The organism is Rhodococcus globerulus, from assembly GCF_019334125.1.
Lineage (GTDB): Bacteria > Actinomycetota > Actinomycetes > Mycobacteriales > Mycobacteriaceae > Rhodococcus_F > Rhodococcus_F globerula.
Map to the genome: position 1 here is coordinate 576,717 of NZ_CP079698.1, position 55,775 is coordinate 632,491.

Consider the following 55,775-nt stretch of genomic DNA (forward strand, 5'->3'; position numbering starts at 1 on the left):
AGGCCTTCACTTGGCTGACGTCGAGCAGCTGCTCGGACTACTGGATCGACTCGTCGACTCCGGGAAGTCGGTTATCGTCATCGAGCATCACCAAGCGGTCATGGCACATGCAGACTGGATTATCGATCTTGGTCCCGGTGCCGGTCACGACGGTGGACGGATTGTGTTCGAGGGCACGCCGAGCGATCTTGTCGCCGATCGCTCAACCCTGACCGGCCAGCATCTCGCGTCGTACGTAGGCGCCTGATCACGAGGATTTGACCCTCTTTGTCCTGATCCACAAAATCAGGACAAAGAGGGTCTTCCGTGCCTAGGCTCGAAACAACTGGGCCGACGCACTGGGCAGGGGCCTGCTCTGGAGTTCGCATGACGACTTCACACAGCCCTTGGGCAGGGTGGGCAATCGCCGCCGCAGTAATGACCCTCGTCATCGCCGGGTGTTCATCGTCGATCGACACCACCGGACCGACCGTGCTCACGACGTCGACCATCGACAGTCGAGGGGGGATCCCGCGCGGCTATCCGACCGAAACCGACGTCACGTCGCCGTTGGTGATCTCGGCGCTCGGGCCGAATCCGATCCCTGTCACCGGGACTGACGGAATGCTGCACGTGGCCTACGAGATCGAAGTGCTGAACTTCTCACCGCGGCCCGCGACCATCACAAAGATCGAAACGCTGGCCGGGGGACCGGACGGGACCGTCGTATCGACCCTCGATCAGGGCCAAGTATCTGCGCGTTCGATTCTGGTAGGTAACTTTTCCTGGACGCCGTTCACCGAGATCCCGGTGGGGCGCACTGTGCTGATGGTGCTCGACGACGAGTACGAGAGCCCTGACGATGTTCCATCCGTAGTGACCCATCGACTGACTGCGACGTTCGGCCAAGCAACGCCGGAGGACGCTGCCAGTGCTGCGCGATATCCCGATAACGTCGCGCAGTTCGGTGGAACAGTTATGACCAGCACAGACTTGCCGGTGGTTATCGGTCCTCCATTAGCCGGCGACAGTTGGGTGGTCGGGGACGGTTGCTGCGGGCTCTCGCAGCATCGCGCCGGGATGATGGCGGTCGGTGGCAGGATCAACGGCACCGAGCGATTTGCCGTCGACTGGCTGAGGATCGACCCGGATGCAGTCCCGCTCAGCAGGTCTCGTGGTGACGGATCGAAAAATGAGGACTACTTCGCCTACGGCGCGCCTCTGCTGGCGGTGGCCGACGGCACCGTCGTGGCTGTCGTGTCGGGCGAGCAGGATCAAGTGCCGCAACAAGTTCCGAAGGAAATGCCGTTCGATCAATTGGGTGGCAACTACGTCATCATCGACATCGGCAACGGAAACTATGCGTTCTATGCCCACCTGAAACCGATGTCGGCGACTGTGAATGTAGGGGATCTGGTGACCACGGGTCAGGTGATCGGGAACCTCGGCAACTCGGGCAACACCTCAGAAGCGCATCTGCACTTCCATGTGTCACGGGCGGCGGTGCCGCTGTCCGGCGACAATGTGCCCTACGAGATCGACAGCTTCACGTTTGTCGGATCGGCAGATACCGGCGCTCTCGTCAAGGGACCGAACGAGGGCGACCGCACCGACCAGTTGCCGCTCGACGGGGCAGTCGTTAATTTTCCGCCTGTGCCCTGATTTTCAGACTTTCTCGGACATCAATCTTCCATCCGCTCGTGTCGGTCTACTGTGAGTCCATGGGGCGAAGGGGCAGACACGCTGCAGTATTGCTGTCAATCGGGACGTTGGCGCTGACCGGTTGTGTGTCCAAGACAGATGATCCGAAAACCTTTACCGCCGTGGTGACCGTCATCGGGGACGCTGAACGAGCCGATCCGGATTCCGGACAGTGCATCGTCGGAACAATCCCGGTGGCGCCGAACGACACGATATTCGTTGATGGAGGAAGCGGCGCCGCATCGACAAGGTCTGTGCTGGAAGTCAACTCCGTGGAACAGAATCCCGATGGCACCGGTACCTGCACGTATGTGGCGCGCTTCGATGCCATCCCCGCGAATCAACGCAATTACTCACTCACGGTCAGCAGTTCAGCGCCCTACGCGGGGAGTTTCACGTCACCGGATTTCACCGCGGACGAACTAGAGAAGGGCGCGACATTCCATCTTCATGCGTCGGCTCCTGAACCATGATCAGACCCGCGAGCCGGTGGCACCCGTGATGTCAGTCTGGCCACTGCCGCGGTGGGATACTGCGGATCATGAATTGGAAGAGTCCCACCGAGACAGGATGGTCTGTGCGTATCGCGGCAGACCTCTCGTCCGTTGCGATATTCGATCCTGCCACCATAGTGCGCGCCGAACTCTTTCCAGCGGAAGGCGACGAGTTCATCGCACATTTCGGCAGGTTGAAGCGGGAGACAATCGCCGAACGGATTGAGCGCTTCGGTCCCGCACTGATCAAGGGGAAGCCTGCCACCTTGCGATTCCCGGACGGCACGGCTGTGAGTGTCTCGGACGAGAAGCGCCATGGGATGCGGCGCAGGAACAAACTCTGCGAGGTTGCGGTCGCTGGGCGCCACTATCGGTTCGAACATTCCTCAGGTCGTAAGGCAGCAGCGCGGCGCGACGGAATCGAGCTGGCTCGGTACGTGCGTGCGCGTGGACTTCGCGCAATTGAGGTGTCGCGCAAGAGTTTGTCCGCGACGGACGACATCGACGAGTGTGTGTTGACGCTGTTTCAGAAGGTCATCTTGCCTGGGCGTGAAGGTGCATTCGGCGAGATCATGTCCGCCCTCAGTATCTGAACATCTGGCGCATCGTCGGACAGTTGAGACAACTCGACGAAGCGCTTGCCTGTCCAGGCTCCGAATCCCTTCCCTGCGATAGATTTTCGGCAGCCCCGCCAGTGCTACCTTCGCTGCACCTGTTCGAGGTTGTTTCACGGAACAGGCTGTCAAGACATCCTTAGCCTAGGTGGGTGCGCACACGGAAGGCGCTCGATCAGATCCCGGCAGCGTTCGGGTCAATTTCCTTTCCCGAATCGCACCTGTGCGATAAGCTGCGCTTTGGCAGCAGTTCACAAGCATCCTGGGCTGCGGTACTGGCGCTGGCCATTCTGGCGGAACTCTCGAGCGCGTACTCCCTGACAGCGAGCGGATCGCTGCGTTCCATTACTCACTTTGACTGGCACAGGGCGCCTTGGCTTGACCAACCCTACAACAGAATCGAGTGAAATCTTATGTCCATCAACACAATTACTATCGGCACGGAGCGTTCGATCATCGAGAACATGCTCGACCAAAGCCGTGAGGCATTGATCGAGGCCGTACGAGGCCTGTCTGAAGCTGACTCCCGCCGACGGCTCGTCGCCTCGCTGACGACACCGATCTCGTTGATCAAGCATGCCGCTGCCGCGGAACGGATCTGGTTTCAACGGATTTGGGCAGGACTCGATGAATCCGAATGTGATGGATACTCGCGTCGCGACGAGGGCACCTTCGCTGTCGCCGACGACGAGTCGCTGGCAGATGTCATTGCGGAATTCGAGCGCGCCAGCCAACGATCACGGGTGATCGTGTCCCGTTTCGACCTTGACGACAACGTGGACAACCCGCGCGAGGGAAAAGTCAGCATGCGATGGACACTGCTTGCCATGACCCAAGAGTTCGCCCGGCACGCAGGTCACGCCGATATCCTTCGTGAACAGATCGAAAAACCCATTCAGTGACAGCCGAATTCGTGATTGAGTACCGCTGCGCAACTTGCGCAGTCATCGGAGCTACTGACGGAAGTTCCGTTCTTCGCCAACCGTGCGAAGTCTGCGGCCTTACGCGCTGCAGACATACGCGTCGAGCGGTCGAAGTTCGTTATCCGAGTGTTCGTTCGAACAATGTGACGCTCAACGAGTCTGCGTCGAAATCGCGTCGACCAACCTCGCGGAACCCGCACCGCCCGTAGTAGTTACGCAGCGCGAGATTTCGCTAATCAGCAGGGATCGGCCGGCGCTGACGTCGCGGGATACACAACCTCGGGTTGGGGTCACATCCACACCATCTACCGAGACCCCACCAATGACTATGCCAACAGTGTTACGCAGCAGGATGCTTCCGGCATGGGCGGCGGGGGAGCGCCGGCCAGGTCGTTGGGCACCTCGCCGAGGCGGCTGACTCTGGGAATTGAGCGTTCGCAGGGGATCGCTCAACCCCTCGCTTCCCGAGCCTGTGTACCGCCGACCGTTATGTGAGTGTTAGCCTACGCTAACCTAAATCCTGACGTGATGGTGAGAACCCACTCACCACGCAACGGCCTCAACGAATTGGGCCATCAGGAAGACCCGAGCGCCTAACGGAGACGACGCGATGAGCATTCAGACGGACTACGACCTCGATGAGTCGAGAGACGAGGACGTCGGTCGCCATCCACAAACCGCCGCGCCGCGCCGCGGCGTTCATTGGCCGACAGTCGCGGTGTCCACGTGTGCGGCAATGGTTGTCGGGATTGCGATTCCCGGACTCGTTCTGTTTGGTATGAACCTCGGCGACCAGGAACGTCAAGTGGTCGTGACCATGGCTTCTCCGGCGGGGGCCGGCACCGCGGGCTCGACCGCCGCTGCGGCCAACGACGGCGTCACGGTGCTCGAACCTCAGGTTCCGGCTCCGGTGGCCGCCCCCGCACCTGCAGCGTCGGCCGCGGTCAGCGCCCCGGCAGCGGGCGCAGCACCTGCCTCGCCCAGCGCTCCGGCGGCGAGTGCCGCGCCGGCGGTTGCATCGGCACCCGAGGGGCCGTCGACGCCGGACGTCGCCGAACTGAACAGTCAACTCCAGCGCGGACTCAACTCGGCGACAAGTGACGCGGAGGTCGCTTCCGCGCTCGAAGGCGGCGCAGCCGGCGTACCCACCGTGCGCGCTGTGGGAAGCGCCCTGAACATCGCGGCCGGAATCTATCGCTGGGATCTCACGGACCCGGTCACGGTGACCGACGAGGTGGCGCGCGCCCAGCTCGTGACCTCGTTGCCCGGCTCTGCACCGGGACAAGCGACCCTCAAATGGTATTGGATCGACGGGCAGTGGAAATTGAGTAACGACAGTCTTTGTTTCTTGGCACATCGCGCTATGGCCACGTGCACCGTCCCGGGTAATCCCGGCGGACCGAATGGACACCCGCTGTGAAGCGCGCACTCTCCGCCGCATTTGTTGCCCTCGCACTTCTCCTGACCTCGTGCGGCGGGAACTCCCTCGACACTGCCGAGGGGGAAACAGTCACCGTCACCGGCAAATTCGGTGAAGCCCAGGTACCACTCGGCGCCGAGCGGGTGCTCCCGTTGTCGCCGCAGGACGCGGACATGGTGATCTCGATGGGTGTCGCACCCATTGCACTGCCCACCGATACGAACATTCTCGTCTCGACAAACGGCGTCGGGGCGTGGCCTTGGCAGGTCGATGCATTGGCCGACATGGGGTATCAGGTGTTGCCGCCGAACCCCGGTGGTGGCGTCGACGCGCTGTTGTCCGCCGGTGACAAGGAGATTCCGACACTGCTCTTCGAGGGTGACCCGCAGTCGTACGTCGAACAAATTGTGGCCCTTGATCCCGACGTCATCGTTGCAACAGGGCAATGGAGTCTCAATGAGCGTGCCTATGAGCAGCTTTCGAGCATTGCCCCGGTCGTGCATTTCGACGAACAGGCAAACGTGGAACCGTGGCAGGACTCGACGCGCAAGATCGGCAAGGCGCTCGGTAGGGAGGACGAAGCGCAGGTCGCCGTCGGATCGGCCGAAGCCGACCTGGCTGCCGTCCGCGCAGCGCACCCAGAATTCGAGGGCGTGAATTTCAATGCGGTGATCGGAGATCTGAACGGGCAGCTGTACATCCTCGCCGGTGAGGATCGCGGTATCGGAATGCTCATGAAGGACTTGGGTTTCCAACTGACCGACTGGGCGCAGACAGTGCCGACCGATGCTGACGGGCGAGGAGTGATCAGCTACGAGTATGTCGCCCAACTCGACACCGACATCGCGGTTGTCATCTCACCAGCGGGGGACATCGACTACATGCGCGACAACGAGCAGTGGCGGAATTTGTCTGCGGTCCAGCGCGGTTCGGTTGTGTCGATTGCCCGCAACTCCGGAGTGCCGAACGCACTGGGCTTCCCGTCCCCGATCTCGCTCCCGTGGGGTGCGGATCGAATCACCAACGCGCTGAGCACCGCAGTCTCACGCACTTCGTGAGCTGAGCGGACGTGAATCTCCAGGTGTAGACAGCGCGTAGTAGCTCCGAGTCAGGGGAGTCGTCTCGCTTGCAGTCACATCGTCGGAAGGGTTGGCAGAGCATCTGCCAGCCCTTCCGTTTTGTGGGAAGAGCGGCCAGGTTCAGCTAGATCAGATTGGCGAATTCCCTTTGGCGGAAAGTTTCATTCGCAAAGGCAAATAGTCAGTGGGCGACGGAAACACGTAATTTACCGAATAAATTTCCGAAGTTCGATCGACCCAACGCACACCAGAAACTGACCATGTCACCAACCCTCCACTCACATCGCAACATCTACGAGAAGGGAGTTGGCCGTCAGAACGACCCGAACCCCACGATGCCGGCGACATCATCAGGGTTGAACCGGTGAAGCATCACTGAATTGTTCTCGTTGCCGCCGACGGTGGTGACAATGCCGGCGTCATTGCGGAGCACGATGTTGACGTGCTGCCCGAAGGGGCTGGAATCGTCGTACAGAATCGTGTCGCCGGTCTTCAGTCGATAGTCCTGACCGAGCGGCACAAATGTTCCGACGGATTCGTAGTACTCCTGCAATGTGTAGACGCCGGGGATTCGCCACGAACCGGAATTGGGGTTCGAATACGGCATGCCGATTTTGTTCATATTCCAGCTGACAAAGTCAGCGCACCAGGATTCTTCGACACCTTCGGCATACGTGGTGCCGGGTGCACCGGATTCCCATTCCTTCTCGAGTGTCGCTAGTAGTTCACTCTGTGACTGACTGAGTGTGCTGCGGTCGAGGGTGGGGAAGGCGTCGAGTGTTTCGCCGGCAAGCGCGTCGTTGCTACGCGTGACCCACCAGAATCCGCCGACGATGACAATTGCCAGCACAGCGCAGAATCCGACCAGAACCACAAACGTGGATCTGGTCGGATTCTTGTCTGCTGACATCACGCCACAATAGCGAACAATCGGTTTCTACTCGATCGGCGCTGCCGAGCGGTCGATAGTGGTGGCCAGCGGCTTCTCCTTGACGAAGAGCAGGAGGATCACCGCTGCGACTACCAGCGGAACGAGGTACATGAAGATCGGGGCGAGCGCGTCGTTGTAGGCGCCTACGATGATTTCGCGGATTTGATCCGGCAATTTCCAGAGGATTCCCGGAGTCAACGAGTTCTCTTCACCGCCGACACCGCCGCCGCCGGCTGGCAACCGCTCCGCGAGCAGATTCGACAACCGGGATGCGAAGAGGCTGCCGACGATCGCGCTACCCAATGAGGCGCCGATCTGGCGAAAGAAGTTGTTCGACGCTGTTGCGGTGCCGACTTCGGCTGCGGGGAAGGTGTTTTGAACGATCAGGATCAGGATTTGCATGACCAGACCGAGACCGACACCCATGATCGCGATATAGATTCCGAATACGACAAGTGAGGTCGACGGAGTCAGCCTGGAAAGTAGGACCAAAGAGACGGCGACGATGGACGTGCCGACGATCGGAAAGGCCTTGTAGCGCCCGGTCTTGCTGACGATCTGCCCGGAACCGATCGAGGACACCAGCAGTCCCGCCATCATCGGAATCATCATCAGGCCGGCTTCGGTGGCGTTCTTGCCGGTCACCATCTGAATGTAGGTAGGAAGGTAGGCGAGGGCGCCGAACATCGCGATGCCGATGATCAGTCCGGCGGTGGTGGTCAGTACGAAGTTGCGCTCCGAGAACAGGTGCATGGGAATGACAGGTTCGGTTGCTCGTCGCTCGACCATGACAAAGGCAATTGCGCTGACGATGCTGCCGATGATCAGCCCGATGATGACGGCCGAATCCCAGTCGTAAGTGTTGCCGCCCCACGTCGTGAACAGGATCAAGCAGGTTGCCGAGATTGCAACCAGGATCATGCCGGGGTAGTCGATGGACGGCTTGCCAAGCTTGGGCTTGGGTAGATGCAGGAAGGCCGACGCACTGGCTATCGCGAGCAGACCCAACGGGACGTTGATCCAGAACGCCCACCGCCAACCGATGCCTTCGGTGAACCAACCGCCCAGGAGTGGGCCCGCGACCGACGCGAGGGCAAAAACGCCGCCCATCGCGCCCATGTAGCGGCCGCGCTGCCGGGCCGGAACAACGTCGGCGATGATGGCCTGCGACAGCAGAATAAGACCGCCGCCGCCGAGTCCCTGAACTGCCCGGCCGGCGATGAGCGTGGTCATGTCGTGGGACAAACCGCCGATCACAGAACCGACGATGAAAATGCTGATCGCACCGATGAACAGCCCTTTGCGGCCGATCAGATCGCCCATTTTTCCGTAGACCGGCATCATGATCGTCGACGCCAGGATGTATGCCGTTGTCACCCACACCATGTGGTTGACGCCGTTCAGTTCGCCGACGATGGTGGGCAACGCCGTGCTGAAGATCATCTGGTCGAGGGATGCCAGAAGCATCGTGATCATCAGGCCGACGAACACCAGGATGATGGATCTTTTGTCCGACGTGGTGTCGGGTTCGTCTGCGCTTGTGGGTGCAGCTTCTCGAGTGGACATAGGGCTCCTTGGTGACGAGAGCGGTAGACGAGCTAGTGGGCGGACCGCAGGATGTGGGCCATCAACGTCAATGCGGGATCCACGAGTTCGGCTCGCGGACGATCTCTTTCGCTTTTCTGCCAGGCACGAAACACGTATCGCATCGAGGCTCCGGCGATGATCACGGTGGCGGTGGCCTCATCGGCCGCCGCCATATCGGCGGGTAGTCGACCATGGGTTGGTCGTTCGAGTAGTTCCTCCGTGAGCATCCGGGTGAGCGTGTCCTCGAGTTCGTGGAACGTGGCCAGATGCTGTTGGAGCAAGGTCGGGTGTCGCTCGAACAATTGGCGTCGGTGGACGAGGAGATCGGGTCGTTCGTCCATGATCTTCATCGCTTCGGCGAAGACGGCCAGCGCTCCGTGGAGGGGGTCGTTCGGGTGGGCGTCGAGTAGTTCGGAGATCACCTCTGTGGGCGGGACGACTATCGCGATTCCGCCAATCGCGGCGTCCTTGGTAGGGAAGTAGTTGAAGAATGTGCGGGTGGACAGATCGCAGGCTTCGCAGATTCGTTCCACGGTCACTTCGTCGTAACCCAGTTCCAGCACGAGTTCGACGGCGGTGCGTTCGATCAGTTCGCGTGTCGCAATTCGCTTACGTTCTCGAAGGCCTAGTGTTTCGCTACCCATGCCTTCAATAATTGCACAGAGTGCAAACTTTCATCGAGTGCAAAATATTTCCCAATCGCTGGTTATGAAGTGCAAAAGTCGGACAGACGGCGCGGCGGATAGGCTGATCGCGTGGAAGACACCTTGCCGCCTTGCCCTGAATGTTCCAGTGAGTTCACCTACGAGATGGGTGCGCTCATGGTGTGCCCCGAATGTGCACACGAGTGGTCGACGGATGACTCGGCCGCCGAAGAAGATGGCGTCATCAAGGACGCCGTCGGAAACGTACTCACCGACGGCGACACCGTGACGGTTATCAAGACACTGAAGGTCAAGGGCAGCCCCACCGGCATCAAATCCGGCACGAAGGTGCGAAACATCCGTCTGGTCAAGGGGATCGGTGATCACGACATCGACTGCAAGGTTGACTGTATCGGCCCGATGCAGCTGAAGTCGAGCGTCGTCAAGAAGGTCTGACGAACCCCGTCAACTCCGGGGTGCTCCGCTCGCGATTCGGGATCGCTCGGCCATGCCGTCACTTTTCACGATCACGTACACCAGCCCCGACACGAAGGGCACGAGGAGCAGGAAACACACCCAGAGTGCGCGCATCCACCCCGATGTCTGACGGTCACGGAACAGATCGGCGCTGATCTCGAACAGCAGTACCAGGTAAGACAGCAGCGCGAGAGAGATGACGCCGAGCCAGAAGACCGTCCAGAAAGAATCCATGTCTCGCGCTCCCGGGATCAGTGGTCGGTCGAGTGGTTGGTGTTCCCACTTCGGCTGCGGAATTCGTTGACGGCAGCTTCGATGGTCGGGAAGAAATGCGTCGCGTCGAATCGGTCGCCGACGCCGAATCTGATGAGTTTGTCTTTGATCGGCCCCTTCATCTCGGCAAACGCCAGCCGGATACCTTTGCCTTCGAGGTAGGTGTCGAGGTCGACCAACTCGTCGACTGCGGTGGTGTCGAGGCCGGTAATCGGCTCTGCTGCAATGACTACCCATTCGACGGGCGCCGGCGCATCGGCGACTACGGAGCGTACGTACTCGTCGAAGATCTCACCGTTTGCGAAGAAGAGGGGAGCGTCGAAGCGCACCAGCACCAGGCCGGGAATGCGCTGTCCATCTGGATGTCGTTCGACGTCGTGAAATCCCTGTAGGTGTGCGATCTCCACGAGTTCGGTGCGATGCGGCTGCCAGACTTGCGCTACCACTGCGACAAACGACAGACCGATCGCCACGAGAATGCCCTGGAGTACTCCGACAAGTGCAACGCCGAGGAAGGCTGCGACAGCGAGGCCGAACTCTACGGTGCTCATGCGCCACATCCGGACCATTCCACCCACGTCGATCAGCGCGCAGGCCGCGACGATGACCACGGCTGCGAGTGTTGCATCGGGTAGGTACGCGGTGAGGCCTGGGGCGACGAGGACAAAGACCAGCACGGCGAGCGCGCCGACAACACCTGCCAATTGTGTATGGGCGCCGCTTTGTTCGGCTACAGGTGTTCGTGAGCCGCTCGCCGAGATGGGGAACCCGCCGAACAGTCCACCTGCCACATTGGCGACGCCGATTGCCTTCATTTCGGTGCTGCCGTTCACGTCTTCACCGTGCCGGGCGGCAAAGGTCCGGGAGAGAACGCCGGTGTCGGCAAATGCGATCAGAGCGATACCGGCCGCAGGACCGATCAGGTGCCCGACGTCCTGCCAGCTGACGCCTCCCACGGAGGGCAGAGGGAGACCTTCAGGGAGAGCGCCGACCATTCCGATGTCATCCGTGAGACCGGCCGCGGCGGACAAAATGATTGCGCCGACGACGGCCACCAGGACTCCGGGGACAACGGGGACCCAGAGTCGGAACGCGACGATGACAGCAAGCGACCCGATTCCGACCGCGGCAGCAACGGGGTCGATGTCCCCGCCTGCCACGGACTTTCCGATCTCACCTATTTCGCCGAGCAGTCCGGACGCGTCAACGGAGAACCCCAGCAGTTTGGGAATCTGACCGATAACAACCACAAGCGCAATGGCATTGAGGTAGCCGAGTCGGATGGGTTTCGAGAGCAGCTCGGTGACAAAACCGAGGCGCAGGAACCCCCCGATCAGGAGGATGAGCCCGACGAGGATGGCCAGGACGCCGGCCAGGGCAAGTGCGTTGTCTTCATCGCCGACGATCGCCAGTGGCAGGATCGCGGCGGCGATAAGTGGCGCGAGCGACGAGTCTGGCCCCAGGACAAGGATTTTCGACGGTCCGACGAGTGCGTACGCGAGGAGCGGCACGATGGTGGCGTACAGGCCGGCGTATGCCGGGAGGCCAGCAGCTTCGGCATACCCCATGCCCGCGGGTATCAGCAGGGCTGTGAGGACAAGTCCGGCGGTGATGTCCGTACGCAGCCATTCGCGGTGATACCCCCGGGCCGTTGCGATCCCAGGCAGCCGACCCAGCCCCTTTGTCCACGACATATCGCGATTCCTTCCCGTCGCAGCCACAAAGCTCAGAAATCCGTTGAATCGGTCGCCCGGAGTGGGTACGACGAGTGTGCATCATTGCGCGTGAGCGCGCTGTGGGGCTACCGCAGCGGTGGGGGAGACAATGGTGTGCGACTTCAGGAGGCGTCGGCGTCGGAATGCCTTGTCCAACTCCACGACGATCGGAATGATCAGCGACCACCCGAGGCAGGCGAGCCACTGGCTACCCGTCAATGAGGTGGTCATGAGGAGATCCTGGAGTACTCCGGCCTCGACGGCGAAGACCGTGACGACGGTCGGGATAGCCAAGATCTTGAGCGCGCCGAGCACCGGTGGAATGAGACCGGATTCCGGATCGCGGCGCATGGTCAGGCCGGCGAAGATGGAGCCCAACGACAGCACCACAAACGCCATGGTCATGGGAATATTTGCCTCGGTGGTACTCATCTCGCCTGGGGCGAGCAGCATTGCGGCAAGTGTGACGGCAAACTGCAGAATGCCGTAAGCCAGCCACTGTATGACCGCCCGTCGGTTGGCTATCGGCGTCTTGGGGTCACGGGGTGGTTTCTTCATCAGGTCCGGCGGCGGCGGGTCGAGCATGATGACCGCAACGGGGAACAGGGTGATGAAGAAGTGCTGGAACAGCACCATCAGCGGGGTGAGCGCAACACCTTCGTTGATATTGAAGATGCTCGCGGCCAGGAAGAGCAGAACCAGCGAGAACAATTTCGACATCTGGTAGCGAATGTAGGACACGATCTTGCCGTAGATATTGCGTCCCAAGCTGATTGCGGTGATGAGGGTCCCGAAGTTGTCGTCGGTGAGCACCATCTTGCCCGCCTGTTTTGTCACTTCGCTGCCTGACCCCATGGCGACGCCGATGTCGGCCTTCTTCAGCGCTGCGGCGTCGTTGACCGCGTCACCCGTCATCGCGACAACCGCACCGTTTTTCTGCATGATGTCGACCAGACGCAGTTTGTCCTGCGGGGTCACGCGGCCGAAGACGTGCAGGTTCGGCATTGCGTCCGACAGCTCCTCGTCGGTCATGGCCTGAAGTTCGCCGCCGCCGATCGCCCCTGGTCCCAGTCCGAGTTCGGCTCCGATCGCCGACGCGGTGATCGCGTGATCGCCGGTGATCATGCGGACATGGATGCCCGCCGTGTGGGCAGTGCGCACCGACTCGATCGCTTCCGCGCGAAGGGGATCGATGATGCCGGCCATGCCGACAAACGTGAGGTCCTCGACAAACGACATGGGGTCAGCCCCAACGGCTGATTCCTGCCCGTCGAGTCGTCGAACGGCAAACGCCAGCACCCGGAGACCCTTCTCGGACATAGCCCGGTTCGCGGCAGTCAGTTCTTCGCGGACCTCGTCGATCGGTACAGGTCGGCGGCCGGGCAGGAACGCTGCCCCACACCGAGCCAGGACCACGTCCGGACCGCCCTTGACCAGTTCCACAAATTGGTTGCCGCCGTCCACCTGGAGATGATGGAACGTCGCCATGAACTTGTATGCCGAGTCGAAGGGAACCGTCGCGACCCGCGGGTACGTCTTTCTGGTGAGTGGGGCGTCGACGCCGATCTTTGCCGCGAGAACAACAAGCGCTGCCTCGGTCGGGTCGCCCACAACTTCGCCGGCATCGGAGACTGTGGCGTCGCTGTCCAGGCACAGACCGTAGGCGAGCAGCGTGAAGTCCGGCGGCGCCTCACCCGCGACCTGCGTGATTCTGCCGCTCTTGGCGTAACCCTCGCCCTCGACGATGTACCACCGGCCGTGGACGTACAACGACCGTACGGTCATCTGATTCATCGTCAGTGTGCCGGTCTTATCCGAGTTGATGGCGCTCGTCGCCCCGAGTGTCTCGACGTCGGTGAGGTTTTTCACGACGGCCTTCGCGTCGGCCAGTTGACGAGCTCCATACGCCAACATGGCCTGGACGAAAGTGGGAAGGCCGGTCGGGATTGCGGAAACTCCCATGGCAATACCCAGCAGGAGAAGCGTTGTCAGATCTTGGCCACGGATCACGCCGATAACCACGATGATTGTCACTGCGCCCCACGCGATGATCCCGAGCAGTTTGGTGAGCGAGTCGAGTTCGCGTTGCAACGGCGATTTGCCGGGTGCAACTGCCGACAACATCGACGCGATCTGCCCTATCTGGGTGTGCATCCCGGTTTCGGTGACCACCATGGTGGCGGTACCGCGGGTGACCGAGGTGTTCTGGAACACCAGGTTGCTTCGGTCACCCAGGGGAATGTCTGTGCTGCCCAGCGTCTTCGGATCCTTCGGGATGGGTGCGCTTTCACCGGTCAACGCTGCTTCTTGAGTTTCCAAGGTGGTGGAGGTGAGGAGGCGTCCGTCGGCGGCGACGATATCGCCCGCTTCGAGTTCGACGATATCGCCAGGCACCAACTCAGTAGCGTCGAGCTGGATCAGAGTCCCATCGCGGATTACCCGTGCTTGGGGCGTCTGCATCTTCGCCAGTGCGTCCACGCTGGCGCGGGCCTTCACCTCCTGCCGGGTGCCGAGCACGATGTTGAGTACGACGAGTACCGCAACGACGATGGCCGTGGGGATTTCGCCGATGACGATGCTGACCACAGCTACCGCGACAAGCATCAGATTCATCGGGTCCCTCAACTGCGCCAGCGCTATCGACCACATCGAGGGTGGTGGCGTCGACGCAATTTCGTTGGGCCCGTGCTGACGTCGACGGTCCACCACGTCCTCGGCACTCAGTCCCGACTCCTGATCAGAAGTCAGTGCTGCGAGGACGGATTCGGCACTCTGGGCATGCCAGGGCGTGTTCTCGGCCGGGTCTGTGTGCGCTCGATTCTGCGGCGCGGCTTCCGTGGGGCTCATGTGCCGCACGTCCTTTCCCTGGGCAGGATTTTCAGTAGGGGGTAGGAATCCAGTGCAGCGGTTGCTGGGGTGTCTTGTATCCGTCGGGGCGTTGTCGGTGTGGCAGTTTGATATCGGGATGTTCCAAAGGTTCGTACGGAATCTGACTCAGGATGTGGCTGATGATGTTGAGCCGGCCGCGCTTCTTGTCGTCGTTGACCGCGACATACCAAGGCGCCCATCCGGTGTCGGTATAGCGGAACATCTCGTCGCGGGCCCGTGAATAGTCGTACCAATGGCTGTACGACTTCAGATCGAGGCCTGACAACTTCCAGATTTTCCGCGGGTCGTCGATCCGGCTCTGCAGGCGCAGCATTTGCTGTTCCTCACTCACCTCTAGCCAGTACTTCAACAGAATTACCCCGGATTCCACAATTGCGCGTTCGACTGTCGGGATGAGCTGGAGGAATTCGTGTGCTTGCTCGTTGGTGCAGTAGCCCATGACCCGTTCGACTCCGGCACGGTTGTACCAACTGCGATCGAAGATGACGATCTCGCCGGCTGCGGGTAGATGCGGCACATACCGTTGGATGTACATCTGGGATTTTTCCCGTTCAGTCGGGGCCGGGAGGGCAACAACGCGGAAGACACGAGGGCTCACTCGCTCGGTGATCGCTTTGATCACCCCACCTTTTCCTGCAGTGTCACGGCCCTCGAACACGATGCAGACCTTGGCGCCGGACGATTTGACCCACTCCTGCAATGCAACGAGTTCTGCGTGAACAGGCTTGAGATCACGGCGGTATTCCTTGTACTTCATCGGCTTTTCTGTCACGGCTGAGGAGGGTTCCACGCCGGCAACTCGGGGAGCTTCGAGCTCAGAGTTCTTGTGTTTCTTGTGCTTCGACTTCTTTCCCACGCTCGCTCCTCGACACCCATATTCCGGACAGTGCTTCCACGCAGGACGTTCTTGATCAAACACACCCTTTGCTTGTGTATGCCCCGTGATTGGCAAAGTTATTCCTGGCTTGATCGAATCCCGAATCGTGATGCTTTCGAATCTATTTCGAGTCTTGACGGCAGCTGGCTACCGGACAGACGATTAGCCGATGACCGGCGACGAAGAGTTGCTCCAGGTCGAACAGGTGATTGCACGGCTGATCACCCGCTATCCGACCGTCTCACCCGCAGATATCGAACGAAGCGTGCGGATGATTCACGCACGATTCAAAAGAGGACGGATACGAGCATTCGTCCCGCTCCTCGTTGAAAAGGCGGCGCGAAGTGACATTGCCCGCGCTGCGTCCGAGATCGCTATGTAGTACCCGCTATGTAGTACCTCTGTCATTCATCTGTGGTACGTATTATCGGTACGAATTCTCGGTACGTATTACCAACGGAGATAATGCATTTCGGGAGATGCCGAGTGCCGGTCGGCTAACGGGCGGTTACCGGCGCAGTGGCAACAGTTGATTCACAAGTAGGACGTCATAGGTCGTGACCTGACTTCCTATCCGGAAACACCGACAGTACGGAGTTGGCGAAAATGGAAGGCTTCTGGGAGTTTTTCTGGTTCATGTTTGTCTGTCTCGCATTTGTCGCCTACTTGAGCGTGTTGTTCTCGATCATCACGGATCTGTTCCGAGATCATGAGATGTCAGGCTGGTTCAAGGCGATCTGGATCGTTTTCCTCTTTGTCGTGCCCTTCCTGTCGGCGATGATCTATGTGATCGTCCGGAATGACGGTATGACGCAGCGGTCGATTGCCGCAGCGCAAAAGCAGATGCAGGCACAGGGCGCGTACGTGCGCGAGGTCGCTGGACAATCTTCGGCTGATCAGATCACAGCCGCCAAGGGCCTTCTCGATGCCGGCGCGATCAACGAGGACGAGTTCCGGGCGCTGAAGGCAAAAACCATCATGCAGTGAAGACGTGCTGCAACAGAATCAGAATACGACGACGACGTGTGTTGTGGATGACGTGTGTTGTATTCGCAACAGAATTCGGCCTGGTTCGCTGTCCTCATTCGTCCAGGCGTCAGGTGACAACCTCTGGGGTTCTGGTTACTCTCCGCGCGCGTTCAGTTACGCCTCGATGACATCGAGCGAATCTTCGGCTGAGGCAGGTAGTTTCACCGCTACGAGTACGGGTGGCGCCGAATGGTCGCCCTCCTTCCCGAATATGACGAAGCCGCCGGCACCTTACGGTGTCCGGCGGCTTCACCACATTCAGGATCGGCGAAACGAGGAGCTGTCAGCTTGTCGCGTTCGCGGGCTGTTCTTGGCTGGCTCGCCCTCGGACGAAGAAGATAGCGACGACGGCGAAGAGGACCAGCAGGATTGTGATGAACGTGGCGACGACGGTGGCGCCGCTGGCTCCAGTCACGGAGGTGTCGAGTCCGCCCGTCGAGAGGATCGTTGTGGGGTCGGTGAGGCCATGCAACACGATCGCGGCCCAGATTGTGCCCGTCACGCGCATAGTCAGATACATGCACATCCCGAAACCGAACGTGTAGACAACGGTCGCCAGAACGGTTGACGCTTCCATCCCGGAGATGAAGTTGACCGTGTGCATCAGCGCGAACAGCAGCGACGACACGACCGCGACGAAGCGTTCGCCATGGCCGGCGTCACGCAACATTTTCACCGCAATACCGCGGGTGAGGAGTTCCTCGGCAATGCCAACGCACACCCCGAGGGCAAGTAGCGAGATGATCTCGCCGGCTGACCACGCGCTCCAGTCGGTTCCGGTCAGGTGCGCTGCAATGGCGGCGGCTACGAGAATCGGGCCGATCCACATCCAGCCGCGGCCACGTATAGGTTGCGGGCCGAAAATACTGCGTAGCCAGCCCAGCTTCGCTATGAATATCAGCAGCGCGACAGCACCGATCGCGATAGGCAATGCGAGGCCGAAAATGATGCTCGAGGCGCTTGCGACTACGTTGTCGCTATCGATCTGATCGGAGAAAACGCGGGAGATCACCTGCCCAACGGCGAGGTAGAAAGCTAGATAGACGACGACTATCAACAGCAGCTTCCACAGGGTGGGGCGGCTCCAGAAACCCGATTTTTCGGGAGTTGTATTGGTCACTGACAGATCGTACGGGATCTCCAGGAATTCGCGCGTCAATCGAAATTCGCGCTGAAGCCTCTGTCGACCAGGCCGAGAAAATTGATGTAAGTACCAGATTTATTGTGCCGGATCACGATTCGTGATGGCATACCAGCATGTGGTTGGCGCCTTTCTGGAATTCGTAGTCGACCTCGACGTTACGGCCGGCGATGCCGCGAGCTCGCAGGTCGGACAGCAGCTCGACAAGTTGTGAGTACGGCTCCGCCGATCCAATCGCCACCAACGGAAAGATGCGCAGCTCACCTGAGGTGACGCGCATCAATTCGGTAATTGCGTCGAGGTGGAAGGCGTGGTCGAGGCTGTCGGCGTAGCTGAACAACAGATGGGAGCTGAGCACCAGATCGAAGCTGTCGTCAGGGAATGGCAGTGCGGGCAACCGACCTGGGATGTAGTGACCGGGGTGTTGCCGAATATGAGCTGCGAACTGTTGGGCGGCGTGCTGCCTGACATGTTGGTGTTCATCGGGATCAGCGAAGAAAGTCCACTCGTACTCTTCTGCGTGGGCGCGGACATATCGATTGCCTCGCTCCGTCTCCGATGTGGCAATAGTAGCGAGATTGTCGGGGCTGTTTCCGAAATAGGCTGCATCGCATGCAGTTACGTTGCCGCCGAGGTTACTCACCGCACTGGTGAAATCCGCGGCACCGCTGGGGCAGTCGAGGATTCGCCCGGACAGATCATCGTCGGTGAGGGCGAACATCGCCCGGTATTCGGCAAGCGAACGAGAACTGATCAGCATCTTGCCGATCCCGTCGACGCGGTTGTCATTTTCAAAGGTCATGCGTGGTCCTCACAGTAGGGGGCACCTCACTGCGTCAACCGGGATAGATGTAGGCAACGATCGTCGGCCGCGCGCGAGGCGGCCGGAAATTGCACAGTTCAAGGCCGCAGTGAATGCGGCCACCAGAGCTGTACGAAAGTCGTCACCGGCCAATTACAGCACACGATCTAGTGGTGGGTTGGTTGGAGAGAACCGGCGCGCTTGCTCGACTTCTGAGCGATATACCTCGAGAATCAACACCATGGACACCGTGAAGTTCTTCGAGTGGGTCACCGAATTGTTCGAAGTACTCGGTGTTGTCGCGATGGTTTTCGGGTTTGTATTCGCCTTTGGCATTGCCGGCCGGTCGTGGTTCCGTACTCGCAACGGTAGTGCCGCGTTCAAGACTCTCCGCGAAACCCTCGGCGCCGTCATTCTTCTCGGGCTGGAGATTCTGGTTGCTGCGGATCTCGTCAAAACCGTGACGTCGTCGCCGTCCCTGACAGATGCTGCAGTTCTCGGAATGATCGTCTTGATTCGAACCGTTCTGAGCCTGTCGATTCAGATTGAGATCGACGGGGTACTTCCATGGCGCAAGGCGTTGGTGTCGAGTCCCCAATTGCTGGCCCGCGCAGCACGCGGATCAGGTGGGGACGCGACGTCCGACGCCTCGCAGCCGTAGCAAGGGCCGTCGACTCCGCAGGCCCACCGAGGACTGAAAGGTCGGGCAGATGACTGCAGTACCGGTTGACAAGGTTGCGCCAGCTGACAAGGCAGTTCCTGCGCAGCACCCCACCGTTGACGAGCGGAGGGAAGATGGTCGGCAGGCTCGCCGAGATACGCCGCTCGCGATGCTGGCCGAACTTGCCGACAGCGACCGCGACCCGATTTCACTCCTGGAATCTCAGGCCGAAGCGCGGGTGCCTGAATTGGTGCCGATTCGTTACGGCCGCATGTCTGCGTCGCGTTTCTCGTTCTTTCGTGGCGCGGCCCTGGTTATGTGCGACGACCTTTCACGCAATCGCAATTCCGACATGAATACCCAACTGTGCGGAGATGCGCATCTGAGTAATTTCGGGGTCTACGCCACGCCGGAGCGCAAACTTGCATTCGATATCAACGATTTCGACGAGACCTACCCAGGTCCATTCGAATGGGACGTCAAACGCTTGGCTGCGAGTTTGGCGATAGCGGGTAAGGACAACGGCTATTCGGGTAAGGAACGAAGGAAGATAACTGTTGGTTGTGCCGCCGAATATCGGGAAACGATGATTCGCCAGGCGGAATTGGGAAACCTTGCGGTGTGGTATTCGCACATCGAACCAGAGGACGGCCTCGAAGAACTGAGTATTCAGATCAAGAAACGAATGCTTGAACGGGCGCGTTCCACTCTCGATAAGGCACGCCGACGGGACAGCGTTCAAGCCGCGTCGAAATTCACCGAGATTGTCGATGGCAGAAGGCGATTCATCAGTGATCCACCGTTGATCGTGCCGGTCGAGGAGCTATACGACGGGCGGGATCTCGAGGATGTCGAGGAGGTGCTCCACGGACGAATTCGTTCGTACCGCAGCACCCTTCAGTGGGATCGCCGCGTGCTGCTACAGAGCTTCGAGATGATGCACATCGCGCGCAAGGTGGTCGGCGTCGGCAGTGTCGGCACGAGAGCCTGGATGATCTTGATGAAGGGACGCGACGCCGATGATCCACTGATCCTGCAGGTGAAGCAGGCGTTGCCGTCGGTGTTGTCCGGCTATGTGAACGGCCCGATATTCCGCAATGAGGGGGAGCGGGTGGTGAATGGTCAGCGGCTGATGCAGGCCAGCAGCGATATCTTTCTCGGTTGGGAGCGAGGGCCAGGTCCGGACGAGCTCGAGCATGACTTCTACATCCGTCAACTTCGCGACGGCAAGGGCTCAGCGGTGATCGAAGGCATGAAACCCGAAGGCATGGAAGCGTACGGCCGCTTATGCGCGCGGGTTCTGGCCTATGCACACGCTCGTTCGGGCGACCGCATTGCGATTGCCGAATATCTTGGCGAGGGAACGGAATTCGATCTCGCGATCAGTGAGTTTGCAGCGGCGTACACCAAACGAAATGCTCGTGATCATGCCGCACTTATGACAGCGATCGACACGGGACGGGTGACCGCACAGACCGGAATCTGACCCGCCCAGGAATTGCTGGAGGGCCGTCAGGTTGTGCAACGCTCTCGCATCGTCGCAGCACCGGGCCCGGTGAGATCGTCGCAGTACACGCGCCGACCAGCCATGGCCATGGTGAGAGCCAAGGTCGTGCCGCTGACGAGTGGACCGTCTCCAGTCGAGAATGGCCCGTCGGTCGCTTCGACGCGAAGACCTTTGATCGTGCTGCGACTGGGCACAGTGAAGTCCCGTCGAGCGTAGAAACGAGCAACTTCGGTGAGCGTCTCGACGGCTGGAATGTACGAGAGACCGAGCGGACGCCGGATGTCCTGGGCGTGGACTACCACCTCGCCGAGCCACGCCACAGTGGGCCCTGGCGCCGAGGTTCTGCTGGTGATCACCCGTCGGAACCGATCGAGGGTCTCGTCCGGGGTCGCGCCTCGGTACTCGGCGAGGCGCCGGTCGTTGTGTAGGTCGAAGTCGAACCGTGTGCCCAGGACACTGACAAGCCAACGAAGTGCACCGACGCTCGCAGCCGCTGTGAGATGCGCGACGACGTCCTCGACAGTCCACCGCCCGCACAACGACTGCTGATTCCACTGTGCCTGATTCAGACCGACAAGCTCACCGAGCAGAGCGGTGCGCTCGGTTTCGACAGCAGACCACAGGGCGCTTCTCTGCATATCGCGCTTAGGCATAGACGCCGTCCAACCAGCCTTTCCAGCCTGCGCTGGCTGCTTCGCCGTCAGCGCCTGCTGCAAACAGGTGGTGTGCCACATCGACATTGCCGCCGAAGGCATTTCGGCCGTAGAACCGAAGTAGCGCGTCGTCGGTACGCAGTCCGACAAACCAGTCGTTGAGGTAGTCGACCACAGCAGTGATCGTGCCGAAGCCGGGAACGTCGAAAGTCACGGTGTCGTCGACGGCGGTGTCGGATCCGATTCCGAGTGCGCTGCGCAGAGTTGCCATCGCTGCGGGTGTGCCGGATGCTTCCGGACCTTCGGCGCTCACGTAGGTGGCGCTCTGCCCGGCGAAGTAGCGCACGTACTGGCCAAGGCTGTGGAGGTAGAAGTCTGTGTGCTTGCTTGCCCCGTCGTACCGGTTGTCCCAGTCGTCGGCAAAGACGCCGGCATGGACGTAGCGCACGACGGCCGTGCTGTTGTCGCGGGCTTCCACGAGGTATTCGAGGTGATTGAACCAGCCATCGGGGCCGTCCATGTGGATGCCGAGTTCGGTGGGCGGTTCCCAGGTAGCGATGACGGGACTGTCGGGGCGCGAGCCGTCGGCCGGAATCTCGAGAGGCGATGGGAACATCCATCCGGCAGTCTCGGCGGAGATGGCGGCCCAGATCTGCTCCGGGGTTCCGGGTACAACAACTTCGCGGCGGATTTCGAACTTCTTCGACATGGCTAGTTCTCCGATTCGGGTGAGTGTGTGGACGGTTTCAGGCTTGGGTGAAGCGCTACGACGAGGCGGTGCGGGCGGCCGTTCGCGGTGTTGCCGTCGTGGTATTTGGCAACCAGTCCGTTGACTGCCTCGCCGAGTTCGCGGGCGAAGTCCGCTCGGTCGGAGGCTGTCGCGAATGTGATGTCACTGTCGATGGCATAGGAAGCGAGGGGCTTTCCGGCGGCGGTTGCTCCGGCGATCAACTCGCCGACCTCTCGGACGACCCGCGCTGCCACCGCGACGAGCCATCGCGCCGAGAGTTGGTCTGGGAACTTCCGTGGATCCGGAGCCAGCGCGGACATCGCGGCGGGGGAGATGACGTACGACGCGGCACTTGCCTGCATGACTCGTTCGGTCATGTTTCCGCGTTTGCGTTCTTCGACGAGATGAACGAGCCCGTGTTCTTCCAGGGTTCGCAGGTGGTAGTTGACCTTTTGGCGGGTCAGTCCGACGAGGGGTGCCAGCGCAGCAGCCGACGACGGGTTCACAAGCGCGGCGAGGATTTGCTGCCGAACCGGGTCGAGTGACGCTTCCGCGACAGCAGGTTTGTCTATGACTGCGACTTCCAACATGAGAAAACCATCCCACCGACAGAATTACTTGTCAAGACAAAATAATTTGTCGGTGGGATTGTTGTTGGGCAAGCTCTACTTGCTCAGCGCCGCGGGATTGTTCAAATCACGCGCCGAGTAGGTGTCGCATGCAGACACCTGGCCGGTCTTGTATCCGGCTGCAAACCACAACTGCCGCTGTTGGGATGAACCGTGAGTCCAGCCTTCGGGGTTGACCCGCCCGCTGGTCGACTGTTGGATCCGGTCATCGCCGACCGACGATGCGGCCGACAGTGCATCGCGGATATCGTTCTGCGACAGCGACTTCAGGAATGGTTGGCCGGTCGCTTCGTCGGGGATGGTGTCGGCGTAATGTGCCCACACGCCGGCGTAGCAGTCTGCCTGCAGTTCGGTGCGCACAGCGCCTGACTCTGCGCCCTGCGGGTCGGCCTGCGCGCGGCTGATATCCCCGAGTTGATTCTGGATGTGGTGACCGAATTCATGGGCAACGACGTACTCCTGCGCCAAGGGGCCGGCGCTTGATCCGAATCGGTCGACCAGCAATTGGAAGAAGCTTGTGTCGAAGTACGCGGTCTGATCGGCGGGGCAGTAGAACGGACCGACTTCGCTGGTTGCCTGACCGCAGCCCGTACTGACCGATCCACTGAACAGGACGACCTCGGGGCGGACGTACGCCGTCCCGGTTTGTTTGATCAGTTGCGCTTCCCAGACGTCGTCGAGGCTACCGACGGTAAGTGTGACGCGGCAGTTGACGTCGTTGTTGGCATCGGTACCGGTGCAGTCGTCGACCGAGCTGAGCCCGCTCGCGGAACTCGATGTTTCGGTGGAGGTGCCCAGTAGCGAACCGGGATCTCCGCCGAACAGAAGCGCAAGAATGAGCACGATGATGCCGCCTGCGCCGCCGCCGATTGCCACCTTGCTGCCCCGGCTTCCGCCCCCGCCGCCTTGAACCTGAACGCGTCCCGCTTCACCACGGGCCCCCTCGTTGAAGGTCATCTATGTCCGCTTTCTGCTGTCGTGAACAAGTGCTTGCCGTCACTTCTGGTGGATAGCTTCGCATGCGAGGCGGGTGCGCGTTTCCGGTCTGGGCTGTTCGCTCCGTAGGATCGCAGGCAAAGTAGTCGGTCGTCGGTTATTGAAGTTGTTCGAAAGGAATCCCGTGCTGCGCACACATCTCGCCGGTTCATTGCGACCCGAGCAGGCAGGGCAGACCGTAACGCTCACCGGTTGGGTAGCCAGGCGTCGTGATCACGGCGGAGTGATCTTCATCGATCTCCGTGATGCATCCGGTGTTTCGCAGGTAGTTTTCCGGGCAGGTGACGTCGCCGAGCAGGCGCACCGTCTGCGCGCGGAATACTGCGTTCGCGTGACCGGTGTCGTCGAGGTCCGCCCCGAGGGAAACCAGAACTTCGAGATCCCCACCGGCGCAATCGAGGTCAACGCCACCGAGCTCGAGGTGCTCAACGAGAGTGCTCCGCTGCCGTTCCAGCTCGACGATCAGGTCGGCGAGGAAGCGCGTCTGAAGTACCGCTACCTCGACTTGCGTCGTGAAGGACCCGGACACGCAATTCGCTTGCGCTCCAAGGTGAATGCCGCTGCGCGTGGCGTCCTCGCGCACCACCAGTTCGTCGAGGTCGAGACCCCGACACTCACGCGTTCCACCCCTGAAGGTGCCCGCGACTTCCTGGTTCCGGCGCGTTTGCAGCCCGGTAGCTTCTACGCTCTGCCGCAGAGCCCCCAGCTCTTCAAGCAGCTCCTCATGGTGGGTGGCATCGAGCGCTACTACCAGATCGCGCGCTGCTACCGCGATGAGGATTTCCGCGCCGATCGCCAGCCGGAGTTCACTCAGCTCGACATCGAGATGGCGTTCGTCAACCAGGACGACGTCATGCTGTTGGCCGAGGAAGTCCTGACCGCGTTGTGGAAGCTCGTCGGCCACGAGATCAAGACGCCGATCGCGCGCATGACCTACAACGAGTCGATGCGTCGTTACGGCAGCGACAAGCCCGACCTGCGTTTCGACATCGAACTCGTCGAGTGCATGAAGTTCTTCAAGGACACCACGTTCCGCGTGTTCCAGGCCGAGTACGTCGGCGCTGTTGTCATGCCGGGTGGCGCAAGCCAGCCGCGTAAGCAGCTCGACGCGTGGCAGGAATGGGCCAAGCAGCGCGGCGCCAAGGGACTTGCCTACGTGCTGGTCGGCGAAGACGGAACGCTCGGCGGACCGGTTGCCAAGAACCTCACCGACGCCGAGCGCGAGGGTCTGGCCGCTCACGTCGGCGCACAGCCAGGTGACTGCATCTTCTTCGCGGCGGGTGCAACCAAGCCGATGCGCGCGCTTCTCGGTGCTGCCCGCGGCGAGATCGCCCGCAAGAAGGATCTCATCGACCCCAAGGCCTGGGCCTTCGTCTGGATCGTCGACGCTCCGATGTTCGAGCCCGCCGCCGACGCCACCGCGTCCGGTGACGTTGCTCTCGGCCATTCGGCATGGACCGCGGTGCACCACGCGTTCACCTCGCCCAAGCCCGAGTTCTTCGACACGTTCGACACCGATCCCGGAACCGCTCTCGCCTACGCCTACGACATCGTCTGCAACGGCAACGAAATCGGCGGCGGCAGTATCCGTATCCACCGCAAGGACATTCAGGAACGAGTGTTCAAGGTGATGGGTATTTCCGAGGAAGAGGCGCAGGACAAGTTCGGATTCCTGCTCGACGCCTTTGCCTTCGGCGCACCCCCGCACGGCGGAATCGCCTTCGGTTGGGACCGCATCACCGCGCTCCTCGCCGGCATGGATTCCATTCGTGAGGTCATCGCGTTCCCGAAGTCGGGTGGCGGTGTCGATCCGCTGACGGACGCACCTACCCCGATCACGGCGCAGCAGCGTAAGGAATCCGGCGTCGATGCGAAGCCGGAGAAGAAGGCTGACGCTGCCGGTGGCGACACCGCAGACGGCAAGTAGAACCGACCCCAGATCGCCATGCTGCACCTGAGGGTGATCTGCCCGCCCGAGCGCACCGAGGAAGTTCTCGGTGCGCTCGAGGCGGAATGCGGGGCTACCCACATTGTGGTGTCGCGTGGCATTGCCATCGATCCGCGCGGCGATGTCGTGCAGGCCGATGTTGCCCGTGAGTCTGCGAACGACGTCATAGTCGCGATGCAGGATCTCGGCATCCCCGAGCACGGCGCGGTGACGCTGGTTCCCGTGGAGACAGTGTTGTCGGCCGCGGCACGCAAAGCAGAACACGATGCACCTGGTGACGGCGCCGAGACTGTGGTCTGGGAAGAACTGTTGTCCCGGACTCGGGAGGAATCGACTCTCAATGGATTGTTTGTCGCTTTCCTGACTATCGCCTGCCTCCTGGCCGCAATCGGTGTAGTCACGGATTCACCGGTCACCATCGTCGGAGCGATGGTTGTGGGGCCGGAATTCGGCCCGCTGGCCGCGCTCTCGGTTGCCCTGGTTCGACGTGATCGAAAGCTACGTAGACGTTCGATTCTTGCGTTGGTCGTCGCGTTCCCGGTGGCGATGGGTATCACTCTGCTCGCCACCTTTGTGGTGAAGTTCTTCGACTGGATGGACGTCACCACCCTCGAATCACTGCATCAAGTCGACTTCATCTACAAAGTGGGACCGATCTCGTTTGTTGTCGCCCTCCTGGCCGGTTCTGCGGGCATGTTGGCCTTGATATCGGCGAAATCCGCCGCACTGGTCGGCGTGTTCATATCAGTGACTACAGTCCCGGCGGCCGGTTTCGCAGTAGTTGCTGCGGCTAACGGTGAATGGCGTATCGCCGGGCTGTCGTCGCTTCAGCTCGCCGTCAACATGCTGGGAATTGTCACCGCTTGCACACTCGTATTGTGGTTCAAGACCCGAGCCGATGAAGAGTTTGCTGCAGCGCTGAAAGGCATTTCAGGTTTGATCGGCGACGAGAAAGCGCGCTGACAGTAGAGAGCGAAGACGCATGATTCCAGTAACTTACGGGTAAGTTGATCAGTGATGACCGTATTACTGGCAGACCCCGTATCCGAAGTCGTGGCAGCTGCCGAGCAGTTGCTCACGCGCCGCACCGGAGCACCCGTTACCCTCGTGGATCCCACGGATCTGGGTGGCAGTGGACGCACCATCGTGCTGCGCGTTCGAGTTGCCGAAAACCCGTTTTCCCTACCTCGCACATTGGTGATCAAGCAGGTCCGTGATCCCTATCTGGGTGTCAAGAACGGCGTTACCCCGCCCGCTGAGGCAATCCACGTGTTCGATCCTGATACCGCGTTCCTGCGTGAAGCCGTGTCGTACCAATTCGCCAACGCATTGGCCAAGGACGCCCGTCCCGGCGCGGAACTGCTGGCATACGACTTGGACGCCAGGCTCCTCGTGCTCAGCGACCTCGGTGACGCCACCGCGATCAGCGTTCTTTTCCAGGACAGCGACGCAGACACCGTCACGAATACCCTGATGGCAATGGCCCAGGCAATGGGTCGCATGCACGCCGCCACCGTAGGACGTGAAGAAGATTTCACAGCCCTGCTTCGACGTGCCGAGGTTGTCCACAGTTCCGACGAAGTGGCTGATCAGGTGGCGCGCGTCATCACCGACGTGCCGTCGATGTTGGCGGACACACTGGGTGTTGTTGTCGATCCGAATATTCTCGAACAGGTTCACCACGCGCAGAATCTGTTCAGCGGTGGGCGATTCCGCGCCTTCAGTCCGTCCGATCTGTGTCCGGACAACATCATCGTCAACGGCGAAGGTGTTCGATTCCTCGACTACGAGTGGGGTGGATACCGAGACGCGCTTCTCGACATCACGTACGCACTCGTGTCGTTCCCGGGATGCCTGTGCAACGTCGACCTGACCGAGGAACGCGCGTCGGCGATGGTCGACGCGTGGCGTTCGGAAGTGGTGGGCTTGTGGCCGGCGCTTGCCGACGAAGCCGAATTGGGTCGAGGACTGGTCGAGGCTCAGCTCATCTGGGTATGGCTGAGCACCTACATGTTCCTGCCCAATGATCATTCGCGGATAGCCGCAGTGCGCGAGCACCATCTGTCGATTCCGCGTTCGGATGCGTTGCTGCGCCGTTGGGCACGGTTGGCGCGATCAGCCGAACTCGCAGGCAACGTCGCTGTGCATGACCACGCGAACGAGGTTGTCGCTGCACTCCGCGCACACGCTGAGTAACGCACACACGAACCGATAAAGCGCCCGTGCCGGAGCACGGGCGCTTTTGCATGTCGAAGCTCAGTTGTCGGCGAGAGCGTCCGCCTCGGACAGATCCGTTGCCGCCAGCGCCGTCGCGAGATCGGGATGCCGGAAGGTAGACGTGACCTGGTCCTCGACCACCCGGAACGCCGACGCAATGGTGGCGGTCTTGCCGGGTTCTGCGGCCCACGTCGCAGTCTGCTCGACAACGACAACTCCGTGGTGGACGTACATCTTGCCGGGAACAAGCGTCAAACCGGCGTTCGACGCCCACTCGCTCAGTGCTGCTAATCCTTGCGTTGCCCCGTCGGCTCCACCCACCTCGATATCGTCGCTCGACAACTGCAGGAGCGTGTCGATGTCTTGGCTGTTGAGTGCGTCATGCCACGCGAGAACGGTGGCGATCTCAGAAGTGCTCATGGCGACACGCTATCCAATTCGGCCCGACCGTGCTTTCCAGTTGGGACTTCGACGCGTCGGTACCTTCTAGTAGCGTCGTTTTGTGAGCGATTGGCAAGCTGAAGACAGCGTGGTGGCAGATGACGGCCTGTTCGAGGCAACTCCGGAAGAATCCGAGATCGTGGATGAACCAGATGTCGTCTCGGTAGCCGAGCGCGCCTTGTCCTCGTTGCCGCCCGGTGCTCCGCTGGCTGTCCGCATGCGCCCGCGCACTCTTGGTGAGGTTGTCGGCCAGCAGCACCTACTCGGGCCCGGTGCGCCGCTGCGGCGAATGGTCGAGGGATCCGGTGCCGCATCGGTACTTCTGTACGGGCCTCCTGGTACCGGCAAGACCACACTGGCGTCGTTGATTTCCGGCGCGACCGGTCGGCGTTTCGAGGCGCTGTCTGCACTGTCGGCCGGTGTCAAAGAGGTTCGCGGTGTGATCGAACTGGCTAGGCGACGGCTCCTGAACGGCGAGCAGACCGTCCTGTTCATCGACGAGGTACACCGATTCTCGAAAACCCAGCAGGATGCGTTGTTGGCCGCTGTCGAGAATCGGATCGTCCTGTTGGTGGGCGCTACCACCGAGAATCCGTCGTTCTCCGTGGTGTCGGCGTTGCTGTCCCGTTCGCTGGTTCTGCAATTGCAGGCGCTCACCGCAGCCGATGTTCAGGAGCTTCTCGAGCGGGCAGTGATCGACGAGCGTGGGTTCGGTGGCTCAGTCACCATTGCCGACGACGCGATGGAACATCTGGTGCGGCTGGCGTCCGGTGACGCCCGCCGTGCGCTCACTGCTCTCGAGGCAGCAGCAGGCGCTGCGCTCGACACCGCTGGCGGCCAACCCGGACCCGTCGAAGTCGATCTCGCGACCGTGGAGGCCAGTGTCGACAAAGCCGCCGTTCGGTACGACCGTGACGGCGACCAGCACTACGACGTCATCAGCGCATTCATCAAGAGCATTCGAGGTTCCGACGTAGACGCGGCGCTGCATTACCTTGCGCGCATGCTGACTGCGGGGGAGGACCCGCGATTCATTGCGAGGCGACTGGTGGTTCACGCCAGCGAAGACATCGGGATGGCCGATCCGATGGCATTGCAGACGGCGATGGCTGCTGCTCAGGCCGTGCAGTTGATCGGAATGCCGGAGGCACGTCTCGCGCTTGCCCAGGCCACGATCCATCTCGCGACCGCGCCGAAATCGGGTGCCGTCATCGAAGCGCTGGGTGCGGCCATGGCCGATGTGGCTGCCGGAAAGTCAGGTCTCGTGCCGCCGCATCTACGTGACGGTCATTACAAGGGGGCTGAGAAATTGGGAAACGCGGTCGGATACAAGTATCCACACGACACCCGCGACGGCGTTCTACGGCAGCAATATCCACCGGACGAACTGGTCGGTGTCGACTATTACAAGCCGACTGGCCACGGAAATGAGCGGGAGATCGCCGATCGAGTGGGAAAATTGCGTCGAATCGTGCGGGGTTGAAGCTGTAATCGTGCGGGGTTAAAGCTGTAAGGTCCCTGCACGCTAGGCTGGACAACGACAGTTCGACGCTCATGAAGGTAAGGACCGGTTAGTGCAAACCCACGAGATCCGCAGGCGATTCCTCGACCACTTCGTCAAGGCCGGCCACACTGAGGTGCCCAGCGCGTCGCTGATTCTCGACGATCCGAACCTTCTGTTCGTCAACGCCGGCATGGTTCCCTTCGTGCCGTTCTTCCTCGGCCAGCAGACGCCGCCATACTCGCGTGCGACGTCTGTGCAGAAGTGTGTTCGCACCTTGGACATCGAAGAGGTGGGCATCACCACCCGCCACAACACGTTCTTCCAGATGGCCGGCAATTTCTCCTTCGGTGACTACTTCAAGAAGGAAGCCATCTCGCACGCCTGGGCGCTGCTGACCGGTTCGGTTGACGACGGCGGCTACGGCATCGACCCGACGCGCCTGTGGGCCACTGTCTTTCACGATGACGACGAAGCATTTGCGATCTGGCGCGACGAGGTCGGCGTGCCGGAAGAGCGCATTCAGCGCCGCGGCATGAAAGACAACTACTGGTCGATGGGCATCCCCGGACCGTGTGGGCCCTGCTCGGAAATCTTCTACGACCGCGGCGCCGAGTATGGCGTAGAGGGCGGCCCGGAAGCCGACGAGGATCGCTACATCGAGATCTGGAACCTCGTGTTCATGCAGAACGAGCGCGGCGAAGGCACCACGAAGGGTGACTACCCGATCCTCGGACCCCTGCCGAAGAAGAACATCGATACCGGCATGGGCGTCGAGCGTGTTGCCTTCCTCTTGCAGGGCGTCGAAAACGTCTACGAGACAGACCTTCTCCGTCCCGTCATCGAGAAGGCCGCTGAGCTGACCGGCAGCGTGTACGGCACCGATCACACGTCCGATGTTCGTTTCCGCGTCATCGCCGACCACGCCCGCACCGCCGCGATGCTGATTGCGGACGGCGTCAATCCCGGCAACTACGGCCGCGGCTACGTGCTACGCCGGTTGCTTCGCCGCATCGTGCGCTCGGCCAAACTGCTCGGCAGCGAGCAGCCCACCATGCGCGAGTTCATGATCGTCGTCCGCGACACCATGGCTCCGTCGTACCCGGTTCTCGAAACCGACTTCACGCGCATCGAGAATGTTGCCGTCGGTGAGGAAACAGCGTTCCTCAAGACTCTGGCATCAGGATCGGCCTTGTTCGAGAACGCTGCCGAGACGGTCAAGTCGTCCGGAAAGTCGGTCATTGCCGGCGACCAGGCATTTGCCTTGCACGACACCTACGGCTTCCCGATCGACCTGACACTCGAGATGGCGTCCGAGGCCGGTCTCACCGTCGACGAAGACGGCTTCCGCACCCTCATGGCCGAGCAGCGCAAGCGCGCCAAGGACGACGCTCAGGCTCGTAAGCACGCGCATGCCGACCTCACGGTCTACAAGGAACTGCTCGATCGCGGTCCCACCGAGTTCACCGGCTTCAACGAACTGGTCTCCGAAGCTCATGTCCTCGCGCTCATCGTCGACGGCGTTCGTGTGCCGGTCGCCAAGGCGGGGCAGTCGGTTGAGGTCATCCTTGACCGCAGCCCGCTCTACGCAGAGTCCGGTGGACAGATCGCCGACATCGGATCGCTCACGGCGCCGGGACTCGAAGCCAAGGTCAACGACGTTCAGAAGATCGCCAAGAAGGTCTGGACGCACAAGGTCACCGTCCAGAAGGGCGAGATCACCGAAGGCGACATCGTTCTCGCACATGTCGACGCCGAATGGCGTAAGGGTGCAACCCAGGGACACTCCGGTACCCACATGGTGCACGCAGCGCTGCGTCAGGTGCTCGGCCCCAACGCCGTTCAGGCCGGCTCACTCAACAAGCCCGGCTACCTCCGCTTCGACTTCTCTTGGCAGGGTGCGCTTTCCGAGTCCCAGAAGCAGGACATCGAAGTTGTCACCAACGAGGCTGTCGCGTCCAACTTCGCGGTCAACACGTTTGTGACGGACCTCGACAAGGCCAAGTCGATGGGTGCCATGGCACTCTTCGGTGAGAACTACGGCGACGAGGTTCGCGTCGTCGAAATCGGCGGCCCGTTCTCGATGGAACTCTGCGGCGGCACGCACGTCGGAAGTTCCGCTCAGATCGGTCAGGTCACTCTGCTCGGTGAGCAGTCCGTCGGCTCCGGCATCCGCCGTGTCGAGGCGTACGTCGGTTTGGATTCCTACCGTTATCTGGCCAAGGAGCGCGCGCTTCTGGCCGGACTGTCCGCATCGCTCAAGGTTCCGTCCGAAGAGGTTCCGGCTCGCGTCGAAGCGCTTGTCGAGCGTCTCAAGGTGGCCGAGAAGGAACTGGAGCAGACCAAGGCCAAGGCTGTTCTGGCTGCAGCCGGTGAGTTCGTCGACAAGGCCAAGCGCATCGGCAGTGTGCTCGTGATCGCAGAACCTGCACCCGCCGGCGTCGGAGCCAACGACCTGCGCACGCTCGTCACCGACATCAAGGGTCGCCTGGGCTCGGAGCCCGCAGTGGTCGCATTGCTCGGCGACACCGACGGCAAGGTGCCCTTCGTGGTTGCCACCAGTAAGGCTGCGCAGGCGCTCGGCGTGAAGGCAGGCGACCTCGTCGGCTCGTTCGGACCGAAGATCGGTGGTCGAGGCGGCGGAAAGCCCGACATGGCTCAGGGGTCGGGTTCCGACGCCTCCGGAATCCCGGCGGCGCTCGATGCGATCCGGGACCGGGTCGCAGAACTGGCGGGCGGCAGCTAACGGTGGCAGCGGCTGTGCAGGGTCCCGATCGCCCCGGCGTCGACGACCCTGGCCGCGGACGCCGCGTCGCGATCGATGTTGGCAGTGTCCGGATCGGGGTTGCGTCCAGCGACCCCGACGGGATTCTTGCGACACCGGTCGAGACTGTGCCTCGCTCGAAGGAACGTGGACCCGACGCGCCGGATATCCGGCGGATTATCGACATCGTGTCCGAATACGAGGCCGTGGAGGTTATCGTCGGACTGCCACAGACGCTGCGCGGCGAGCAAGGCAAAGCCGCCGGCATCGCCACTGCATTCGCAAAACGACTGCAGCGGGCCGTCGAACCGATCCCGGTGAGACTGTCCGACGAGCGACTGACGACGGTCACGGCTGCGCGCAACCTCCGCGAAAGTGGAGTCAAAGCTCGCGGTCAGCGTCCGATGATCGATCAGGCTGCGGCAGTGGAGATCCTGCAAGGCTGGCTGGACGAGCGGAGTAGAGCAGTGAAACCAGGGGAGTCGTCGGGGGACACGCCTGTGTCGGAGTCCGATCGGTGAGCGGGCGGTGGGATGAGGGCGGCTCCGGCCGGCCCACCGGTTCATTCGATTTCGACAACGACGAGACCATGGTCATGCGTGCGCTGCCACAGACCATCGAGCCGCCGCACATGTCCAGAGCTGAAGCGCGCAAACAACGCGAAGCGCAGTCCAAGCGAGCCAAGCGTGGCAAGAAGGTCGGTGTCCTCGCGCTCCTCGTCTTGGTGATCGCGGTTCTGGGCGTGGGTGCCTACGGTGCGACGTGGTACATGAACCGCACTCAAGCGGCGGCCGACTACGCCGGGCCGGGCGGGGCGCCCGTCGTGATCCAGATCCTTCCGGGTGAAACTGCCTCGGAGATCGGTGCCACGCTTGCCGAGAAGGACGTGGTTGCCAGTTCGGCGGCGTTCTACAACGCGGCGGTGAGTAACTCGGCGGAGATCCAGAAAGTTCAGCCCGGTTTCTACCAGGTACCTGTACAAAGCAGTGCAGCAGACGCTCTGGACACCCTGGTCGCTCCTGAATCTCGTGTCGGCCTGGTCGTCGTTGCCGCAGGGCGTCAACTCCACGACAGCAGTGACGCGCAGACCGGTGCTCTCAAGAAGGGCATCTACAACCTCATCGAGGAAGCCAGCTGCGTCGGATCAGCCAGTGCACAGACTTGTGTGACGGCCGACGAATTGAATACTGCGGGAGCGTCTTCCGATCTCGCTGCGTTGGGCGTTCCCTCGTGGGCGATGTCGTCCGTGCAGGGTGTGCCGGACAAAGACCGTCAACTCGAAGGCCTCATTGCGGCAAGTAGTTGGGATTTCGATCCCACCGGAACGCCGACGGAAATCCTGCGGACACTAGTCCAAGGCAGCGCCGAGAAGTACGAAAGCACCGGCATTCTGACAGCCGGATCCGGCGTCGGACTCTCGCCGTACCAACTGTTGGTCGCGGCGTCGCTGGTCGAGCGTGAGGCTCTGCCCGACGACATGTCGAAGGTCGCCCGCGTGATCGTCAACCGCTTGGCCGTAGATCAGCCGTTGCAGTTCGACTCCACTGTCAACTACTCGCTCGACACCACCGAAGTTGCGACGACGGATGATGATCGCGCGCGGGTGACGCCGTGGAACACCTACGCAATGCCGGGATTGCCCGCAACCCCGATTGCGTCACCGAGCATCGAAGCGCTTCAGGCAGTCGAATCCCCGGCCCTCGGAGACTGGCTGTACTTCGTCACCATCAACATGCAAGGCGAAACGCTCTTCACCCACAGTTACGACGAGCACCTCGCCAACATCGTTCTAGCGCAGGAAAGCGGGATTCTCGACAGTGGTCGGTAGCACCTCAACCGCACGCAAGGCAGCAGTTCTCGGCAGCCCCATTCAGCATTCGAAGTCCCCGTTGCTGCATCTCGCGGCGTACGAGGCCTTGGGTCTGACCGACTGGACCTACGAGCGGATCGAATGCACGGGGGAGCAGTTGCCCGCGCTTGTCGACGGGCTCGGGCCCGAATGGGTTGGGCTGTCGGTCACGATGCCGGGCAAGATCGCAGCCCTCGAATACGCGTCGGAGCGCACTGCGCGCGCCGTTGTCATCGGGTCGGCAAACACGTTGGTGCGCATCGACGGTGGATGGCGGGCTGACTGCACCGATGTGGACGGTGTCAGCGGTGCGTTGATCGCCGGCGGTGTCGGTGATCTCACCGGTGCCCCCGCCGTGGTGGTCGGGGCCGGCGGAACGGCTCGGCCGTCGCTGGTTGCCTTGGCGGATATGGGTGTTCGCAACGTGACTGTCGTCGCCCGCGATCCGGGTCGTGCATCGGGCGCCATCGAATGCGGCGCTGCGGTTGGCTTGGACATTGATCTTGTTGCCTTCGATGATCCTCGTCTCGGCGGAATCTGTGCCGATTCGGCAGTTCTGGTCAGCACCGTTCCCGCTGATGCGGCGGCACCCTTTGCCGCGGAACTGGGTAAGGCACCTTTTGTCCTCGACGCGATTTACAACCCCTGGCCGACGCCGCTGGCCTCGGCCGTCGAGGCCGCCGGTGGCACCGTGATCGGTGGCCTGGCGATGTTGCTCAATCAGGCCTTCGGGCAGGTTGAGCAGTTCACGGGTAAGCCCGCACCACGTGAGGCGATGGCTGCCGCTATCGCTTAGTGGTCCTGGTCAGAAGTTCGTCGGGGGTGGTTTCCAGGCGGTGGGGTCGGCGAGGTAGAGCACTCTTTGAGTCCGTCGAGGACGAATTTCGGTACCGCGACCTCACCGGACCGTCTTGCCCTTGGTGGTCCCGCTGTAGTGCTTGCTGCCCAACTGAACCTCGGTGTCGGAGACCGTCAGTCGCGCCCGGGTGAAGTTTATATCGCGGACTCGCAGTGCGATGGCCTCACTCCAGCGGCAGCCACAGTAGGCGAGCACCAGCACAAGGAGCCCGTGCCCGTGACGGTCTGCCTCGGTCGATAGTCGGTCTACGTCTTCGGCCGTCAGGTAGATGTGCCGATTGCAGTCCCGCGGTTATCGGTGAAGGTGGGTACCTGGTCCTCAGGCCGGGGCGATACCGAGTTCCGCACCCACGTACGACATGTCGTCGACGCCCTGGGCATTCGAGAATGCCGTGAAAGCAAGCTCGTTGGGATGTGCCACTCCAGCGACGTCGCGCAAGGTCACCATTGTCCGAACGGCCAGTTCGTGCATGGTGGGATGCGTCGTGTCCCTTCCGGTCGGCGGGCCCAGCCAGATCGGCGCGTCGATAGCCCCGTGGTGATCGGGCGTCCACTGCCACCCGAGAACGCTCATCAGCCGGTTGATTTCCTTCAGGTCCGATCTTGCAGCATCCCCGAAACCGCACGCGCTGTCGATGTCACCACCGGAGTTGTAGAACTGTACGTCAACCTGGTTGTTCGATCCTTTTTGAGGGGCATCCAGGATGACATTGCCCAGCCACGGCAAAGTGGCCAGAACCCACTCGAACCGCGTGACGAACTCGTCCCACCCTGAGCACCGTGCCGGAAGGCCGGACAACGTCGGACGGTCGGAAGCGACCTCGCCCACGGCCTGTGTGGGGGTGGGGCCGAAGTTGTTGTAAGAGCTGACGCGGAGCCGGTCAGGAGTCGTACCTAATCCGTCGCGCAACACCGCGACGATTGCAGCGGCGATCTCGTATCGTTGGTCGTCGGCATTGTGGCGCCATCCCGTTCTCCACTCCCGCGCATACTCCTCGACACGCTGGCCCTCGTGTTCGACGTCGTGATCGCGGCCGATATGGATTTCGACAGACTTCCACAACGGCTGGTCGCGTGGCACCCAACGACCGGACTCACGGTCACGGACCTGGGAAAACAAGGTGGTCCGCTGCGACTGGATCACCGCCCGTAATCGGGCAGCCGTCACTGGTTCATCGGGCACCGTCACCCTGATATCAAGTCCTTTGTCGTCTTCTCGGAACAGGATCCGTTGCCCGGTCAACGTGTCGCGCAGTTGAAGGCTGTCGCCATCCGTCGGCGAAATCAGCGTCTCGTTTTCATCCCAGTCCGGGTACAGCACCAGTTGGATGTCCTCAAACAGACTGGTCCAAACGTCATCAGCCACAACCACTCCCCGTTTCCGAAACCTCCCGACAAACCTCCCGACAACCTACCGACACGCCCCGACACGTACGTTTCCGACGCCAACAAACCATCCGCCTCGGTAGCCGGGCGACAATCTCCAGACTGTCGAACGCACTAACTTGCCGCATACCGATCGTTCGGTAACGCTTGGGGTCTGGTGACAAGAAACGGAGCGCTACAACGCCACAGCCACGCCGTTCCAATGGAGCTACACCTGCGGCCACCTGTATAGACACTTGCAGCGCCTTGAGCACGACGCCACACTCCGGGATGCCGCGTGACCCCCGACGAACTTCTGGCGATGACCACTTAGCTTTATCCACAGTGCCGCCGTAGTGCACAGCACGATTTCGTAGGCTGCGGCCGGTCGACGGTCGGCTCATGCTCAATGCCATGTGGATGTTGGTGGGGTTGGCAACTGCGGGTGCTGTTGGCGGTTTTGGTGCGCGTTTTCTTGCTGACGATTGGTTGCGCCGAAACCTGTATGCCGGGATTTCAGTCCGTTGCGGTGTGCCTGAATTGTGCGTCGCGGTGGGCTGGTTGCTTGTCGGTGTAGCGACTTCATCTGCACTACAGCTTGTTTCGGGCCTGGCGTTCGTGTGGTGGTGTGTGGCCGTGTCACTTGTCGATGTGTCTGTGCGGCGGTTGCCGAACACTTTCACTGTGCCCGCCTATGGTGTCGTTATCGTCGGCGCCTTGTTTGCGGGAACGCTCTGGGCAGCGCTGATGGGATCGGTAATGCTCTCGGGAATCCACCTTGTGCTGCACCTGATTTCGGCAGGCTCCCTGGGCGCAGGTGATGTGAAGCTGGCACTTCCGCTGGGTGCGATCACGGGGTTGGGTGGTGCCCAGGTCTGGCTGCTATCCGCTTTTCTGGCTCCGGTGATCACATTAGTGGTGGCCGTTCTGCTGGCGCGGCGGTCGCAGGTCCCTCATGGGCCGTCGATGTGCGGCGCCGCGCTACTTGCCTGGACGATCGGGTGAGCGTGTTCAGCGTCCGTAGTGGTAGCGGCACGCAGCGATTCGGATCTGGTCGTCGGAGATTTTGTAAATCAGACGATGCTCGTCAGTGATCCGCCTCGACGAGTATCCGTGAAATCCATGTTTGAGTGGTTCGGGTTTTCCGATTCCTTCGTTACCATTCGCGCTGCTCCTCTCGTTCATTCGTGAGAGCGTCGGCGCGAACACCAACGAGTGGGCAGACGACTACCGCCCGCAAGCTAAAGACAGTCCCTTCACTCTCATCGTCGAGGGCGAGGTTTTCGCCGTCACGGTGCGTGAAAATGGCAGTGAGGATTACACCTGGGAATCCGGACCGAACAAGAACTACGGGTTCGGTGGTGGCCCAGCACAGGTGGCCAGTGTTCCGGGGTTCGATGTTCCGGATGGCGAGGTTCCGGACGCCGAGCCGTACCTGTCGACGATTGACGATCACCGCAGGTCGATCAGAAACTTCCTCGGCATGATCGACCCCGAAACCGGGTACATCGAATAACCACGCGCGGATGACGGCGATGGCCGAATGATCACTCGTTATTGTCAATCGTCGTGAGAGTGCGTGTCAGCGGTGTCTGGAAATTGACCCCTTCGCAACCCGAAACTCGCAAACGGCTCGGCGTCGGCGTTCTCAGGTGATCGTGCGATACGAGGATCTTTCGCAAACACGCTGGTTAGGGCGGCTAAGAGTCGAGGCATTCACTAATCAATGCTGGTTCATCGTGAACAGCACACGACAGGCGGCTTATTTATTGGGATACCGGTGCAACGAAAGCCAGTGGATCACCGGGCGTGTGCGACTTCGGAGAGGATGGTGTCGTTTCGGTCGGAGGATTCGTTTGCGGCACGGTAGACGATCGACACCGCGTGGGCTGTCGCCGGACCAGCGAGTGCGATTGCCCCGAAGATCATCCAACGAATGACATCGGGGAGAGGTGGAGTGGAAGAAGCGGCTGGCGACTCGAGTAACAAGAAGTTGGCGATCGCGCCGAGTGCTCCGAGCAGTCCGAGCGCTGCCACTGATGATCGTCGAACCCACTTGATTTCGGAGAACACCACAACAGCACCGAGTGTCAGTGCCGAGATGACCGTCATAGCGGTGACTATCCAATACTCGGAAGGCTGTCCATCGCGGACTGCGAACGATGTGGACAAAGTCGCGGAACCGGTCAGCATCGCTGCGCCCCACAGCAGTCCGACGATCAGGATGAACTTACGCGTGGGACTAGCCTTCGATCTGGTGCAATTCTCAGACGAAACGGACGCTTCGGATGTCATGGGCAGATCTTTGCATCGGGTACCGACAGGGGCCTCTGGGGTCGATGTGCTGTCGTGGACGAGCGGGGACTGAGAAGTCGCGATTGGTCAACTGTTAACGGTTTGCAGAAGGCTGACCAGAATACCGGTTATCGCAGGACATGCCAGTCGGGTCTGGGATGAAGATTGAAAAGCCTTTCGTGTCAACCGAATCGAAAACGATTGACCTTATGGTTTGTGGTGAGCGCGCCAGTCCCGTGCGTACGTGGCCAGCCTGGCGGTCAGTGTTCGTCGTAATGCTCACCATGCGCGGCGTGCCGATGGCCATCGTGGACGTAATCAGTGTGATCGCCGTGCGGAACGGCGACATGGCCGCACCCTTCGCCATGGACGTGATCGTGGCCTTCGTGGACGACGTGCTCCGACGTCTCACATTCGTCGACATGATCGCCGTGGGGACGATGCAGGTGCCCGTCGTGCGCATAATCGACATGGTCACCGTGCGGAACGGCGACGTGGCCGCACCCTTCACCATGGCTGTGTTCATGTTCCGAGTGTTGTTGATGTTCTGTTGTCATCGAAAACCCTTTCACTGGAAGAATCAGTCAGGCGATGGTGAACGCTGCCTGCCGTGTGCGATCTTTTGCCGGTGAGACACGCTTGCCGCGTTCAGGAGTTGTGTCACTTCCGCTCCCCCGACGTGGGGCAGACGCCCTTGCCGTCGCCGTTGAAATGAGGCGGCGTCGCACGGTTGCATGTTGATCTGACAGTGCCGACATTACTCCGGTGCGCCACAGGACATGCGGAAACTGTGGAGTCGCGGCGTCCTGAATTTCGGTATAGGCGTTGCGAAGTCGTTACATCGGATGATGGTCCGGTGTAGCGACTTCGCGAAGCGCAATGATTGGTTGCGTATGCGAATTCAGCTGGGTATTCTGATATGCAACCAAAGGTTGCAGAAGAGGTGCCGGTATGGAGTACGGACAAATCGAGCGGTCAATCTACGTCGAAGCCGCACCCGACGTGGTTTACGAGGTCATCAGCAGTCCTGAGCATTTGAAGGAGTGGTGGTCCGACGAGGTTGTCGACCTGGAACCGGTTCCGGGCTCTGTCGGCGAACTCGTGTGGGGAGAGCGGACCTCGCCTGACAGTCATGTTGCCCGGATCGAGGTGGTCGACGCTGCGCCACCCCGATTGTTTTCATTCCGATGGGCTCACTTGTCCGATGACGCGGTGCCCCCAATGAACAGTCTGTTGGTGACATTCGAACTCAGTCCATCGGGAGAGGGCACGACGCTGCGTATGACGGAAACTGGGTTCCGTGAAATGGGATGGGAGGTCGCGGTTCTCGAGGAGCAGTACAACTCACACGTCGAGGGGTGGAACCGGCATCTGCCGCGGCTTGTCGAGTGCGCAGCCCGACTGGGTGCGAGCGGATGAGCCTTATCGACGACGACCTCTGGACAGCGATCGGGGACCCCACACGCCGACGAATGCTCGACTTGCTGTTGGCAAATGGGGAGGGGACGGCGACCACTCTGAGTGAACAGCTACCCGTAACCCGTCAAGCTGTCGCGAAACACCTCGGCACTCTCGACCGCGTTGGTTTGGTACATCTGACGCCCGCCGGCCGGGAGAGGCTCTACCGGGTCGATGCCGCGCAACTCGCCCGCGCCGTAGCGCAGCTGAATGCAGTCGGTTCGTCGTGGGATGCCCGGTTGCAGCGCATCAAACGGATTGCGGAAGCAATCGAACATAACAACCGGAAATGAGAAGAAGGAGGAACCCGCGATGGTCGACATTCTGCACAGGGTTGGGATCAAGTCGTCCTCTGTCGGCGATGTCTACGCAGCGTTGACGACAGTTGACGGTCTGGCCGGCTGGTGGACCAGCGATACGGACGGAGATCCGAATATCGGAGGCACGCTTCAATTCCGCTTCGGTGAAGGCCGGATTGATATGAAAGTGGTAGAACTCCAGCCCGACAAACGAGTGCTGTGGGAGGTGACCGAAGGGCCGGAAGAATGGATCGGGACCCGCGTGGTGTGGGACCTCCGACGCGATGGCGATTTCACCGTCGTCCTCTTCGCGCATGAAGGGTGGAAGGAGCCGGTGGAGTTTCTGCACCATTGCAGCACCAAGTGGGCGCTCTTCCTGATGAGCCTGAAGTCGAAGGTCGAAACCGGCACTGGCGCACCGGATCCCCGCGACGTCAAGATCGACAACTGGAACTAGGTAGTGGAGTAGTTCCGCTCCTGCCAGGCGCGGTAGACCTCGATTGCGCCGTCGTGGGGTTGGTAGTCCATCGGTAGTCGGCGCTCAACCGGGTCCTTGGCGAATTCTCCGTAGAAGGTGCTCAGTTCGAAGTACTTGCGGTCGTCGACGTAATACGGTTCGTAGTCGGTGCGTTGCGTGAGGAATACGACCCGGTCCGGACTGCAGTAATAGAGCGAATCGAGGCACATCGGGCAGGGATGCGCGAGCACATAGATGGTGCACCCGGTCAAATGCTCGGTGCCCAGTGCGGTGCAGGCGGCACGGATCGCGAGGATCTCCGCGTGCGCTGTCGGGTCGTTCGTCTGGGCCACCAGGTTGGGGCTTTCGGCAAGGATCTCACCGTCGCGGGCGATGACGGTGGCGAAGGGCCGGCCGCCCTCGGCGACATTGGCATTCGCGATATCGATGGTTCGTTGAATAGGGTCCATGACAGTCCTTGTCTGACAGTGTGTTTCAGGAAGGTGTTCAGGGGCGGCGGCCTCGGGAGCAAGGCCGCCGTCACGCCGAAGCTAGAAGGGCTTGGTCGGCAGGTACTTGCCGTCGAGCGTGATGACCGCGCGCTCGCCGCCATCCGGATCGGCAACCTTCTTGATGTCGAGCTTGAAGTTGATTGCACTGATAATGCCGTCGCCGAACTGCTCGTGCACCAATGCCTTGAGGGTGGTGCCGTAGACCTGAAGCATCTCGTAGAAGCGGTAGATGGTCGGGTCGGTGGGCACGCCGCCGGGGATGGAACCGCGCAGAGGGATGGTCTGTAGCAATCGCACCGCGTCCTCGTCCAGACTGAGCTTGTCCGCGACGACCTTCGCGGCGTCGGCGGGAAGTGCATGCTGACCGAGGAGGGCTGCGGTTACAAAGGCCACACTCAGCCCCGTGCCGTCGGTCAGTTCCTGCCAGGACAGGTCTTTTCGGGCCTTGGCGTCGATGACGGCTGCGGTGAGTTCTTCGCGGGGTCCTTGGGTGAACTGTGACTGAATCATAATGATTTCCTTCTTTATTTTGGGTGGGGGATCAGGCGGGGACGCCGGGCATTGTTGCCGCGGCGCAGGTCTGGGGGTGTTCGACGAGCGAGACGAACCGGCGGGTGCCGCCGTCGAGGGCTTCGATCGAGCCGGTTTCGATGTCGTAGACCCAGCCGTGCAGGTTCAGTCGACCTTGTTCGAGTGCGAGAGCGACCGAGGGGTGGGTTGCGAGGTTGGTCAACTGGGCGATGACGTTCTCGTGGACCAGTGCGTTCAGTTTCTCGGCTGCCGAGCCGTGCGTGCGGGCGGCGTTGACGACCCTCGCGGAATCTGCGTGCTGGAGCCAGTGCGCGACGGCCGGCATCTCGTCGAGGGGCTTGCCGGTGGAGATCGCCGTCATCGCGCCGCAATCGGAGTGGCCGAGGATCACGATGTCGGTGACACCGAGAACTGCGACCGCGTACTCGACGGTGGCGGATACGCCGCCCGGTTCCGGCCCGTACGACGGGACGATGTTGCCGGCGTTGCGGATGACGAACAGATCGCCGGGTTCGCGTTGGGTTACCAGTTCCGGGACCACTCGGCTGTCAGAGCAGCTGACGAATAGGGCCTGCGGGTTCTGAGTCGTCGCGAGTTCCTTGAAAAGTCCGGAGCGTTTCTGAAAGGCGTCCTTCTGGAATGTCATAAAGCCGTTGATGATGTCGTGCATGTTGCCTCCTTGCAATGGTGATGACTCAAGGATGACCTCGATGGTCGATAGTGTCCAAGACTTGTTAGTCATTACCTCGATAGACAGTGCCTATAGTTCTAGTTATGGAGCTACGTCATATCCGTTATCTGCTTGCGGTCGCCGAACATGGAAACTTCACCCGGGCGGCGGAGTCGCTGCATGTGTCGCAGCCGACTCTGTCCCAGCAGATCAAGCAGCTCGAATCCGCTCTGCGGGTGCAGTTGCTGGACCGGTCCGGGCGGACGGTGCGAACCACCGACGCCGGCGAGGCTTTCCTGCATTACGCGCGGCGAGCTTTGCAGGATCTGGATGCCGCCGAGCGCGCGATCCACGATGTCCAGGACCTCAGTCGCGGCTCGCTGAGGCTGGCGACGACGCCCACCTTCGCGGCCTACCTGGTGGGTCCGTTGATGGACCGATTCACGACGCGCCACCCAGGCATTGCCGTCACCGTTCAGGAGATGACTCAGGACCGAATCGAGGCGGAGTTGGCACGCGACGGACTCGACGTCGGCATTGCGTTTGCGGACGTGCGCTCGGAGGAGATCGAGAGCGAGTCGCTGTTTGTCGAAACTCTCAGTCTCGTTGTCGGTGTAAAGCATTCGCATGCCGGTCGGTCGAAACCACTGCCTGCGAAGACACTGGAGGATCAGGCGCTGGTGTTGCTCAGCAGTGATTTCGCGACGCGGCTTCACATCGATCGGTACTTCAAGCATCAGGACATCACACCTCGGACGGCTATCGAGGTCAGCTCGATCGGCGCGATCGTGGAGATCGTCCGCCGCGGCAGTCTCGCGACGGTGCTGCCTGACGCGATCACCCTCGAACAACGGGGCCTGTCCTCGATTCCGCTGTCACCGGCATTGCCTACGCGTACGGTGGCCCTGCTCCGACGGAAGGGTGCCTATCGCACGGCCGCGGGCCGGGCCTTCGCCGAAATGGCCTCGACCTGGGACCACCTAAACGGGTGGCCCGGGTGAGGCTCATCTGCTTATGTGCGGACCGTCGATTCACGAGCTGTCGCTGCCTTAGGCAGTGACAGGAGCGCATTGACGCCCGGGACCATCGTCACTATTACCGAACCCAGTCGGAATGTCCGGCGAGCCTACCCAGCGGGAGTACCGGCCGGCCGTACCGTCGCCCAACATCGGAAATGTCCGATTTCTCGATTGAAAACAGGAGGTCGCTTTGTCCCGATGTTCGGTGCGACGAATTGCGGTATCCGTGGCCGTCGCGGTGACGGCGTCCGCTGCTGTATTGGCGGGAACCTCTGTCGCGGAGGCGCAGCCCACAATGTTCGACCTACTGGGAGGCGCCTCCACAGGTAGTGCGGGTAGTGCAGGCGATACAACCGACGACGCGACAACACACAGTGGCGATGCGACGTACTTTCATGCCGGTCTCGGTAGTTGCGGCGGTATGTCAGCAGATACCGACTACGTGGTTGCGATATCCGCAAGGATCTGGACCAGAGCGTTGTGCGGAAAACAAATTCTGGCCTCGAGCGGGCCGAGATCGGTAACTGTCACCATCGTAGATACCTGTCCAGGCTGCGCTGCCGGTGATCTTGATCTTTCACCAGCCGCGTTCAAGAGGTTGGGTAATCTTTCGGACGGAAGGATTCCTGTTACATGGCGGTTCATCGGCTGATCTCGTCCGTGAATCGGGCACCGACTGAGGAGGCTCACCTTTCTGGCTCCGGGACCTAGCTGCCGTTCGGGGGCGTGCTACCGGGCCCACCTGTACCTGGTGCGCCGCCACTGCCGGGTGCGCCCGCGCCACCGCCCATACCCGTAGCTTCCTGCTGGACAACACTTCCGGCGTAGTCGTTACTCGGGTCTCGGTAGATGGTGTGAACGTGGCCCCAACCTGAGGTATTCACGCCTTCGACGTCCGCGCCGGCAGATCCCTGCTGCGCGGCAAACTCGACGTAGACATCCGGTCCGGAGATCTGGAAGTAGATGCCATCGCCCTGCGTCATGTCGTACTCGGTTGCACCGGACCAGTTCACGTACGTTTCGTCGAGGCTCGCCTCGATCTTCGCGAGCGCGTCCGCAGTGGTCTCCTCGTCTGCAATGCCAACCCAGTTCGCGATCACGCCGAGCAGCAACTGCTTCTGCTCGTCCGTCAGGTCTGAACCGGAAAGCCCTGTGCCAGTCGGGTAGTCACAAGTACTGCCCGGCGCGCACACCATATTCGCTACGGTCTCGCCCTGATACAACTGAGCCCTCTGCTCATCGGACAAGCTGTCGTAGAAGGCGAACGCGCTCGTGTAGATACCATCGAACGGCTGAACCTCGTTGCCGTCGGCATCGGTGTAGACGGCGGGCTGTATGCCCAGGTGAGTCGGTGCGAACGTGATGGAGTCGGCGGAGCCGTCGAGCGTTGCGTTGATGCCGAGGTGGTGTCCGCCGAACTGAACTGCCCACGCATCCGTGTTCGACGGATCGCCGAAGAATGCGATGTAGTACTGACCGAGAGAATCTTCCGTCGACGTACTGTTCTCGTGCAGATATTCGTCGCCGCCCATGATGCCGGTGACGGTGTCGTAACCTGCCTCGCTCAGCAGTGCTTCGAGTACCTTCATGGCGGCCGCTCGTTGCTCATCGGTCAGTTCGGAGATATTGAGTCCCGCTCGATCGACGAACGTCACCGGAAAGTTCGACCACGACGTCGTTTTGGTTTCGTCGTCGTAGGCGTAGAGAACCGCCTCGCGCTGCTCGGCTGACAATGTCTGCAGAAATGCTTCGGTCGCTGCTGCGGTGTCGGTGATCGTTTCGGCTGTGGTCGTCGAGTCAGTCGAGTTCGCAGACGCGACAGTGGACGACACCGTCGACGTGGACGCCGACGTTGCCGAGTTGGTACCGGCTGTCTCGGCGGTGCACCCGCCCAGAAGCAGCCCGCCGGCCAGCAGGACGGACACGAAGGCAATGCGGCGGCGACCAGGACTGGCTGAGGAAGTACTCGGAGAGCGTCGGATCATCATGGAGCCAAAAGTATTTGCGATACCTGCATGTTCGCTGTGACTGCTCTGGACGTTCGCCGTGAGAAATCTGGGTGCATGCTGTCGGGGAAGTATGTGGAGTCGAAATCAGGACATACACGGCATCATCGCTCATCATTGAGGATGTGACCGGCGATCATCGCGCGAGATCGACAGCCAACCGCACGCTCGAGGTAATTCCTCCCGGTGCGGGAGCAGCCGCGATGTCTTCGGGAATAGTGTCGGTGGCCTTGCACCTGGTGGGATTCGAGGTCTTTTCGCTGGCATGGCTGGGGATCGGCACAGCAATCTGGCTTGTTCTGGCTGTCGTGTTCGTATCGCGGTTGGTTGACAATCGCGCTCGGTGGATCGACGAGGCCGACACTCCGCCGGCTCTCACGGGAGTGGCCGCGACAACCGTGTTGGGTACTCGGGTTGTACTGCTCGACTGGGACTCGGTCGGTTATGTCGCGCTCGCGATTGCGCTGGTGGCGTGGATCGTGCTCATACCGGCGGTAATTCGACACTGGACCTCGCCAACCGTCGGCGTGCACTTTCTGCTGTGCGTCGCAACGCAGGGTTTGGCCGTACTCGGTGCGACGCTCGCTGCCACGACTACGGCGCACTGGATTGCGCTTCCGTCGGCGGCTGCGTTTGTGCTCGGCCTGGGGTTCTACGTGTTGGTGCTCGTACGGTTCTCGTTCAATCAGCTCCGAGTCGGGGCCGGTGATCACTGGGTGTTCGGCGGCGCCCTGGCAATCTCGACGCTCGCGGCCGGAAAACTCACAGCGGCAGCGCCCGTCGTGGGCTGGTCGGAAACGCTACACCTGTCGTTTCAACGATTGAGCATCGTGCTCATGATTCTCGTGCTCGGCTGTTACGGCGTGTTGTTTATATGCGAATTGATCTGGCCTCGACTGGAATACGACGTCAGACGTTGGTCGACGGCTTTCCCGATGGGGATGACGTCGGCGGCGTCGTTAACCGTTGCGGGGACGGCGTCGACCCCGTGGTTGAAGATAGTTGGCGAAATTCTGGTGTGGCCGGCAGTAGTCCTGTGCGTAGTTCTGCTGATCGCATCTGTGTGGCGATTGTGGACTGTGAGTTCACCAACCCCGACGGTGGGGGCGTGAGCCGACGGGTTCGCCCTTCCGGGCGTCGTCGCGACTGCGGTAGACGATGTACGGCCGAAACAGGTACGCGACCGGCGCGCTGAATACGTGTACCAGGCGCGTGAACGGCCACAGTGCAAACAACACCAACGCGATCGTGACGTGAATGTGGAAGTCGAGTGACGCCTGTGCCATGAGATCACCACGAGGCTGGAAGATCCAGATGGATCGGAACCACGGGGAGACCGTCGTCCGGTAGTTGGATTCTTCGCCGAACGCTCCGGACCCCAGCACTGTCGTGGCGAGACCAGCGACGATTGCGGCGATCAGCACGACGTACATCAGCTTGTCGTTCCAGGTCGTGGCCATGAACACCGGTCCCCGGGTCCGCCTGCGATACACCAAGATCCCGGCGCCGACCAACGTTGCCACGCCCGCTATCGACCCAAGAACGAGGGCTTGCAGGTGATAAACGTGCTCACTCATCCCGATCGCGTCGGTCCAGGACTGTGGGATCACTAATCCGATGAAGTGTCCGATGATGACTACGAGGATTCCGAAATGAAACAGTGGACTACCGATTCGCAACAGACGATGCTCGTACAGTTGCGACGACCGCGTTGTCCAGCCGAATTTGTCGTAGCGATAGCGCCACCATGTGCCGCTCACGAAGATCGCCAACACGACGTACGGCACTATGTCCCAGTAGATTTCACCGGCAGACATCTCACGTCACTCCTTCGCGGCGGGGTGGGACGGTCAGGGTGAAGAGTGGGAGTCCGACAGATTCGGCGGGTGGTCCCGAGGCGGCGAGCTGCTGGGCGCGACGCATGTCGTTGTCGGAAGCTGGGGGCAGTGTGTTGCACACTGCCCTGAGAACGGGAGCGTACGGCGAGTCCACGTCGGTCAGTGACGATTGGATCATGTCCAACGGAACGCGATGCGCCGAAAGCAGCTTCGCGCCGGTATCCGGGTCGACGAGAGAAGCGAACTCGAGGACGACAGTCAGGTGGTCGGCCGACTCGCTTTTCGGCGGATCAACTCCGGCCGCGCGATAGGCGTCGGCGAAGGCCAGGATTTCACGCCCGCGATTGCGGGTGTCACCCGCCGTCCAGTACGTGAGGTACAGCGTGCTGCGCCGCTTCAGATCGAATGTCTCGACGTACTGCGCCGCCGCTGCGAATTCCTCGCTGTCGCGAAGAAAGCGGTGAGTGAGGGAGAGTTGCTCTCGGGGAGCTGACGGGAGATGCCCGAGAATGTCCCCGACAACCGCGAGTCTTTCGCCTTGTCCACTGTCGGGGTATGCCAACAACAAACCGGCAGCGTGCCACACCAAGCGGTCCTGCCCGGCGCTGCGCCGACGTCGGCCGAAGCTGATCATTGGTTCTCGCCTCGATCAGGAAAGAGTCCGCTCGGCGAACCTTTGCCATCCCAGTTCAGAAGGTTGACCCGGGACGGGTTGGTCGAGTTGGCGGACATTTCGCCAGTTGTTTGACGCTCGCGTAGCGCGTGAAAAGTCTCGACTGCCACCGGGACCGGACCGCCACTGGCTTCGCCGAACGGGCCGGACTCGTGCATGCCCGGTCCGCCGTCGAAATCGAGAGAACACTCGGTGGCGCTCTCTTCGAGCTTGTGTCCGTCAACGGCGTAGGCGGTGGGAATGATGTACCGCTCGTCGTACTTCGCCAAGGCAAGGAGGCGATACATCTCGTACATGCTTTCCTCGGTCATTCCCACGGCCTCGGGTATGTGCGGCTGCGGTTCGCGTCCTAGGTTGATGTCGCGCATGTACGACCGCATAGCAGCCAGCCGTCGCAGAACTCCGTCGATCACATCGGTGTCGCCTGCGGAGAAAAGGCCGGCGAGATATTCGATCGGAATGCGCAACGAGTCGAGAGCCCCGAAAAGATTTCCGACGTCTTCACCGTCATGACCGTCGCGGCTCACGGCGTCGACGACGGGGGACAGCGGTGGGACGTACCAGACCATCGGCATGGTGCGGAACTCCGGATGAAGCGGCAGCGCGACGCGATAGTCCTTGATCAGTGCGTGGATGGGAGATTTCTGTGCTGCTTCGATCCACTCGTCCGAGATGCCCTCTACGCGAGCACCTTCGATGACCTCGGGATCATTCGGATCAAGCAGCACGTCGAGTTGCGCCTCGTACAGGTCTTTGTCATCCGGAACTGTCGCGGCTGCGAGAACCTTGTCCACGTCGTAGAAGATGAGGCCGATGTATCGCAGACGGCCGACGCAGGTCTCCGCGCACACCGTCGGCAAGCCCACTTCGACGCGGGGATAACAGAACGTGCATTTCTCAGCTTTACCGGTCTTGTGGTTGAAATACACCTTCTTGTACGGGCATCCGGACACGCACATGCGCCAGCCGCGGCACTTGTCCTGGTCGACGAGCACGATCCCGTCCTCGGACCGCTTGTACATCGCACCCGACGGGCAGGACGCAACACACGACGGATTGAGGCAGTGTTCGCAGATACGCGGCAGGTAGAACATGAACGTGTCTTCGAGTTGGAGTTTGACCTCCGTGCTGATCTTTTTCAGAATCGGGTCGTCGGGAACGATCTCGGGTGAGCCGGCCAGGTCGTCGTCCCAGTTGGCGGACCATTCCACCTTCATGGGTTCACCGCTGATGAGGCTTCGCGGCGCGGCTACCGGCATATGCTCCCCGAGGGGAGCCTGGGTGAGATTCTCGTAGTCGTAGGTCCAGGGTTCGTAGTAGTCCTGAATGGACGGCATCTTCGGATTCGCGAAGATGCGCGAGAGCTTCTTCAATCGGCCACCGTCACGCAGTCGAAGTCGGCCGTTCTTGTCGCGAACCCACCCGCCGTTCCACTTCTCCTGGTCCTCGTACGTGCGCGGATAACCCTGGCCCGGACGGGTTTCCACATTGTTGAACCACACGTACTCGGTACCTGATCGGTTGGTCCACGCCTGCTTACACGTCACGGAACAGGTGTGACAGCCGATGCACTTGTCGAGATTCATCACCATCGCCAGTTGCGCCATGACTCGCATCAGTACGTCACCTCCTGCGAGCGACGACGCACCACGGTCACTTCGTCGCGTTGGTTTCCGGTGGGCCCGAGATAGTTGAAGGCAAATGACGTTTGGGCATAGCCGCCGGCAAGGTGGGAAGGTTTGATCAACAGTCTGGTCAACGAATTATGGATGCCGCCACGCTTTCCCGTTGTCTCCGTGAGCGGCACGTCGATGGTGCGTTCCTGGGCGTGATAAACGAAGACCACGCCGTCCGGCATTCGATGCGACACGATCGCCCTGCACACGACGACACCGTTACGGTTGACGGCTTCGACCCAATCGTTGTCCGATACCTCGATTTTGGCGGCGTCGCCGGGGCTCATCCACATCGTCGGCCCGCCCCTCGAGAGGGAGAGCATGAAGAGGTTGTCCTGGTACTCGGAGTGGATCGACCATTTCGAATGAGGCGTCAGATAGCGGACGCTGAGACCGATTCCGCCGTTGCGATCTCCGAGAGCAGGTTCGCCGAACAGGCTTGCCATGTCGAGTGGTGGGCGGTAGATCGGTAGTTGTTCGCCCAGTTCCTCGATCCAGTCGTGATCGAGGTAGAAGTGCATTCGACCGGTGAGCGTGTGGAAGGGTTTGAGCTCCTCGATGTTGACGGTGAACGGCGCGTAGCGTCGGCCACCGGTTTCGCTGCCTGACCATTCCGGACTGGTGATCACCGGGACAGGTCGAGCCTGTGTGTCCGCGAAGGTGATTCGGCGTTCCTCACTGCCCGACGCCAAATGTGTCAGTGGTCTTCCGGTTCGTTTCTCCAGTTCGGCGAACCCTTGTACTGCGAGCCTGCCGTTCGAAGTTCCGGACAGCGCGAGGATTGCCTCAGCCATCTTTTCGGCAGTATCGAGCGCCGGTCTACCTGCGGCAGCACCCGAATCGAAGACCCCGTGTTTGGCGGCGAGTTCTTCCACCTCACGCTTCGGATGTGTCGTGACGCCCTTGGTGGTGAGGCCGGCCTTCTCGACCAGCGGGCCCAGTGCAGCCCACTGCTCCGCGACGGCAGGATAGTCGCGTTCGACGACGACGAGGGGACCCATCGTCTTGCCCGGGACGGGTGTCTTTCCTTGCGAGTGCCAATCTTGTTCTCTACCCGAGGCGTAGGCCATCGCGCCGGGTGTGTCGTGTTGCAGTGTGCCCATCACGACGTCCCGGCGTTTTCCGAGATGCTTTTCCGCCAGCACGCTGAATGCCTTGGCAACCGCGCCGAAAGCGTCGAAATCCGAGCGGGTTTCCCACGGCGGGTCGATAGCGGGGGAGAATGCGTGAAGGAACGGATGCATGTCCGTGCTCGACAGGTCGTGTTTCTCGTACCACGTTGCCGCAGGCAGCACCACGTCGGAAAGCAAAGTTGTGGACGTCATCCGAAAGTCGATCGACATCAACAGATCGAGTTTCCCCTCGGGGATGTCGTCGGTCCACGTTATGTCATTGGGGCGCAGGTTCTCCGGCGTCGGCTCGGCCTGCAGGTTCGAATCCGTGCCGAGTAGGTGGCGAAGGAAGTATTCGTTTCCCTTGCTCGACGACCCGAGTAGATTTGCACGCCATACGCTCAGCACTCGCGGCCAGTTCTGGGGATTGTCGGGATCGGTGACAGCGAGTTTGAGTGCACCCGACGATAATTGGTTGGCAACGTGCTCAGCGACATCACATTCGTGTGCATCCGCCTCGTCAGCCAGATCGAGGCTCGATCGATCGAACTGGGGATAGAAAGGTGTCCATCCCATCGACACGGCCGATGTCATCACGTCCATCGTGTGTCGGCCACTGAAATTACCTCGGCCAACGGGGCTGGAGAGTGCATCAGCTTGGTAACCGTCGTAGCGCCACTGGTCGGTGTGGACATACCAGTAGGAAGTTCCGGCCATCTGACGCGGTGGCCGGAGCCAATCCGTCCCCATTGCCACTGTCGCCCAACCTGTGACGGGTCTGCATTTTTCCTGGCCGACGTAGTGCGCCCACCCGCCGCCGTTGCGTCCCATCGACCCGGTGAGCAGCAGGAGGCTGAGAACTGCTCGATAGGTGGCATCACCGTGGAACCACTGACAGATACCTGCGCCCATGATGATCATCGATCGGCCACCCGATTCGACTGCGTTGGTGGCAAATTCACGCGCTATGCGAATCACTTGCGCGGCGCTGACGCCGGTAATCGATTCCTGCCACGCGGGGGTGTATGGCTCTGCCGGGTCGTCGAAGCCGGACGGCCACTGCCCCGGCATTCCGTCGCGCTGCACCCCGTACTGGGCGAGCATCAGATCGAAGACAGTGCACACCAGTCGATCACCCACACGGCGCACCGGTACACCGCGGACCATGGTTTCGCCGTGACCATCCGGTGTGTCGAAGCGCGGAAGATGTATTTCTGCAGTTTCACCCCAATCGGTGTCGACGCTCAGAGCAGGAACGATGTCGCCGAGGTCGAGATTCCACTTTCCGACACCTTCGTCGCCGAAGCGGAAACCGAGAGAGCCGTTCGGTACAACCATCTCATCGGTGGCGCGGTTGAGCACAACCGGCTTGAATGCAGCATTTTCGCTCGCCTCACCCAGATCGGCGGCGGTCAGGTTCTTGCCGGCGACAAGTCGGCCGTCGCGCTCCTCGATGGTGACGAGGAACGGCAGGTCGGTGAATCGACGCACGTAGTCGTCGAAGAACGGCTCACGCTGCTTCACGAAGAACTCCGACAGGACGACATGGCCCATCGCCATCGCCATGGCTCCGTCGGTGCCGGCGGCGCACGGCATCCACTCGTCGGCGAACTTGGTGTTGTCCGCGTAATCGGGGCTGATAGCGACAACCTTGGTTCCGCGGTACCGAACCTCCGCCATCCAATGGGCGTCGGGGGTTCGGGTGACCGGGACGTTGGATCCCCACATCATCAGATACGACGCGTCCCACCAATCCCCGGACTCGGGCACGTCTGTTTGGTCACCGAACACTTGAGGCGATGCCACGGGGAGGTCCGCATACCAGTCGTAGAAGGACGTCATGACGCCGCCGATGAGTTCGATGAACCGCGATCCCGCCGCGAACGACACCATCGACATCGCTGGAATGGGGGAGAACCCCGCAACGCGGTCTGGCCCGTACTTCTTGATGGTGTGCACGTGTGCCGCGGCGATCATCTCGGTGGCCTCGGCCCACGTGACGCGTACCAGGCCACCTTTTCCCCTGGCCTGCTGGTACTTTCGCCGACGCTCCGGATCAGCTTGAATGTCGGCCCACGCATCTACCGGATCACCGAGTCTGGCCAGTGCGTCGCGGTACATTTCGACGAGAACACCACGTGCGTACGGGTAGCGGACTCTCGTGGGTGAGTACGTGTACCAGGAGAACGCGGCACCGCGTGGGCAGCCGCGCGGTTCGTACTCAGGACGGTCCGGTCCCACCGTTGGATAGTCGGTCTCCTGGGTTTCCCAGGTGATGATGCCGTCCTTGACATAGATCTTCCACGAACACGACCCGGTGCAATTGACCCCGTGCGTAGAGCGCACCACTTTGTCGTGGCTCCAACGATCGCGGTAGAAGATATCGCCTTCTCGTCCGCCTGTGCGGTTCACGGTGCGAAGGTCGTCCGAGAATTTCCCAGGAGTGAAGAAGCGCCCGCTGCGGAGCAGGATGTCCTCGGCGCTGCTACCGATGTGTTCAACCACTGTGCACTTCCTTCACGTCTTCTCCAACGCCACAGCGATGGAGAATCTGACGAACGAGCATGCACGTCCATAGAACCGCAAATTCGGACTCGTCGCGACGGTTCGGGCGAAATGGACCGTCACATTTCAGTGGCGTTCTTCGAGTCCAACAGCCTCCCTGAGTCGTTTGGCAGCAGTTCGGAGCTCGGGATCATCGAATGCGGATGAATCCAGCATTGCTGCCAGTGCCTCGGCGATGACGTTGAGCTTTTCTTGCGACGCTTCGCTCGCGCGGCGGCCGGCATTCTCGAGCAGCACTACCAACAGCAGTGTGAAAACACTCGCGACTGTATGAATGGCAACCTGCCAGGTCTTGAGATCCGTCCACCACGGCAAGCTGATAAACCAGGCCACCACGATGGCGACACACAGGAAGAAGAACGGTGCCTGACTGACTCGCAACTCTGCATGTTCGACGAACACGTCAAACCGCGAGCGGCGGTTACCGCCACTGCGGGTTTGAGCAGCGTCGCTGCTTCGCTCCATGACCAGAACTTTAGTCGGCGACGATTGATTGCGCGTGTGTTTACGCGTGCATGACTGCAGTGAAGGTCATGCGGTCACCGCGGTAGAGGGATCGTCTCTGTTCGATTGGAACACCGTCGATGTCGTAGGACACTCGGTTGAGGAGGAACATCGGGGTCCGCGGGTCGACGTTGAGCAGTGATACTTCTCGGGCGTCGGGCAGTACGGTCTCAATGCTGTCGACGACGCGATCGAATTGTATTCCGCGTGCGCGTAGTTCGGCGTAGAGAGAATCTCTGTAGTCGAAGGTCTCCATGAGGCCGGGGATTCTGTGGGCGGCGATGCGGGTTGTTTCCAGTCCGACTCGGACGTTGTCGGTCGTGAACACTCGCTCGAGTTGTACGACCGCGTCACCCGTTTCAATGTGCAGGAGATCCGCGAGATTGTCGTCAGCGCCGTCGACGGACCATCCGACCAGAATTCGGGTAGCGGTCATGCCCTTGTTGCGCGCGGCTTCGGTGTAGGAGCCGATAGCAAGTGGCAGAACGACTTTAGGGTCTGCGACAACGGTTGTTCGACCGCGGCGTTCGATGCGGCCGGCAACGAGCAATTCCCGCATCGCTTGACGCAGGGTTTCCCGAGACACGTCGTATCTCTCGGCGAGATCTCGTTCGGAGGGAAATGAGTCTCCTGGTGACAGGTCGTCGAGAAGCGCGTCGAGATTCTTGCGCACGATCTGATGCTTGAGCATCCGAGGTTCTGCGTCGACCACCATGCGTCAGACACTACCATTTCTTGGTCTAGACCAAGATGTCACTGTTAGTTCATTGTCAGTTCACGCAACGGATTCGCCTTGGTCTATACCAACATGCATCGTATGGGTCATGACGAATTCGACCGCGACACAAGCGCTTAGCGAAACTGCCCTAGTTGGACCTGCCATTGAACTGGTTGTCATGGACATGGCCGGCACCACCGTCGCCGACGATGGTCTCGTCATCGACGCCTTTGACGCCGCGGCCACTGCGGTGGGTCTCGCCGAGTCCGGCGCAGACCGCGACGACGCTCGCCGCTACGTCCTCGAAACGATGGGCCAGTCCAAAATCGAAGTCTTTCGAGCACTCTTCGGCGCAGAAGACCGCGCCCAAGCCGCCAATCACGCTTTCGAAGCGGCGTACGACGCGCGCATCGACGGCGGCGTGACCTCAGTGCCCGGGGCTGCCGACGCCATCACACAACTCCGGGAGGCCGGCGTTGCAGTGGTGTTGACGACCGGCTTTTCACCGGCCACGCAGCATCGAATTCTGGACGCTTTGGAGTGGGGCACGGTCGCTGATGCTTATCTGGCGCCGGGGGATTCGTTCCGAGGGCGTCCGCATCCGGATCTCGTGCTTGCTGCTGCACTGCAGTGCAGAGTCAGTGACATGGCGGCTGTCGCCGTGGTCGGTGACACCGCGAGCGATATCCGATCGGGTCGACGCGCAGGTGCGTCCGTCGTCGCCGGCGTCCGCACCGGCGCCCACCGG

The 55,775-nt window shown here is 61.0% G+C and carries 59 protein-coding genes and 1 pseudogene (2 of these 60 cut by a window edge); 31 read left to right on the forward strand and 29 right to left on the reverse strand.

Annotated features, from left to right (window positions below):
* The 9 genes and pseudogenes from KYT97_RS02635 to KYT97_RS02670 all read left to right on the forward strand — a co-directional run.
* Nucleotides 1-247, forward strand: the final stretch of a protein-coding gene (locus KYT97_RS02635; protein WP_033236257.1) for an ATP-binding cassette domain-containing protein. The gene continues 2,135 nt to the left of window position 1, outside the view; the window shows 247 of its 2,382 coding nt (coding positions 2,136-2,382); its start codon lies beyond the left edge, outside the window; its stop codon occupies nt 245-247.
* Nucleotides 248-366: 119 nt separating this feature from the next.
* On the forward strand, nt 367-1,641 hold the full coding sequence (locus tag KYT97_RS02640) for a M23 family metallopeptidase (RefSeq protein WP_245006001.1): 1,275 nt from the start codon (nt 367-369) through the stop codon (nt 1,639-1,641).
* 59 nt (nt 1,642-1,700) lie between these two features.
* Nucleotides 1,701-2,153: a hypothetical protein gene (locus KYT97_RS02645; protein WP_219111701.1), complete on the forward strand. Its 453-nt coding sequence runs from the start codon at nt 1,701-1,703 to the stop codon at nt 2,151-2,153.
* A gap of 68 nt (nt 2,154-2,221) precedes the next feature.
* On the forward strand, nt 2,222-2,767 hold the full coding sequence (locus KYT97_RS02650) for a hypothetical protein (RefSeq protein ID WP_219111702.1): 546 nt from the start codon (nt 2,222-2,224) through the stop codon (nt 2,765-2,767).
* Between the two features lie 173 nt (nt 2,768-2,940).
* A complete protein-coding gene (locus tag KYT97_RS02655) occupies nt 2,941-3,195 on the forward strand; it encodes a hypothetical protein (RefSeq protein ID WP_219111703.1) in 255 nt (84 codons plus the stop codon).
* A gap of 6 nt (nt 3,196-3,201) precedes the next feature.
* Nucleotides 3,202-3,690, forward strand: a complete 489-nt coding sequence (locus tag KYT97_RS02660) for a DinB family protein (RefSeq protein WP_219111704.1) — start codon at nt 3,202-3,204, stop codon at nt 3,688-3,690.
* A gap of 246 nt (nt 3,691-3,936) precedes the next feature.
* Nucleotides 3,937-4,206: pseudogene (locus KYT97_RS30825) on the forward strand (hypothetical protein); the annotation flags it as partial.
* Between the two features lie 115 nt (nt 4,207-4,321).
* Nucleotides 4,322-5,131 carry an MTB12 C-terminal domain-containing protein gene (locus KYT97_RS02665; protein WP_095886195.1) on the forward strand — a complete coding sequence of 270 codons (810 nt, stop codon included), beginning with the start codon at nt 4,322-4,324 and terminating at the stop codon, nt 5,129-5,131.
* Entirely contained in the window at nt 5,128-6,189 is a 1,062-nt protein-coding gene (locus KYT97_RS02670) for an ABC transporter substrate-binding protein (RefSeq protein ID WP_095886196.1), read from the forward strand. The genes KYT97_RS02665 and KYT97_RS02670 overlap by 4 nt, the downstream gene beginning before the upstream one ends.
* A 334-nt stretch (nt 6,190-6,523) precedes the next feature.
* Here the strand turns inward: KYT97_RS02670 and KYT97_RS02675 are convergent, their stop codons facing one another.
* From KYT97_RS02675 to KYT97_RS02685, 3 genes are read right to left on the reverse strand one after another with little or no spacing between them, the layout of a single operon-like run.
* Entirely contained in the window at nt 6,524-7,120 is a 597-nt protein-coding gene (locus KYT97_RS02675) for a CHAP domain-containing protein (protein WP_219111705.1), read from the reverse strand.
* 27 nt (nt 7,121-7,147) lie between these two features.
* Nucleotides 7,148-8,707, reverse strand: coding sequence for an MDR family MFS transporter (locus tag KYT97_RS02680; protein ID WP_095886198.1), 1,560 nt, complete (start codon nt 8,705-8,707; stop codon nt 7,148-7,150).
* A gap of 32 nt (nt 8,708-8,739) precedes the next feature.
* Nucleotides 8,740-9,372 carry a TetR/AcrR family transcriptional regulator gene (locus KYT97_RS02685; protein ID WP_033236164.1) on the reverse strand — a complete coding sequence of 211 codons (633 nt, stop codon included), beginning with the start codon at nt 9,370-9,372 and terminating at the stop codon, nt 8,740-8,742.
* 111 nt (nt 9,373-9,483) lie between these two features.
* On the opposite strand from KYT97_RS02685, the gene KYT97_RS02690 reads away from it, so the two are divergent.
* The gene (locus KYT97_RS02690) at nt 9,484-9,828 is read left to right on the forward strand and encodes a zinc ribbon domain-containing protein YjdM (RefSeq protein ID WP_219111706.1); all 345 of its coding nucleotides are present in this window, start codon (nt 9,484-9,486) and stop codon (nt 9,826-9,828) included.
* 9 nt (nt 9,829-9,837) lie between these two features.
* Here the strand turns inward: KYT97_RS02690 and KYT97_RS02695 are convergent, their stop codons facing one another.
* The 4 genes from KYT97_RS02695 to ppk2 all read right to left on the reverse strand — a co-directional run bounded on the left by KYT97_RS02695 (nt 9,838) and on the right by ppk2 (nt 15,582).
* Nucleotides 9,838-10,083: a PLDc N-terminal domain-containing protein gene (locus KYT97_RS02695; RefSeq protein ID WP_033236166.1), complete on the reverse strand. Its 246-nt coding sequence runs from the start codon at nt 10,081-10,083 to the stop codon at nt 9,838-9,840.
* A 17-nt stretch (nt 10,084-10,100) separates the two neighbouring features.
* Nucleotides 10,101-11,816 (reverse strand): SulP family inorganic anion transporter, encoded by a 1,716-nt coding sequence (locus KYT97_RS02700; protein WP_116104389.1) that lies wholly within the window; start codon nt 11,814-11,816, stop codon nt 10,101-10,103.
* Nucleotides 11,817-11,897: 81 nt separating this feature from the next.
* A complete protein-coding gene (locus KYT97_RS02705) occupies nt 11,898-14,684 on the reverse strand; it encodes a cation-translocating P-type ATPase (protein WP_045067568.1) in 2,787 nt (928 codons plus the stop codon).
* Between the two features lie 31 nt (nt 14,685-14,715).
* Nucleotides 14,716-15,582 (reverse strand): polyphosphate kinase 2, encoded by an 867-nt coding sequence (ppk2, locus tag KYT97_RS02710; protein WP_033236169.1) that lies wholly within the window; start codon nt 15,580-15,582, stop codon nt 14,716-14,718.
* Nucleotides 15,583-15,772: 190 nt separating this feature from the next.
* Between ppk2 and KYT97_RS02715 the strand changes: the two genes are divergently transcribed.
* Entirely contained in the window at nt 15,773-15,985 is a 213-nt protein-coding gene (locus KYT97_RS02715) for a three-helix bundle dimerization domain-containing protein (RefSeq protein WP_033236170.1), read from the forward strand.
* 224 nt (nt 15,986-16,209) lie between these two features.
* Nucleotides 16,210-16,590 (forward strand): SHOCT domain-containing protein, encoded by a 381-nt coding sequence (locus KYT97_RS02720; protein ID WP_033236171.1) that lies wholly within the window; start codon nt 16,210-16,212, stop codon nt 16,588-16,590.
* A 325-nt stretch (nt 16,591-16,915) separates the two neighbouring features.
* Here the strand turns inward: KYT97_RS02720 and KYT97_RS02725 are convergent, their stop codons facing one another.
* Nucleotides 16,916-17,752, reverse strand: coding sequence for a CPBP family intramembrane glutamic endopeptidase (locus KYT97_RS02725; RefSeq protein WP_219111707.1), 837 nt, complete (start codon nt 17,750-17,752; stop codon nt 16,916-16,918).
* A gap of 112 nt (nt 17,753-17,864) precedes the next feature.
* Nucleotides 17,865-18,575, reverse strand: coding sequence for a methyltransferase domain-containing protein (locus KYT97_RS02730; protein ID WP_219111708.1), 711 nt, complete (start codon nt 18,573-18,575; stop codon nt 17,865-17,867).
* A gap of 241 nt (nt 18,576-18,816) precedes the next feature.
* On the opposite strand from KYT97_RS02730, the gene KYT97_RS02735 reads away from it, so the two are divergent.
* Together KYT97_RS02735 and KYT97_RS02740 are read left to right on the forward strand one after the other, a co-directional pair.
* On the forward strand, nt 18,817-19,236 hold the full coding sequence (locus KYT97_RS02735; protein WP_033236173.1) for a DUF1622 domain-containing protein: 420 nt from the start codon (nt 18,817-18,819) through the stop codon (nt 19,234-19,236).
* A gap of 49 nt (nt 19,237-19,285) precedes the next feature.
* Nucleotides 19,286-20,722, forward strand: a complete 1,437-nt coding sequence (locus tag KYT97_RS02740; protein ID WP_045067570.1) for a DUF2252 domain-containing protein — start codon at nt 19,286-19,288, stop codon at nt 20,720-20,722.
* Nucleotides 20,723-20,748: 26 nt separating this feature from the next.
* On the opposite strand, the gene KYT97_RS02745 is transcribed toward KYT97_RS02740, so the two are convergent.
* The 4 genes from KYT97_RS02745 to ypfJ all read right to left on the reverse strand — a co-directional run bounded on the left by KYT97_RS02745 (nt 20,749) and on the right by ypfJ (nt 23,712).
* Entirely contained in the window at nt 20,749-21,396 is a 648-nt protein-coding gene (locus tag KYT97_RS02745; protein ID WP_095886201.1) for a maleylpyruvate isomerase family mycothiol-dependent enzyme, read from the reverse strand.
* Nucleotides 21,389-22,105, reverse strand: a complete 717-nt coding sequence (locus KYT97_RS02750; RefSeq protein ID WP_219111709.1) for an SRPBCC family protein — start codon at nt 22,103-22,105, stop codon at nt 21,389-21,391. The genes KYT97_RS02745 and KYT97_RS02750 overlap by 8 nt, the downstream gene beginning before the upstream one ends.
* Before the next feature lie 2 nt (nt 22,106-22,107).
* Nucleotides 22,108-22,716 (reverse strand): winged helix-turn-helix domain-containing protein, encoded by a 609-nt coding sequence (locus tag KYT97_RS02755; protein ID WP_219111710.1) that lies wholly within the window; start codon nt 22,714-22,716, stop codon nt 22,108-22,110.
* A gap of 75 nt (nt 22,717-22,791) precedes the next feature.
* Nucleotides 22,792-23,712: a KPN_02809 family neutral zinc metallopeptidase gene (gene ypfJ, locus KYT97_RS02760; RefSeq protein WP_219111711.1), complete on the reverse strand. Its 921-nt coding sequence runs from the start codon at nt 23,710-23,712 to the stop codon at nt 22,792-22,794.
* 163 nt (nt 23,713-23,875) lie between these two features.
* Between ypfJ and aspS the strand changes: the two genes are divergently transcribed.
* The 3 genes from aspS to KYT97_RS02775 are packed head-to-tail and all read left to right on the forward strand — an operon-like array spanning nt 23,876 to nt 27,895.
* Nucleotides 23,876-25,678 (forward strand): aspartate--tRNA ligase, encoded by a 1,803-nt coding sequence (aspS, locus tag KYT97_RS02765; protein WP_033236178.1) that lies wholly within the window; start codon nt 23,876-23,878, stop codon nt 25,676-25,678.
* 18 nt (nt 25,679-25,696) lie between these two features.
* A complete protein-coding gene (locus tag KYT97_RS02770; protein WP_033236179.1) occupies nt 25,697-26,662 on the forward strand; it encodes a DUF389 domain-containing protein in 966 nt (321 codons plus the stop codon).
* A gap of 54 nt (nt 26,663-26,716) precedes the next feature.
* The gene (locus KYT97_RS02775; protein WP_033236180.1) at nt 26,717-27,895 is read left to right on the forward strand and encodes a protein kinase family protein; all 1,179 of its coding nucleotides are present in this window, start codon (nt 26,717-26,719) and stop codon (nt 27,893-27,895) included.
* 60 nt (nt 27,896-27,955) lie between these two features.
* On the opposite strand, the gene KYT97_RS02780 is transcribed toward KYT97_RS02775, so the two are convergent.
* Complete coding sequence (locus tag KYT97_RS02780; RefSeq protein ID WP_033236181.1) at nt 27,956-28,336, reverse strand: nuclear transport factor 2 family protein; 381 nt, start codon at nt 28,334-28,336, stop codon at nt 27,956-27,958.
* A gap of 160 nt (nt 28,337-28,496) precedes the next feature.
* Between KYT97_RS02780 and KYT97_RS02785 the strand changes: the two genes are divergently transcribed.
* The 5 genes from KYT97_RS02785 to KYT97_RS02805 all read left to right on the forward strand — a co-directional run bounded on the left by KYT97_RS02785 (nt 28,497) and on the right by KYT97_RS02805 (nt 35,267).
* Nucleotides 28,497-29,840, forward strand: a complete 1,344-nt coding sequence (locus tag KYT97_RS02785) for a replication-associated recombination protein A (RefSeq protein ID WP_233363897.1) — start codon at nt 28,497-28,499, stop codon at nt 29,838-29,840.
* Between the two features lie 91 nt (nt 29,841-29,931).
* The gene (gene alaS / locus KYT97_RS02790; RefSeq protein ID WP_033236183.1) at nt 29,932-32,604 is read left to right on the forward strand and encodes an alanine--tRNA ligase; all 2,673 of its coding nucleotides are present in this window, start codon (nt 29,932-29,934) and stop codon (nt 32,602-32,604) included.
* A 2-nt stretch (nt 32,605-32,606) separates the two neighbouring features.
* On the forward strand, nt 32,607-33,143 hold the full coding sequence (gene ruvX / locus KYT97_RS02795) for a Holliday junction resolvase RuvX (RefSeq protein WP_033236184.1): 537 nt from the start codon (nt 32,607-32,609) through the stop codon (nt 33,141-33,143).
* Nucleotides 33,140-34,450, forward strand: a complete 1,311-nt coding sequence (locus KYT97_RS02800) for an endolytic transglycosylase MltG (protein ID WP_095886207.1) — start codon at nt 33,140-33,142, stop codon at nt 34,448-34,450. Before ruvX ends, KYT97_RS02800 begins: the two co-directional genes overlap by 4 nt.
* Nucleotides 34,440-35,267 (forward strand): shikimate dehydrogenase, encoded by an 828-nt coding sequence (locus KYT97_RS02805; protein WP_033236186.1) that lies wholly within the window; start codon nt 34,440-34,442, stop codon nt 35,265-35,267. Before KYT97_RS02800 ends, KYT97_RS02805 begins: the two co-directional genes overlap by 11 nt.
* A gap of 102 nt (nt 35,268-35,369) precedes the next feature.
* Here KYT97_RS02805 and KYT97_RS02810 read toward each other — a convergent pair whose 3' ends face one another.
* Both KYT97_RS02810 and KYT97_RS02815 read right to left on the reverse strand, forming a co-directional pair.
* Complete coding sequence (locus tag KYT97_RS02810) at nt 35,370-35,525, reverse strand: site-specific integrase (RefSeq protein WP_342393904.1); 156 nt, start codon at nt 35,523-35,525, stop codon at nt 35,370-35,372.
* A gap of 123 nt (nt 35,526-35,648) precedes the next feature.
* Nucleotides 35,649-36,695, reverse strand: coding sequence for a TY-Chap domain-containing protein (locus KYT97_RS02815; protein ID WP_219111712.1), 1,047 nt, complete (start codon nt 36,693-36,695; stop codon nt 35,649-35,651).
* Between the two features lie 401 nt (nt 36,696-37,096).
* Here KYT97_RS02815 and KYT97_RS02820 point away from each other — a divergent pair, with 401 nt between their 5' ends.
* On the forward strand, nt 37,097-37,699 hold the full coding sequence (locus tag KYT97_RS02820) for a prepilin peptidase (protein ID WP_072782510.1): 603 nt from the start codon (nt 37,097-37,099) through the stop codon (nt 37,697-37,699).
* A 6-nt stretch (nt 37,700-37,705) separates the two neighbouring features.
* Here the strand turns inward: KYT97_RS02820 and KYT97_RS02825 are convergent, their stop codons facing one another.
* Nucleotides 37,706-37,906: a Txe/YoeB family addiction module toxin gene (locus tag KYT97_RS02825; RefSeq protein ID WP_394855547.1), complete on the reverse strand. Its 201-nt coding sequence runs from the start codon at nt 37,904-37,906 to the stop codon at nt 37,706-37,708.
* Between KYT97_RS02825 and KYT97_RS02830 the strand changes: the two genes are divergently transcribed.
* Complete coding sequence (locus KYT97_RS02830; protein ID WP_245006002.1) at nt 37,821-38,210, forward strand: hypothetical protein; 390 nt, start codon at nt 37,821-37,823, stop codon at nt 38,208-38,210. The genes KYT97_RS02825 and KYT97_RS02830 overlap by 86 nt on opposite strands.
* Before the next feature lie 284 nt (nt 38,211-38,494).
* Here the strand turns inward: KYT97_RS02830 and KYT97_RS02835 are convergent, their stop codons facing one another.
* Nucleotides 38,495-38,989: a hypothetical protein gene (locus tag KYT97_RS02835; RefSeq protein ID WP_219111714.1), complete on the reverse strand. Its 495-nt coding sequence runs from the start codon at nt 38,987-38,989 to the stop codon at nt 38,495-38,497.
* Nucleotides 38,990-39,249: 260 nt separating this feature from the next.
* The gene (locus KYT97_RS30830; RefSeq protein ID WP_072782512.1) at nt 39,250-39,546 is read right to left on the reverse strand and encodes a hypothetical protein; all 297 of its coding nucleotides are present in this window, start codon (nt 39,544-39,546) and stop codon (nt 39,250-39,252) included.
* Between the two features lie 394 nt (nt 39,547-39,940).
* On the opposite strand from KYT97_RS30830, the gene KYT97_RS02845 reads away from it, so the two are divergent.
* The 3 genes from KYT97_RS02845 to KYT97_RS02855 are packed head-to-tail and all read left to right on the forward strand — an operon-like array spanning nt 39,941 to nt 41,203.
* On the forward strand, nt 39,941-40,408 hold the full coding sequence (locus KYT97_RS02845; RefSeq protein WP_219111716.1) for an SRPBCC domain-containing protein: 468 nt from the start codon (nt 39,941-39,943) through the stop codon (nt 40,406-40,408).
* On the forward strand, nt 40,405-40,740 hold the full coding sequence (locus KYT97_RS02850) for an ArsR/SmtB family transcription factor (RefSeq protein WP_219111717.1): 336 nt from the start codon (nt 40,405-40,407) through the stop codon (nt 40,738-40,740). Before KYT97_RS02845 ends, KYT97_RS02850 begins: the two co-directional genes overlap by 4 nt.
* A 19-nt stretch (nt 40,741-40,759) precedes the next feature.
* Entirely contained in the window at nt 40,760-41,203 is a 444-nt protein-coding gene (locus tag KYT97_RS02855) for an SRPBCC family protein (RefSeq protein ID WP_219111718.1), read from the forward strand.
* On the opposite strand, the gene KYT97_RS02860 is transcribed toward KYT97_RS02855, so the two are convergent.
* The 3 genes from KYT97_RS02860 to KYT97_RS02870 form a co-directional block, all read right to left on the reverse strand.
* A complete protein-coding gene (locus KYT97_RS02860; protein ID WP_219111719.1) occupies nt 41,200-41,673 on the reverse strand; it encodes a nucleoside deaminase in 474 nt (157 codons plus the stop codon). The genes KYT97_RS02855 and KYT97_RS02860 overlap by 4 nt on opposite strands.
* Before the next feature lie 81 nt (nt 41,674-41,754).
* The gene (cynS, locus tag KYT97_RS02865) at nt 41,755-42,225 is read right to left on the reverse strand and encodes a cyanase (RefSeq protein ID WP_092808134.1); all 471 of its coding nucleotides are present in this window, start codon (nt 42,223-42,225) and stop codon (nt 41,755-41,757) included.
* Nucleotides 42,226-42,256: 31 nt separating this feature from the next.
* A complete protein-coding gene (locus KYT97_RS02870) occupies nt 42,257-42,916 on the reverse strand; it encodes a carbonic anhydrase (protein WP_095887833.1) in 660 nt (219 codons plus the stop codon).
* Nucleotides 42,917-43,020: 104 nt separating this feature from the next.
* On the opposite strand from KYT97_RS02870, the gene cynR reads away from it, so the two are divergent.
* Together cynR and KYT97_RS31235 are read left to right on the forward strand one after the other, a co-directional pair.
* A complete protein-coding gene (cynR, locus tag KYT97_RS02875; RefSeq protein ID WP_033236198.1) occupies nt 43,021-43,917 on the forward strand; it encodes a transcriptional regulator CynR in 897 nt (298 codons plus the stop codon).
* 439 nt (nt 43,918-44,356) lie between these two features.
* Nucleotides 44,357-44,587, forward strand: coding sequence for an RlpA-like double-psi beta-barrel domain-containing protein (locus KYT97_RS31235; protein ID WP_372472230.1), 231 nt, complete (start codon nt 44,357-44,359; stop codon nt 44,585-44,587).
* 55 nt (nt 44,588-44,642) lie between these two features.
* Here the strand turns inward: KYT97_RS31235 and KYT97_RS02885 are convergent, their stop codons facing one another.
* On the reverse strand, nt 44,643-45,923 hold the full coding sequence (locus tag KYT97_RS02885; RefSeq protein WP_233363755.1) for a DUF3500 domain-containing protein: 1,281 nt from the start codon (nt 45,921-45,923) through the stop codon (nt 44,643-44,645).
* 143 nt (nt 45,924-46,066) lie between these two features.
* On the opposite strand from KYT97_RS02885, the gene KYT97_RS02890 reads away from it, so the two are divergent.
* Nucleotides 46,067-47,053 (forward strand): tellurite resistance/C4-dicarboxylate transporter family protein, encoded by a 987-nt coding sequence (locus KYT97_RS02890; RefSeq protein WP_233363757.1) that lies wholly within the window; start codon nt 46,067-46,069, stop codon nt 47,051-47,053.
* Here KYT97_RS02890 and narI read toward each other — a convergent pair.
* The 6 genes from narI to KYT97_RS02920 all read right to left on the reverse strand — a co-directional run bounded on the left by narI (nt 47,027) and on the right by KYT97_RS02920 (nt 55,024).
* Complete coding sequence (gene narI / locus KYT97_RS02895; RefSeq protein ID WP_219111720.1) at nt 47,027-47,758, reverse strand: respiratory nitrate reductase subunit gamma; 732 nt, start codon at nt 47,756-47,758, stop codon at nt 47,027-47,029. The genes KYT97_RS02890 and narI overlap by 27 nt on opposite strands.
* A 1-nt stretch (nt 47,759) precedes the next feature.
* Nucleotides 47,760-48,413: a nitrate reductase molybdenum cofactor assembly chaperone gene (gene narJ / locus KYT97_RS02900; RefSeq protein ID WP_219111721.1), complete on the reverse strand. Its 654-nt coding sequence runs from the start codon at nt 48,411-48,413 to the stop codon at nt 47,760-47,762.
* Nucleotides 48,410-50,068, reverse strand: coding sequence for a nitrate reductase subunit beta (gene narH, locus KYT97_RS02905; protein WP_219111722.1), 1,659 nt, complete (start codon nt 50,066-50,068; stop codon nt 48,410-48,412). The genes narJ and narH overlap by 4 nt, the downstream gene beginning before the upstream one ends.
* Nucleotides 50,068-53,745 carry a nitrate reductase subunit alpha gene (locus tag KYT97_RS02910; protein ID WP_219111723.1) on the reverse strand — a complete coding sequence of 1,226 codons (3,678 nt, stop codon included), beginning with the start codon at nt 53,743-53,745 and terminating at the stop codon, nt 50,068-50,070. The genes narH and KYT97_RS02910 overlap by 1 nt, the downstream gene beginning before the upstream one ends.
* Before the next feature lie 126 nt (nt 53,746-53,871).
* Nucleotides 53,872-54,270, reverse strand: a complete 399-nt coding sequence (locus KYT97_RS02915; protein ID WP_033236203.1) for a low affinity iron permease family protein — start codon at nt 54,268-54,270, stop codon at nt 53,872-53,874.
* Between the two features lie 40 nt (nt 54,271-54,310).
* On the reverse strand, nt 54,311-55,024 hold the full coding sequence (locus KYT97_RS02920; RefSeq protein WP_219111724.1) for a GntR family transcriptional regulator: 714 nt from the start codon (nt 55,022-55,024) through the stop codon (nt 54,311-54,313).
* 109 nt (nt 55,025-55,133) lie between these two features.
* On the opposite strand from KYT97_RS02920, the gene KYT97_RS02925 reads away from it, so the two are divergent.
* Nucleotides 55,134-55,775 carry the 5' portion of a phosphonatase-like hydrolase gene (locus KYT97_RS02925; RefSeq protein WP_219111725.1) on the forward strand. It continues 78 nt past the right edge of the window, so the window shows 642 of its 720 coding nt (coding positions 1-642); it begins with the start codon at nt 55,134-55,136; the stop codon falls past the right edge of the window.

What these genes read in the sequence shown, in the direction of transcription:
- KYT97_RS02640 (WP_245006001.1), top strand. Translation starts at nt 367, where the DNA reads ATGACGACTTCACACAGCCCTTGGGCAGGGTGGGCAATCGCCGCCGCA.
- KYT97_RS02645 (WP_219111701.1), top strand. Translation starts at nt 1,701, where the DNA reads ATGGGGCGAAGGGGCAGACACGCTGCAGTATTGCTGTCAATCGGGACG.
- KYT97_RS02650 (WP_219111702.1), top strand. Translation starts at nt 2,222, where the DNA reads ATGAATTGGAAGAGTCCCACCGAGACAGGATGGTCTGTGCGTATCGCG.
- KYT97_RS02660 (WP_219111704.1), top strand. Translation starts at nt 3,202, where the DNA reads ATGTCCATCAACACAATTACTATCGGCACGGAGCGTTCGATCATCGAG.
- KYT97_RS02665 (WP_095886195.1), top strand. Translation starts at nt 4,322, where the DNA reads ATGAGCATTCAGACGGACTACGACCTCGATGAGTCGAGAGACGAGGAC.
- KYT97_RS02675 (WP_219111705.1), bottom strand. Translation starts at nt 7,120, where the DNA reads ATGTCAGCAGACAAGAATCCGACCAGATCCACGTTTGTGGTTCTGGTC.
- KYT97_RS02680 (WP_095886198.1), bottom strand. Translation starts at nt 8,707, where the DNA reads ATGTCCACTCGAGAAGCTGCACCCACAAGCGCAGACGAACCCGACACC.
- KYT97_RS02685 (WP_033236164.1), bottom strand. Translation starts at nt 9,372, where the DNA reads ATGGGTAGCGAAACACTAGGCCTTCGAGAACGTAAGCGAATTGCGACA.
- KYT97_RS02695 (WP_033236166.1), bottom strand. Translation starts at nt 10,083, where the DNA reads ATGGATTCTTTCTGGACGGTCTTCTGGCTCGGCGTCATCTCTCTCGCG.
- KYT97_RS02700 (WP_116104389.1), bottom strand. Translation starts at nt 11,816, where the DNA reads ATGTCGTGGACAAAGGGGCTGGGTCGGCTGCCTGGGATCGCAACGGCC.
- KYT97_RS02705 (WP_045067568.1), bottom strand. Translation starts at nt 14,684, where the DNA reads ATGAGCCCCACGGAAGCCGCGCCGCAGAATCGAGCGCACACAGACCCG.
- KYT97_RS02715 (WP_033236170.1), top strand. Translation starts at nt 15,773, where the DNA reads ATGACCGGCGACGAAGAGTTGCTCCAGGTCGAACAGGTGATTGCACGG.
- KYT97_RS02720 (WP_033236171.1), top strand. Translation starts at nt 16,210, where the DNA reads ATGGAAGGCTTCTGGGAGTTTTTCTGGTTCATGTTTGTCTGTCTCGCA.
- KYT97_RS02730 (WP_219111708.1), bottom strand. Translation starts at nt 18,575, where the DNA reads ATGACCTTTGAAAATGACAACCGCGTCGACGGGATCGGCAAGATGCTG.
- KYT97_RS02735 (WP_033236173.1), top strand. Translation starts at nt 18,817, where the DNA reads ATGGACACCGTGAAGTTCTTCGAGTGGGTCACCGAATTGTTCGAAGTA.
- KYT97_RS02740 (WP_045067570.1), top strand. Translation starts at nt 19,286, where the DNA reads ATGACTGCAGTACCGGTTGACAAGGTTGCGCCAGCTGACAAGGCAGTT.
- KYT97_RS02745 (WP_095886201.1), bottom strand. Translation starts at nt 21,396, where the DNA reads ATGCCTAAGCGCGATATGCAGAGAAGCGCCCTGTGGTCTGCTGTCGAA.
- KYT97_RS02750 (WP_219111709.1), bottom strand. Translation starts at nt 22,105, where the DNA reads ATGTCGAAGAAGTTCGAAATCCGCCGCGAAGTTGTTGTACCCGGAACC.
- KYT97_RS02755 (WP_219111710.1), bottom strand. Translation starts at nt 22,716, where the DNA reads ATGTTGGAAGTCGCAGTCATAGACAAACCTGCTGTCGCGGAAGCGTCA.
- ypfJ (WP_219111711.1), bottom strand. Translation starts at nt 23,712, where the DNA reads ATGACCTTCAACGAGGGGGCCCGTGGTGAAGCGGGACGCGTTCAGGTT.
- KYT97_RS02770 (WP_033236179.1), top strand. Translation starts at nt 25,697, where the DNA reads ATGCTGCACCTGAGGGTGATCTGCCCGCCCGAGCGCACCGAGGAAGTT.
- KYT97_RS02775 (WP_033236180.1), top strand. Translation starts at nt 26,717, where the DNA reads ATGACCGTATTACTGGCAGACCCCGTATCCGAAGTCGTGGCAGCTGCC.
- KYT97_RS02780 (WP_033236181.1), bottom strand. Translation starts at nt 28,336, where the DNA reads ATGAGCACTTCTGAGATCGCCACCGTTCTCGCGTGGCATGACGCACTC.
- KYT97_RS02820 (WP_072782510.1), top strand. Translation starts at nt 37,097, where the DNA reads ATGCTCAATGCCATGTGGATGTTGGTGGGGTTGGCAACTGCGGGTGCT.
- KYT97_RS02835 (WP_219111714.1), bottom strand. Translation starts at nt 38,989, where the DNA reads ATGACATCCGAAGCGTCCGTTTCGTCTGAGAATTGCACCAGATCGAAG.
- KYT97_RS30830 (WP_072782512.1), bottom strand. Translation starts at nt 39,546, where the DNA reads ATGACAACAGAACATCAACAACACTCGGAACATGAACACAGCCATGGT.
- KYT97_RS02845 (WP_219111716.1), top strand. Translation starts at nt 39,941, where the DNA reads ATGGAGTACGGACAAATCGAGCGGTCAATCTACGTCGAAGCCGCACCC.
- KYT97_RS02850 (WP_219111717.1), top strand. Translation starts at nt 40,405, where the DNA reads ATGAGCCTTATCGACGACGACCTCTGGACAGCGATCGGGGACCCCACA.
- KYT97_RS02855 (WP_219111718.1), top strand. Translation starts at nt 40,760, where the DNA reads ATGGTCGACATTCTGCACAGGGTTGGGATCAAGTCGTCCTCTGTCGGC.
- KYT97_RS02860 (WP_219111719.1), bottom strand. Translation starts at nt 41,673, where the DNA reads ATGGACCCTATTCAACGAACCATCGATATCGCGAATGCCAATGTCGCC.
- cynS (WP_092808134.1), bottom strand. Translation starts at nt 42,225, where the DNA reads ATGATTCAGTCACAGTTCACCCAAGGACCCCGCGAAGAACTCACCGCA.
- KYT97_RS02870 (WP_095887833.1), bottom strand. Translation starts at nt 42,916, where the DNA reads ATGCACGACATCATCAACGGCTTTATGACATTCCAGAAGGACGCCTTT.
- cynR (WP_033236198.1), top strand. Translation starts at nt 43,021, where the DNA reads ATGGAGCTACGTCATATCCGTTATCTGCTTGCGGTCGCCGAACATGGA.
- KYT97_RS31235 (WP_372472230.1), top strand. Translation starts at nt 44,357, where the DNA reads ATGTCAGCAGATACCGACTACGTGGTTGCGATATCCGCAAGGATCTGG.
- KYT97_RS02885 (WP_233363755.1), bottom strand. Translation starts at nt 45,923, where the DNA reads ATGATGATCCGACGCTCTCCGAGTACTTCCTCAGCCAGTCCTGGTCGC.
- narI (WP_219111720.1), bottom strand. Translation starts at nt 47,758, where the DNA reads ATGTCTGCCGGTGAAATCTACTGGGACATAGTGCCGTACGTCGTGTTG.
- narJ (WP_219111721.1), bottom strand. Translation starts at nt 48,413, where the DNA reads ATGATCAGCTTCGGCCGACGTCGGCGCAGCGCCGGGCAGGACCGCTTG.
- narH (WP_219111722.1), bottom strand. Translation starts at nt 50,068, where the DNA reads ATGCGAGTCATGGCGCAACTGGCGATGGTGATGAATCTCGACAAGTGC.
- KYT97_RS02915 (WP_033236203.1), bottom strand. Translation starts at nt 54,270, where the DNA reads ATGGAGCGAAGCAGCGACGCTGCTCAAACCCGCAGTGGCGGTAACCGC.
- KYT97_RS02920 (WP_219111724.1), bottom strand. Translation starts at nt 55,024, where the DNA reads ATGGTGGTCGACGCAGAACCTCGGATGCTCAAGCATCAGATCGTGCGC.